The sequence below is a fragment of the Lentzea waywayandensis genome, from assembly GCF_900115955.1.
In the GTDB taxonomy this organism is placed as follows: domain Bacteria; phylum Actinomycetota; class Actinomycetes; order Mycobacteriales; family Pseudonocardiaceae; genus Lentzea; species Lentzea waywayandensis.
On the sequence record NZ_FOYL01000019.1, the window covers coordinates 110,585 to 161,124 of the forward strand.

The following is a 50,540-nucleotide window of genomic DNA, read 5'->3' on the forward strand; positions in this document are numbered from 1 at the left end:
TCACGCACGCCGAGCGCGCCACGGACTGGCGGGGCAACAACAACATCGCCGAGTCGATCTTCGAGCAGATGAAGCTGGAGCCGTCGCCCACCCCCGACTGGATCGTCGTGGGCGCGGGCACGGGCGGCACGTCGGCCACGATCGGCCGGTACATCCACTACCAGAAGCTGAACACGCGTCTCGCCGTCGTCGACCCCGAGCACTCGGTCTTCTTCGACGCGTGGCGCGACGGCAACCGCGACCTGGTGGCCACGCGCGGTTCGGGCATCGAGGGCATCGGACGGCCGCGGGTGGAACCGTCGTTCATCGGCGAGGTCATCGACCGGATGATCAAGGTGCCGGACGCGTCGTCCGTCGCGACCATCCGGTACGTGGAGGACCTGCTCGGACGTCGGGTCGGCGGGTCGACCGGGACGAATCTCTGGGGAGCGTTCCAGATCGTGGCCGAGATGCGGCAGTCTCGGACCCGCGGGAGCGTGGTGACCCTGTTGTGCGACGGTGGCGAGCGTTACGCGAACACCTACTACGACGACACATGGGTAGCCGCTCAGGGCATGCACCTCGACCCGTGCCTTGAACGCCTGAACAACTTCCACCGCACGGGGAACTGGTGACGAGAGTTCTGCGTCACAGCGTGACCTGAGCACCTGAGTCCGCAGGGGGGACGCTGTGTCGTCGCTGTTCACCGACGCGGCCGAGATGCGCGCGTACGCCGAGTACCTGCGCACCGAGGCCCAAGAGTTCGACAAGATCCGCAAGTACGTCCACGCCACGGCGTGCGACAAGGCGGGCTTCACCGGCCTGCTGACGTTGCTGCAGCCGGGCGTGGACATCGTGCGGGCGTTGTTCGACGAGACGCTCGACTTCGGCAAGTCGAAGCTGGAGGGCACGGCCGCGGCTGTGGACGCGACGGCGAAGACCTACGAGGACATCGACGCCGTTCAGCGGCGCATCTTCGAAGGGCTGCTGAAGTGACGACCGCGTCGTACCGTTCCCCCCGCCCGGTCACCGCGTCGCTGAAGCAGCCCGACGTCGACACGGCGTCGTTGAACGACGTCCTGCGCGACCAGGGCTGGGGCGTGCAGGCGGTCAACTGGGTGTTCGAGGCCGTGACCGGCGAGAGCCTGGTCTCCACGATCATCACGCCGATCACCGGCGACTGGTCGAAGATCCGCGCGGACGGCGACGCGTGGCGCATGGTCGGCAACGCCATGAACGACGTCTCGTACAACCTCACCGACGCCGTGGGCAAGGTGCGCGGCCACTGGGACGGCGACGCGGCCCGCGCCCACGAGAAGTACATCGCTCTCGGCTGGAAGGCGGGCCTGCTCGCCGAGATGGGCGTCGCCCAGCTGATCGCGAAGGGCTTCGACACGGTCGCGTCCGGCGCAGAGGCTCTGGGCAAGCAGGCCGCACGCCTGCTCGACTACCTCGTCAACAAGCTCCTCGAAGCCGCCGCCACAGTCTGGATCCCGGTGGCCGGCTGGATCAAGGCAGCCGAGATGGTCTGGAACGCGTACCAGATCTACCGGCGCGTGATGGACATCATCGACACGGTCCAGAAGCTCATCGCCGACGTGAAGGCGCTCTTCGACGCCGTCGGCCGCGTCTTCTCCGCCATCGGCAAGCTGAAGGACGCCGACTCCCTCGCCGAGGCCATGAACGCCACCCAGGAGGTGGCCGAGGCGGGCCGCGACGTCCGCAACGCCGTCAGGGACATCAGCGACGACGCCGCGTCCATCAAGGACTCGGCCACCGAGATCGCCGACCGCGGCCACGACGTCGGCTCGAAGGTCCGCGAGATCTACTCCCCGCCAGGCGGCTCCGAGGACACCAAACCGGCAGCCGTCTCGTCCGTGGCGCCAGGCGGCGCCCCGGTGGCACCCCCGCCCACCCTGCACGCCTCCCCAGACGCCCCCGGAACCCACGCCGCGGCCGCCACAGGCCCAGCCGCATCGGCTCCACCGTCCTTGGGCGGCGGAGGCGGCGGCGGTGTGCCGACCGGTGGCGTTCCCACAGGCGGTCACTCCAGCTCAGGCGGCGTGCCTTCGTCCGGCGGCCACGGCCCCGCAGCCCCACCCAGCGTCAACACCACCCACGCGGCAGGCGCAGCCCCCGCAGCGGCCCCGCCGGCGCCCCACCAGACCCCCATGGGCGGCGCGATGCCGATGGGCGCCCCCATGGCCCCAGGAGCAGGCGGTGGCGACCAGACCAGGAGCTCCGGCTCCCGCCCAGGCGCGGGCGGAGTCCCGTCGTTCCCCAGCGCGGGCGCCCCGGCCGGGCCCAAGGCCCCCACGGGCCTGCCGACCCCTCCCGGCCACGCCTCAGGCCTCCCGACCCCGCCGGCAACCCCGGTGCCCGGCACTCGCCCTGGTGGCTCCAGCCTGCCCACGCCCCCGCCGGGCCCCGGCACGTCGGGCAGCAGCCACCCCGGCACGCACCAGACGCCAGGTTCACACCCGACGCCCGGCACACACCCGACGCCCGGCTCGGGTAGCGGCCTGCCGACTCCACCGAACTCGGGCGGTCACGCGACGCCTGGCTCGGGCAGCGGTCTGCCGACCCCGCCGAACTCAGGCGGTCACCCGACGCCTGGCTCGGGCAGTGGCCTGCCCACGCCTCCTGAGCACCCGAGCGCCAGCTCGGGCACGGCAACCGCCCCCGCCCCGTCCAACACGGGCGGCGGTCTCCCGTCGCCTCCCGGCCACCCGGCCCCGAGCTCCGGTGGCGGCCTCCCGTCGCCTCCCGGACACGCGTCCCCGAGCGCGGGCGGCGGCCTGCCCTCCCCTCCGGGACACCCGAGCCCCAGCACGGACCACCCGGCCCCCAGCGGGTCAGGCGGCCCGACGACGCCGCACGACGGCGGCACGCGTCCCCACGACACGACGCCCAACGGGTCGACGGACACCAAGCCCCACGACACGCCTGACAGCACCAAGCCGCACGACGCGGACACCAAGCCGCACGACGCGGACACCCGGCCGCACGACGGTGACGCCAAGCCCCACGACAGCGACACCAAGCCCCACGACGCGGACACCAAGCCCCACGACGGCGACGCCCGGCCCGACGACGGCAAGCCGCACGACACCGACGCGAGCGGTGCCGAAGGCGCCGAGCCCCACGACACCCGGCCGGACCACGACACCCCGGCCACCCACGACACCGACACCAAGCCCGGCAACGACGACGCCACCCCCGGCCACAACGACAAGGGCGACGGCAGCAACCCGCCGCCGCCCACCGGCCCGGACCTCAAGGGCCACTTCGACGCGGCCGCCATGTCGGCGCAGGGTCAGGGCTACCAGCACCAGCTCGAGCAGATGCTGCCCAACCAGGCCGACCGCGACCGCTACGTCGAGCTGAGCCAGAAGCTGTCCACCGACCTGAGCGCGAGCGAGGCCCAGCACGTGGCCGACGTCCGCAACCAGATCAAGGTCGACTCCGGCGACATCGTCACCAAGGCCCTCAACCAAGGGGCGCTCAGCACCTACCTGCCTGACCAGCCGCACGCCGCGGGCAGCAAGCAGGAGACCTGGCAGAACCAGATGGGCGGCTCGATCGCCCGCGGCCAGGACGTGGTCGACGTCAACACGCCGCAAGGGCTCAGGGACGGCCTCGCGCTCGACGACAAGGGCAAGGGCTGGACGCCCATCCCCGAGGGCGCGCAGACCGCGATGCAGCTCCGGTACGAGGTGACCGACCAGAACGCCGGCGCGCACAACGTGCCGTTCGGCGGGCCGAAGAAGGACACGCCGGACTTCACCCAGCCTGGGCCGTACCCGGCGGACCAGTACCAGTCGCCGCAGGAGAAGGCTCACTACGAGGCGTCGCAGCAGCAGATGGCGGCAGCCGGCGGCGCGGCGAAACCGTACGACGGCTACGACCCGTTCACCGGCACCGGCTCCACGATGGGCGGCATGCCGGAGTGGCGCGTCGACGGCGGCACACCGTTGCCCGATCGTGCCGAGATCTGGCAGGTGAACGCGGACGGAACTGAGAAACTGCACGCCGTGTACGACCGCAAGTTCGGCTGGACGAAGCTCTGATGACCCAGTACTCCCAGGAGATGGCCGAGTACCGCGGCGAGACCTACTTCGCGGGTGCGGAAGGCCAGAACGTCTGGATCCGCAAGATCCCGGGCGTTACCTACGCCAACGCGGAAGGGTTCCAGACCTACGGCAACCGTGAGCTCAAGACGGTGGCGGTGACAGAACTCCAGGCCTGGTACCTGGAAACCTGCACAGCCACCTGGCGCGGGCAGCCGTTCAACGTCGTCAGGACGGAGAACGGCAAGGCCGAGGCCGGGTACGCGGGTGGCGAGTACGTGTGGGCCGCGCAGAACGGGCTCGAAGGCGACCAGTACAACGGCTACCGAGCCACGCTCGACGTCGACGAGCTTCAGGACGTGCAGGTCGACCGCACCGACTTCCTGGCGCGGTGGAAGGAGAAGAACCCGGGATGAGCACCCCACAGGTCGTGCGCAAGGCGGCCGGCATCGGGCCGGAGACGATCCTGCAGAAGATCGTGCACCCCGCGATCGCGCAGCTCTACCTGGGCAACGTCGTGGTGCCCGGCAAGTTCGAGCCGCACCGGGCGGCCGGGTTCGTGACGCGCGGGCAGGACTTCCCGCAGGGCACGTCGGACCAGTTCGCCGAGGCGTTCGGCGTCGACAAGGTCGCGGACTGGCCCAAGGGCACGCAGTACCTGCTGCGCTTCCTGGCCCACACGACCGAACTCTTCGACACCAGCTTCGGCGGCCCGACGCTCGACGGCGCGCAGAAGATGGGCACCACCCGCGTCTACCCGGTCCCGTTCACCGGCACCGGCTACACGCCGAGCGCGAACCCCATTCCCGAGTACGTCATGGAGCTCGCCGAACTCCCGGCGGGCACGGAGCTCTGGCGCTTCGAACCGGACGGCACCGGACGCAGCGTCGGCAAGTACCTCAACCGCCAGGTCGGATGGGTCCCCACGGGAGACGTCGGCTTCGGCCCCGGAAGGTACTGGCAGGCCCCGGTTCCGCACCGGCCGACCGTCCGGCGTGGACTGATCGGCAGGTATCGCGGCCAGGACTTCGACGTCGACTTCGGGCCCACGCCCGGCTCGGTCCTGCTGCACCCGCTGGCCGGCCAGCCCGCACCGCCGGACTTCGCCGACGAGAACGGCGCCCAGTTCCTCGAGGTGCCGGACGCGGTCGTCGAAGACCTCCAGCTGGTCCGCACGATCTGCACGTACCGGGGTGCGGAGTTCGAGATCATCGGCGTCCTGGGTGACCAGGCCGTGTTGCACTTCCTCGGCGAGAACTACGAAACGGCCCGGCAGCTCGGTCTGTCCGAAGTAGACTTCCGGCAGTGGCGAACCCTCGCGCAGCGCGCCGAGGTGGGCGACATCCGCGGTGAGGCCAGGCCGATTCAGCGCGGGCTCTTCGCGAGGGAGAACTGAGATGACCACCCCGAACGACAGCTGGAAGTCCGCGGAGCTGCGGGCGGCCGAGGCGCAGGTCGACCTGCGCTTCAAGGAGGCGCAGGACCTCGCGAACCGCCTCAAGGACACGCCGCTGCCGCCCGTTCCGCCGGTCGACTTCAAGGCGATCGCCCAGCAGGTCGAGCGGGCCGCGCAGGAGAAGGACGCGCCGGAGCAGCTCAAAGCGTTGAAGCGCAAGGTGGACGCGGGCGAGTTCACCTGGGAGGACGTCGTCTCCGGCAAGGCGGCGCAGGACCCCGACGTGCAGGCCATGCAGCAGGAGAACGTCAACAAGATGAAGCAGGCGTTCCAGATGCTGCAGGAGGGCCTGACCGCGGAAGAGATCATGAACGCCCAGGACCCGCGCCGGAACCGGGGTGACGACGGCGACGAGAACGCCCCGGACATCTTCACGGAGGACAAGTGGTGATGACGGCCTGGCGGACCCCGGACATCCTTGCGGCGGAGGACTTCCTGAGCAACGCCGTCGCCGAGGCGGATCGCGCCATGCGGTCCGCCCAGCAGAACCTCAAGGGCAAGGAACCGTCCACTGAGGACATCCGCAGGGTGATGCAGTTCGCCAAGTCCAGCGAGGCCTCACCGGCGATGCGTCAACTCGCCGACCGCATCGCGCGCGGTGCCGGCCTGAGCTGGCGTCAGGTCCTCACCGGCGAGGCGGGCCACGATCCGCTGGTGCGCCAGGCACTCGACGCCGACCGCGCCAGGCTGGACGAGCTGATCAAGGGCGAGACGGCCCCGCCGCCACCCCCGCGCAGGCCCGTGCGAACGGACGACGACGAGCCGACCCAGTTCACCGAAGACGCCTGGTAGCAGACCTAGTCCAGGACCAGGCCGACGCTGACCAGCACGGCCCACGCCAGCATCGCGATCCCGGTGAACTGGAGCACCGGGATCAGGTCGCGGCCGCCACGTCCGGCGGCCACCCGGCGCACGGCGGGCAGCAGCACCGGCGCCGCGAGGAAGCCCAGCAACGCGTACGGCACCCGCACCGTCATGCCCAGCGCGATCAGGAACGGCACCGCGACCAGCGCCAGGTACAGCCTGCGGGTGTCCTTGTCGCCCAGCACCACGGCCAGGGTCCGCTTGCCCGTCACGGCGTCCGTCGGGATGTCGCGCAGGTTGTTCGCCACCAGCACCGCGGCCGAGATCGCTCCCATCGCGATGGACGCCCCGATACCGATGCCGGTGATCTCGCCGGTCTGCACGTACAGCGTGCCCAGCACCGCGGCCGGGCCGAAGAAGAGGAACACCGCGATCTCGCCGAGGCCCGCGTAGCCGTACGGACGCTTGCCGCCCGTGTAGAACCACGCCCCGGCAATGCACACGGCACCGAACCCGAGCAGCCACCAGTACCCGGACAACGCCACCAGCACCACGCCGGCCAGCGCGCCGACCCCGAGCGAGATGAACGCCGCCAGCCGCACCTTCGCAGGCTCTGCCGCACCGGACCCGGTCAGCCGGAACGGCCCCACCCGGTTGTCGTCCGTGCCGCGGATGCCGTCGGAGTAGTCGTTCGCGTAGTTCACGCCGACCTGGAACGCCACCGAGACGACGAGAGCGAGCACCGTGTAGAGCACGCTGAACTCGTCGATGTGGTGCGCCGCAGCAGCTCCCACGACCACCGGTGCGATCGAGTTCGGCAGCGTGCGCGGGCGGGTCCCCTGGATCCACTGGACGACTGAGGCCATGCCTCCATCCTCCGGTATGGTTCCTGAGGACCCGCCGAAGGGGTGTATCAGCAGGCAGTAGCGCCGCTCACACCCGCGACGTACGCCTTGGCGATGTGCTTGCCCGACGCGATGCGGTACCAGACGTTCGACGTGCCCTGCGTGCCCGACACCGACTCGCCGGTGAGCTGGCAGGTCACCCTGACCTGGGCGTAGTTGCCGGCCAGACCCACCTGCGACGACGAGGAGTTCGCGCCGCTGCGGACGTTCACCGTGCCGTTGGCCGCGGACGTGCGGACCGTCCCGACAGGACCGGAGCCCGTCCACAGGTACGTCACGGTCACCCACGAGTTCGTGGTCAGCTTGAGGCCGTCCCAGAACGTGCCGTCCGCCAGGTCGATGCCGGCCGGGTTCGCGACCTCACGTCCGTACTGGTCCTTGCCGCCGTTGTAGTTGTTCTCGTACGCGGCCTGCGCTTCGGGCTTGCCCTGCGGCAGGTCCTTCCACATCTCACGGGTCGCGGACGGGTTCCAGTAGTCGTCCTTGGTGTTCCACGGGCCGACGTCCCACACGGGCGCCCATTCGCAACGGCCGTTCGACGCGCACACCTGCACGCTGTAGTTGCCGGAGTTCTTGCCCGCCAGGCCACGCCGCGACGGCAACGCCACGAAGTGGTCGCGCGAGACGATCGTGTGGCCGTTCGCCGTGGTGCCGCCGACAAGGCCCTCGCGCGTCGCGTAGACCCGGTACGAACGTCCAGCGGCAGCAACGGAAACGTCGTCCGCGGCAACGGTCGCGGGCGCCTGCGAAGCGGTCAGCTTCACGCGCGATGCCTTGCCACTGCTCAAAACCACGCGGGTCTCGATGGTGGACGTGGTCACCGGCAACGTCGCCGGCGCCTCCAGCCACTCGGTCCACTGACCGTCCGCACGCAGGCCGCGCACGTCGACGACACCATCGCCGGTCACCGCCGCCGTGACCGCGTTGGCGGGCTGAGCGAGTCTGTGCGAGCCGAGCTCGATCAGGCCGGTGCGCGGGGAGCCGCCCCACGTGACGGTGCGGCCGCTGACGTCAGCGGTCCACTCGTTCGAGGCAGCCGCCGCCTGGGCGGGCGACGCCAGCCCGGCCACCAGCGTGGCGCCGGCGACCAGCGGTAACAGGTAGCGCATGAAGAAACCCCCATCGCTAACGCGCGCGGCTAGGGTTCCGCGCGCTTCGCGGGGAGAGTTGTCCTCAGCGGTAAAGGTTCACCTAAAAGTGTTGGCCACGGCTGTTCTGTCGACTTTGCCCGGCCCGCGCAACGGCAGCTCGGACACGAACCGCACCAGCTTCGGCGCCGCCGCCCGGCCCACGTCCCGCGTCACGGCGGCCTTCAGTTCGTCCACCGAAGGCTCCTCACCACGTGCGACGACGACGGCGGCCACGACCTGGCCCCACTCGTCGTCCGGCAGACCGACGACACACGCCTCCAGCACGCCCTCGACGGTCGCCAAAGCCCGTTCGACCAGCACCGGAGGCACTTTCTCGCCGCCAGTGACGATCACGTCGTCCGCGCGCCCGAGCACCTCCAGCCGCCCTTCGCGCAGCCGTCCGAGGTCACCGGTGCGGAACCACTCGCCGAACGGTTCCGCGCTGCCGCGATACCCCAGCGCCAGCACCGGCCCGCTGATCTCGATCACGTCGTCGGTGCGCAACGAGACGCCCCGCAGCGGTTCGCCGTCGTACACACACCCGCCGGCCGTCTCGCTCATGCCGTACGTGGTGACGACCTGCACGCCGAGCGCGCGCGCCTGCTCCAGCAACTTCGGCGGGGTGGCGGCCCCGCCGATCAGCACGCCGTCGAACTGCCGCAGCGCCTCCAGCCCCGGCCCCTCGCCCACGACGAGCCGCGAGAGCTGCGTCGGCACGAGCGAGGTGTAGTGGCGTCCCGGCTGGGCCAGCACCGGCCGCGCGGCGTGCGCGAAACCCATGGCGCGGAAGCCCTTCGACATGTCGAGCACGCCGGGCGTGGTGCCGGCGACGATCGACCGCACCAGCACCTGCGCCCCGGCGATGTGGCCGGTGGGCAACGCCAGCAGCCACGTGCCGGGCCCGCCGAGCCGTTCGTGCGTGGCCTGGGCGGACGTCGTCAGCGCGTCCGCGTCGAGCAGCACGGTCTTGGGCTCGCCCGTCGACCCGGAGGTCGGCACGCCGAGCACGGCCCGCTTCTCCCAGCCGTCGAGCGGGCCGTCCACCAGCGGGTCGCCGCCCTGGAGCGCCGCGCGCAGTTCATCGAGCATGTTTCGCCTGCTCAGAAGTAGTACGGATAGTTCGACCAGTCGGGGTCGCGCTTCTCCAGGAACGAGTCCCGCCCCTCGACGGCCTCGTCGGTCATGTAGGCGAGCCGGGTCGTCTCGCCGGCGAAGATCTGCTGTCCCACCAGGCCGTCGTCGATCAGGTTGAACGCGTACTTGAGCATCCGCTGGGCGGTCGGCGACTTCCCGTTGATCTCACGCGCCCACTGCAGCGCCGTCGTCTCCAGCTCGGCGTGCGGCACGACCTCGTTGACCGCGCCCATCTTGTACATGTCCTCGGCGGAGTACGTCCGGCCGAGGAAGAAGATCTCGCGGGCGAACTTCTGCCCGACCTGCCGCGCGAGGTAGGCCGACCCGTAGCCGCCGTCGAACGAGCCGACGTCCGCGTCGGTCTGCTTGAACTTCGCGTGCTCGGCGCTCGCGATCGTGAGGTCGCACACGACGTGCAGGCTGTGCCCGCCACCTGCCGCCCAACCCGGGACGACCGCGATGACGACCTTCGGCATGAACCTGATCAGCCGCTGGCACTCCAGGATGTGCAACCGCCCCGCGCGGGCCGGATCGACGCTCTCGGCCGTCTCACCGGAGGCGTACTGGTAGCCGCTCCGGCCACGAATCCGCTGGTCACCGCCACTGCAGAAGGCCCAGCCGCCGTCCTTGGCGCTGGGGCCGTTGCCGGTCAGCAGCACGCACCCGACGTCGGACGACATCCGCGCGTGGTCCAGTGCCCGGTACAGCTCGTCCACCGTGTGCGGCCGGAACGCGTTGCGCACCTCTGGCCGGTTGAACGCGATGCGGACCGTGCCCTGGTCGAGCGCCCGGTGGTAGGTGATGTCGGTGAAGTCGAAGCCCTCGATGGGCTTCCACAACGACGGGTCGAAGAGCTCCTGATCTGCCACGCACGAGACTCTAAGCGCCCAGGACCGAGACCAGCGGGCGACCTCTCAGGTGTCCCGGTGACAATTGAGGGATGAACCCGTCCACGACGCAGGCGAGGGTGATCGTCGACGAACTGGTGCGCAACGGCGTGCGTCACGTCGTGCTGTGCCCCGGTTCGCGCAACGCCCCGCTGTCGTTCGCGCTGCACCAGGCCGAGCACAAAGGCCTGCTCACGGTGCACGTGCGCATCGACGAGCGGAGCGGAGGGTTTCTCGCGCTGGGACTCGCGAAGACCGGCGTACCGGCCGTGGTGACGTGCACCAGCGGCACCGCCGTCGCGAACCTGCACCCGGCCGTCATCGAGGCGCAGCTCACCAACGTGCCGCTGATCGCGCTGACCGCCGACCGCCCGGTCGATCTCTACCGGACCGGGTCCAGCCAGACGATCGACCAGTACGACGTGCTCGGCATCCCGACGCTGCACATGCCGGAGGGCGCCGACGAGCCCACGACGCGTTCGTTGATCTGCCGCGCCATCGCCACGGACGGCCCGTCGCACGTCAACGTGCCTTTCCGGCCGCCGCTCACGCCGTCTGATGATCTTTGGCCCTCGTCGGACCGCGGCCCGTGGACGGAGACGGACCGCGTGTTCACCGTCGAGACCCGGCCGTCCTCGCTGCCGGCCCGCACGCTGGTGCTGCTCGGTGACGACCGCCCGGAGCGGCTGTCGAAGGCCTCTCAGCTGGGGTGGCCGGTGATCGCCGAGCCGACCGCGCCCGGTGGCCTGCGGCACGGGTCGTTGCTGCTCAACGCGGGCCTGCCGGAGCATCTGCGGCCGGACGCGGTGCTCGTCGTGGGTCGCGTCACCCTTTCGAGGGGTCAGCAGGCGCTGCTTGGAAGCGCTCCAATCGTGCACGCGGTCGGTGACCAGGCTCAGTGGCCGGACGTGCAGTTCACCGCCACGCGCGCCTCGACCTGGCTGCCGGAGCCCGCCGCGCTCGACGGCGAGTGGTCGCAGGCGTGGCAGAGCGCGGTGAAGAACGTCAGCGTGGCCGTCGACGACCTCCTGGACGCCGAGCCGTGGCCGACCGGCCTGCACGTCGCGCGTGACCTGACGCAGGCGATGCCGCCGGGTTCGCTGCTGTTCGTGGGCTCGTCCAACCCGATCCGTGACGTCGACTTCGCGGGCGAGCGGCGTTCGGACATCGCCGTGCACGCCAACCGGGGTGCCGCGGGCATCGATGGAAGCGTGTCCACGGCCATCGGGCTCGCGCTGAACCACGACGGGCCCGCGTTCGCGCTGATGGGCGACCTGACGTTCCTGCACGACAGCAACGGCCTGCTGGCCGACCGGGTTCCGGACCTCACGATCGTCGTGCTCAACGACGACGGGGGCGGGATCTTTTCATTGCTGGAACAAGGCGCTCCGGAGTACGGCGGAAGTTTCGAAAGGATTTTCGGCACCCCGCACGGGACGGATCTGACCGCTTTGTGCGCGGGCTACCGAATTCCGCACTCCACAGTGGACGGCCAGGAGGAGTTCCGTAGCGCGATTGCGGCACCGAAGGGCCTCCAAGTGGTCGAAGTGCAGGCAAAACGTGAAGAACTGCGCGCGTTGCACCAACGTCTCAAGTCGACGGTGTCAACCGTTTTCAGCAGCTAGGAAACATACGTAAGTCGGTAGATCGACCATGATCGTGTGGATAGCGTCCGCCGCATGTCGATCAGATCAAAGACGACGGCCGCGGTGGCGTCCGCGGCCGCGATGGCGTTCTTCGCGGGGACGGCGCTCGCGGCGTCTCCGGGTGCTCCCGGGGCCGGCGACCCGTACTTCCCGAAGTACGGCAACGGCGGGTACGACGTCTCCCACTACGACATCAGGCTCAACTACAACCCGACCGGCGACCAGCTGTCGGGCACCACGACGATCCTGGCGAAGGCCACCCAGGACCTCACGCAGTTCAACCTCGACTTCCTGCTCAAGGTGAAGTCGGTCCGCGTGAACAACGTCCCGGCCTCGTTCGTCTCGGACGACGGCGAGCTCACGCTCACCCCGCGCGGCGGCGTCCGCAAGGGCCAGGACCTCACGATCGTCGTCACATACGCCGACTCCCCGTCCACGGTGAAGAACGGCAACGGCTTCACGGCGTGGACGAAGACCCCCGACGGCGCCCTGGCCATCGGTGAGCCGGAGATCGCCTCCTGGTGGTTCCCGTCCAACGACCACCCGACCGACAAGGCCACCTTCGACGTCAACGTCGCCGTCCCGACCGGCGTCGAGGCGATCTCGAACGGCACCTTCGTCGGCCAGACCCGCCAGATCAACGGCTACACCCGCTGGAACTGGCGCAGCACCAAGCCGCAGGCGACGTACCTGACGTTCCTGACCATCGGCCAGTTCGAGCTCCGCCAGGGCACCACGCCCTCCGGCCAGCCGTACGTCAACGCCTACTCCGAGCGCCTCGGCGACAACGCCGACGCGGCCAAGGCGAGCATCGAGCGCACGCCCGAGGTCGTCGAGTTCCTGTCGGAGAACTTCGGCCCGTACCCGTTCGAGGCGCAGGGCGGCGTCGTCACCCCGAACCTCGGCTACGCGCTGGAGAACCAGACCCGCCCGACCTACGACACGGGCTTCTTCCGCCGCGGCGCCAACACCTACGTCGTCGCGCACGAGCTGGGCCACCAGTGGTTCGGCGACTCGGTCTCGGTCCACCACTGGCGGGACATCTGGCTGAACGAGGGCTTCGCCTCCTACGCGGAGTTCCTCTGGTCCGAGCACGTCGGTGAGGGCACGGCGCAGGAGAACGCCGACTTCACCTACGACCTTTACCCGGCCGACAGCGAGTTCTGGAACGTCCTGCCCGGCGACCCCGGTGCCGGCGCGGTGTTCGACGGCGCCGTCTACGACCGCGGCGCACTGGCCGTGCACGCCCTGCGCGTGGCCGTGGGCGACGAGAAGTTCTTCGAGATCCTCAAGACCTGGGTCGCGGAGAAGAAGTACTCGGACGCCACGATCGAGGAGTTCATCGCACTCGCGGAGCGGGTCTCCGGCCAGCAGCTCGACCAGCTGTTCCAGACGTGGCTGTTCACGAAGGGCAAGCCGGCCGAGGCTCCCGGACGTTCGGCGGACGTCGCCTCGAAGTCGCTCTCGGTCGCTTCGGACAAGGCCGCGGAGCCGAAGTCGCGCGCCAAGATCCAGCTGACCCACGAACTGCTGGACGCGCACAAGTAGTTCGCGCACAAGCGATTCCGGGCTGTCAGACCGGCTGAGTACGTTATGACGCAGGGGTTCCCGGCAAGGGGGGACCCCTGCGTCAGCGTGTGGAGGGGACCATGAGCGGACACCATGACCGACCGGGAGCCGTGGCCTGGCCGCCCGTCCCGATCAAGACCGAACGGCTCGTGCTCCGCCAGTCGGAGCCCCGCGACCGACCGGCGTTCGTCGACCTCTTCGCCTCGCCGGAGGTGGGCACCTACATCGGCGGCGCCCAGCCGCGCGACGAGGTGGAGCGCACGGCTCCCGAGGTGCCGGGCAGGCGCTTCGGCTTCTTCGTGGTTGAGCTCGACGGGACGATGATCGGCATGATCACGTTCGACCGGCGCGACCCGGTGCGCAAAGGCCGAGTCTGGCCGGATGCGGGGGAGGCCGAGCTCGGCTACATGTTCCTGCCGCACTCGTGGGGCCACGGGTATGCGGCCGAGGCGTGCGCGGCGGCACTCGACTGGTTCACCGGCTCGCATCCCGGCGAACCGGTGGTGCTGACGATCCAGGTCGCCAACGAAGCCTCGCTGCGCCTCGCGAAGAAACTTGGGTTCACCGAGGTGGACCGGTTCGAGGAGTACGGCGCCGAGCAGTGGTTCGGCGCGCTGTCACCGTTTTCACCCGAACGAGCCCGTATCGTGGAATAGATCCAAGTCATAGCGTCGGTGAATGGCCCAAAGCATTCCATCCACCGCGTACAGCCGGGATCTAGGCGATGAGCTGCGGCGTTTGCGCGAGACCTGCACCGACTTCAAAGGCGCCGAAGTGGCCGCCAGGCTGGGCTGGGATCCCAGCAAGGTGTCGACCATCGAGCACGGCAAAGCGCGGCCCAGTGAGATCGACCTGGTCCAGTTCCTGACGATGTGCGGCAAGGACATCGACTTCTTCGAGGACTTCAAACGGCGCTACCGCAACGCCTTCGAGGAATACATCGTTCAGGTCCCGGACAACGTGCGCACTCTCGCGATGGCTGAAGCAACGGCCAAGACGATGCTCAACTACGACACGTTGACCGTGCCTGGTCTCACTCAAACGGAGCGGTACGCCGACGCCTTGTACCGAGTGGCGGGTGTCGCCGTCGAGGAGCGGATCCCGGCGCTGGTGCGGGCGCGGATGGATCGTCAGGCGGTGCTGAGGCGACACGATCGGCCGACTTGCTTGTTCTACATCCACGAGCTGGCGCTGCGGCAGCAGGTCGGTGACGCGCAGATCATGGAGGACCAGTACCTCCAGTTGTTGTTCTACGCGCACATCGTGCGAATCGTGCCCGCGGACGTGATCGTCAACTCCGCCGGAGTACGGCTGTGGGAGTACGAGAAAGCGATGCCGATCGCTTACAGCGAGACCGACCTGACTCAGGTGTTCGTGCAGGATCGGGGCGCTATTGCGCGGACGAGGCTGATCTTCGATCGTTTGGCCGAGGTCGCCTTGGATGAGGAACAATCGCGGAGGAAGCTGGCGGAGTACGTCAACCTGCCGCGAGAGGATCTCGATGCCCCAGGACAGCACTTGGCGTAAGAGCAGCTACAGCAACGGCACGCCAGAAGGTGATTGCGTCGAGGTTTCGCTGACCCGGAATGCGCGTGTCCGTGACTCGAAGAACATGGCCGGTGAGGTGCTGACCTTCAGCACCTCCGCCTGGCGCGCCTTCCTCGAACAGGTCCAGTGACCGAGGAGGCTCCGGCCTGGGCCTACGAGCGAGCCGAACTGCACCCGCACGACCCTCGATGGGCCAACCGCGCGGCAACAGAACGCGACTGCCTCCAGCAACTGCTCAACCCGTGGCTGGTCGACGGCATCGAACACATCGGCTCCACAGCCGTCCCCGGCCTCTCCGCCAAGCCGATCATCGACCTGATGGCCTCGGTCACCGACCTGGACACCGTCGTCACCAACGCGTCCGAACTCCTGGCCGCGCACGGCTGGGTCCACGTGCCCCCGAACCTCGACAACCGCCCGTGGCGCCGCTTCTACGTCAAACCGGACGCCACCAACCAACGGCGAGAAGCCCACCTGCACCTGATCCAGGCAGGCCATCAGCGGTGGGCCGACCAGCTCCGCTTCCGAGACGCATTGAGAAGCGACAACGAACGAGCCCAGGCCTACGAGGACCTGAAACGCCAGCTAGCGAAACAAAGCAGCCACGACCGTGAGGCTTACACGGAAGGCAAGGCGGCCTTCGTGGCCAGCGTCATAGGCCTTCCAGGGCCTCACGCATAGGCCGCATCTTGGCGTGCGCCTCCTGCACCTCGATGTCGGGATCGGAGTCGGCCACCAGCCCACATCCGGCGAACAGTCGAGCCGTGGACCCCGAGATCTGCGCACAACGAAGCGCGATTCCGAGCTCTCCGTCCCCGTTCCCGTCGATCCACCCGACGGGCCCGGCGTACCGCCCGCGGTCCATCCCCTCCAGCTGCGAGATCAACTGAGTCGCGTCCAGCCGGGGCGTTCCACCCACGGCGGCCGTCGGATGCACGGCCTCGCCGAGGTGCAGCAACGACACCGAAGACTCCAGCGTCCCGATCACGTCCGAAGAAAGATGCGACACGTTCGGCAGCCGCAGAACCGAAGGCCCCTCGACGGACATCGTCGTGCAAAAGGGCCGCAACGTCTCCGCGAGAGAGGTGATCGCGTAGTCGTGTTCCTCGAGGTTCTTCTCCGACGACATCAACGCCGAAGCAAGCTCTTCATCGGAGACCCCGTCGTGCGGCCAGGTGGTCCCGGCCAGCACCCGCGAGTCCACGACCGACCCGGTCCGCCGCAGCAGAAGCTCAGGCGTGGCGCCGACCAGGCCGTCCACGGCGTAGGCCCAGCACTCGGGATAGCGGCGGGCCAGGCCCTGCAGCACGAACCGCTGGTCCAGCCGCCGGTCGGTGCGGGCCACCAGGTCGTGGGCCAGGACGACCTTGTCCAGTTCGCCGCCGCGCATCCGGTGAACGGCCTCGCGGACGGCCTCGCGGTACTGCGTGACCGGCAGCTGACCGTTCGAGTACCGGACCGTCGAAGGCCGCGACAACGGCGTGACCAGCGGCGCGGGGTCCGAGGCGCCGATCGTGGTGACCCATTGCTCGCCGTTGCGGCGGCCGACGACCACCTCGGGCACGATCAGCACCGAGTCGCCCGGCGAGTCGGCGAAGGCCATCGAGATGAACGCCACGGGGCCGCTGCCCGGCACACCCAGTTCGTCGTCCACGTCGAGGTGCGACACGAACTCCTGCCACCACTTGTCGGCCTGCGCGAACCGGTCAGGGCCGCTGACCTCCAGGCGTGCGGCCTCGCCCCAGCCGACCAGACCGGACCCGTCGCGCACCCACGCGAGCGCGCGCTCCGGGTCGGGCAGCATTCCGAGCAGGTCACCGGCGGTGTCCCGCTTCGACCGGACGCGGATTCGCTGCCGTGCTCGCGATGTCGGTGCTGAGGTCACTCTCCGACTGTATGGACCTCAACCTGAAAGCGCGGCATCCGCCCGGCTCTAGACTTCTCAGTTGTGGTGGAGGACGCAGTGACCAAGTCGCCCCGCGGTGTACGCGTCCGCCGTGCGGTTTGCAGGGCTTTGTTCGTCGTCGGTGGCGTGATCACGCTTGTTTGCGTGCTGCTGCCGATCGCGTGCTGGCGTGATGACGTGGCCATCGAGCGGTCGATGGGGCAGGCGGTCGCGCAGGTCGACTCCGTGTCCTTCAACCGGACCGTTGTGCGCTACGCCACACCGGACGGGCGCGTGATCATCCCGTCCCAGGGCGTGCTGTACCCGGACGGGCTGAAGGTCGGGGACAACGTGCGGGTCGAGTACGACCAGACGAACCCCGAACTCACGCGCGTGGCCGGCCGGACGGCGACGCTCAGCCTGCTTCCCGTTGGAACCTTCCTCGTGTCCGTCTGGATCGTCATCGCAGCCGTTGTGACAGTTCTACGCAGATTCGGCGTCCGGGTGTAACATCGGGGCATGGCGGATGACCTGGAGCTGCGCTTCGAGCGCACCGTGCGGTCCGAATCGCGCATCGAACCGCGCGACTGGATGCCCGACGGCTACCGCAAGACCCTGATCAGGCAGATCGCCCAGCACGCGCACTCCGAGATCATCGGGATGCAGCCGGAGGGCAACTGGATCAGCCGCGCGCCCTCGCTGCGCCGCAAGGCGATCCTGCTCGCGAAGGTGCAGGACGAGGCAGGCCACGGCCTGTACCTGTACTCGGCGACCGAGACGCTCGGCGCCGACCGCGAGGACCTGACGGTCAAGCTCATCGAGGGCCGCCAGAAGTACTCCTCGATCTTCAACTACCCGACGCTCACGTTCGCCGACGTCGGCGTCATCGGCTGGCTGGTCGACGGCGCCGCGATCTGCAACCAGGTGCCGCTGTGCCGCACGTCCTACGGGCCGTACGCGCGCGCCATGATCCGCATCTGCAAGGAAGAGTCGTTCCACCAGCGTCAGGGCTACGAGCTGCTGATGACGATGATGAGCGGTACCCAGCAGCAGCGCGACATGGTGCAGGACTCGGTGAACCGCTGGTGGTGGCCGGCGCTGATGATGTTCGGCCCGCCGGACGCCGAGTCGACCAACACCGAGCAGTCCATGGCGTGGCGGATCAAGCGCGACACCAACGACGAGCTGCGGCAGAAGTTCGTGAACATGAGCATGCCGCAGGCCGAGAAGCTCGGCGTGACGTTCCCGGACCCCGAGCTCAAGTGGAACGAAGAGCGTGGCGAGTACGACTTCGGCCAGCCGGACTGGGACGAGTTCTGGCAGGTCGTCAAGGGCGGCGGTGTCTGCAACGAGCAGCGCATCGCCCACCGCCGCAAGGCGCACGAGGACGGCGCGTGGGTCCGTGACGCCGCCGCCGCGCACGCTCAGAAGCACGCACGTAAGGAAGGTGCCGCGTGAGCACGTCTTGGCCGCTGTGGGAAGTCTTCGTGCGAGGCAAGCGCGGGCTGAACCACGTGCACGTCGGTTCGCTGCACGCGCCGGACGCCGAGATGGCGCTGCGCAACGCTCGTGACGTCTACACGCGTCGCAACGAGGGCGTGTCGATCTGGGTGGTGCCCGCGACGGAGATCACCGCGTCCTCGCCGGACGAGAAGGACCCGTTCTTCGCGCCCGCGGGGGACAAGGTCTACCGGCACCCGACGTTCTACGCGATTCCCGAGGACGTGCCGCACCTATGAGCTTCGACAACGCCTACGAGTCTTTGCTGGGCCACGAGGACGCGCATTGGGCGTTCGGAACGGGCTTCTCGGAGGCCCTGTCCGGCGTCGACCGCGAGTTCCCGGCCGGAGTCGACAAGGACGCTCTCGCCTCCTACTGCCTGATGCTCGGCGACGACGCGTTGATCTTCTCGCAGCGCCTCTCCGAGTGGTGTTCGCGCGCTCCCGAGCTGGAAGAGGACATCGCGCTCGCCAACATCGCGCTGGACCTGCTCGGCCAGGCCCGCATGCTGCTGACGCGCGCCGGCGAGGTGCTCGGCCGGGACGAGGACGCGCTGGCCTACCTGCGTGACGAACGCGAGTTCCGCAACGTGCACCTGGCCGAGATCGACTGCGGCCCCGGCCCCGGCGGCGACTTCGCGACGACCATCGCGCGCCTGCTGGTGTTCTCGTCGTGGCGTCTCGCGCTCTTCTCGCGCCTGCGTGGCTCGGCCGACCCGGTCCTCGCCGCGATCGCCGAGAAGGGCGTCAAGGAGCTGGCGTATCACCGCGATCACGCCGCCCAGTGGACCGTTCGCCTCGGCGACGGCACCGACGAGTCGCACCGCCGCATGCAGGCGGGCCTGGAGCGCGTGTGGCCGTTCGTCGACGAACTCTTCGCGACGCACTCGGTCGAAGCCGCGCTTCAGGGCGTTGCCGTCGACCCGGCCTCGCTGCGGTCCGAAGTGGACGGTGTGCTGGAGGCGGTGCTCAGCGCCGCCGGCCTCACTCGTCCCAAGGACACCCGCGCCGCCCGTGTCGCGGGCATGGCGGGCCGCGACGGCGTGCACACCGAGGTCATGGGCTATCTGCTCGCCGAGATGCAGCACCTGCACCGCTCGCTGCCGGGAGCGGTCTGGTGACGACGGCACTGGAGGTCGCGTCGGCCGTGCGGGACCCGGAACTCCCGGTCCTCACGCTGGCGGACCTCGGCGTGCTCCGCGAGGTCTCCGAAGAGGACGGCCGCGTCGTCGTCACCATCACCCCGACCTACTCGGGCTGCCCCGCGATCGACGAGATGGGCGCTGACCTGCGCCGATCACTCGTCGGCGCCGGGTATGCCGAGGTCGAGGTGCGCCTGTCGCTCTCCCCGGCCTGGACCACGGACTGGATCAGCGAGGAAGGCCGGGAGAAGCTGGCTCAAGCCGGCATCGCGCCACCGTCCCGGATCGGCCCGACGGTTGCGGGCCCGATCCCGCTGAACCTCGTGCCGCCGTCCCGCCAGGTCGCCTGCCCGCAGTGCGGCTCGCTGAACACCTCGGAGATTTCACGGTTCGGCTCGACCGCGTGCAAGGCCCTGCGCCGCTGCCACGCCTGCGCCGAACCGTTCGAGCACGTCAAGGAGATCTGAGTTGTCGCGCCGCGCTGCCTTCCACAAGCTCACGGTCGCGAGCGTCGACCGCCTCTGCGACGACGCCGTGGCCGTCACGTTCGACGTGCCAGGGGACCTTTCGGACGAGTTCGCCTTCGCCGCGGGCCAGTACCTGACCCTGCGCCAGGGCGACGAACGCCGCTCGTACTCGATCTGCGCCCCCACCGGTGCCGCCCCGCGCATCGGCGTGCGCCGAGTCGACGGCGGCCAGTTCTCCACCTGGCTCGTCGACCGCGTGGCCCCTGGGGACGTGCTCGAAGTCCTGCCGCCACTGGGCAAGTTCACCCCGTCCGGCGTCGGCACCCACCACGGCCTGGTCGTCGCCGGCTCCGGCATCACCCCGGCCCTGTCGATCGCCGCGACCGTCCTGGCCACCGGCGCCCGCGTGACCCTGATGTACGGCAACCGCAGCACCAACACGGTGATGTTCGCCGACGAGCTGGCCGACCTGAAGGACCGTTACCCGGCCACGTTCCAGCTGATCCACGTCCTGTCCCGCGAACCGCGCGACGTGGAACTGTTCACCGGCCGCCTCACCGCGGCCAAGCTGACGGCTCTGTTCGGCAGCGTCGTCCCGTTCGACGCCATCGACGAGTGGTGGCTGTGCGGCCCCTACGAGATGGTGCAGGACGCCACAGCCGTGCTGCGCGATCGCGGCGTTGCGTCCGACCGCGTGCACCACGAACTCTTCTACGTGGACGAGCCACCACCCCCACCACGCCGCGCGGAAGCCGTCGTGGACGCCGCGGCCTCGGTCACGGTCGTGCTGGACGGCAAGTCGACCACGCTGCCGCTGCCCGCGGACGAGCCGATCCTGGACGCCGCCCAACGCGTCCGCGCCGACCTGCCCTTCGCCTGCAAGGGCGGGGTGTGCGGCACGTGCCGGGCGCTGGTGACCGAGGGCAGCGTCGAGATGCGCCGCAACTACGCGCTCGACGAGTCCGAGGTGGCGGCGGGGTTCGTGCTGACCTGTCAGGCGTTGCCGACGAGCGAGTGCGTGACAGTCGACTTCGACGCCTGAGAGAGTCGTCGCGGTCGGCGATCGGGACCGGCAACGCTCGACGCCGTGGTGGAGTTCGACCAATGTCCAGATAGCGCGAAACCCGGCAACCGACCGTCCGGACGGTGAACCGGGTCCACTTTCAGCTCCTACTGGAACTGACAAGACGAGCCTAGCGCCTCAGGAAACCCCACAGGAATTTCCTGGGCGTGGCACGATCAGGCCATGGGGGTCGTCTTCCGCTCAGCGCTCTGGGGTGCCGGTATCGGCGCCCTGCTGATGGGCGCCCTCACCACGGCCGTCGAGTTGAGCGTCCCGAGCGAGAACCCGTCCTCGCTCCCCGTCACGATCATCGCGATCCTCGCCATCGTCTTCATGTTCGGCGCCATCCCCGGAGGAGTCCTCGGCACCGCTGTCGGTTTCATCCGCCGTTCGGCGCAGCGGCCGAGTCAACTCCAACGGCCGATGCACCCGCCGTTGCCGCAGCAGCCCTACGACATGTGGTCCGACCTGGTCGAACGGTGTGCGGAGTCGACGCGCCGGGTCGCCGCGGCGGTGCAGACCGTGCCGAAGTCGGCGGCCAAGGACTGGCTTCAGCGGATCAGCGAGCAGCTCACGAAGGAGCTCGACGACGTGCGCGGCATCGCGCAGCTCGGGCGGGCGCTCGGTGCGGTCGACAGCCAGCATCCCGTCTACCAGCGGTTGCTGAAGGCCACGCACGACTTCCATCAGTTCGAGAACGAGGTCGGGCGGGTGGCGTTGCAGATGTTCGACCACCCGGAGCTGGACGAGGCGCGCACACACCTCGAAGTGCTGGAGAAGCAGCTTCCTCAGTTGTCGACCTGAAGCGCCGACTGCCACCAGCCCAGCACCTCGTCGGCTGCCTCGGGAGCGGCGACCAGTAGTCCGTCTACGGGCAGTTGGGCGCCCTCGCCGCGTCTGTCGAGCACGACCGCACCCGACTCCACGGCCAATGACACCGCACCGGCGACGTCCCACTCGTGGTAGCCGTGCAGCACGGCGGCTGCCACGTGACCCAACGCCACCTGTGCGACGGCAAGGGCTTTTGAACCGAGAACGCGCACGCCCGTGCCTGCTATCGCGGCCGTGGAGATGAACTCGCCCATGCCAGGCCACGGGCCGGTGCGCGTCATCTCGGTGCACACGACAAGGGAGTCGCCTTGGCGTTCGGTCAGGCGGACCGGCGTGCCGTTCGCGCGCATGCCACGGCCGCGGGCGGCGGCGTAGATCTGCGAGCGGTACGGGTCGGCGACGACGCCGACCACCGGGCCCCAGCGGTCCACCAACGCCAGGCTGTAGGCACACCAGGGCATGCCGGCCGTGTAGTTCGCGGTGCCGTCGACCGGGTCGACGACCCAGCGGAACTCCGAGTCGGTCGGAGCGTTCCCGTCGTCGGAGTTCTCGCAGAACACGGGGATCGAGGGGAACTCCTTGGTGAGCACGCGCCGGGTGTGGCGTTCCAGGGTGCGGTCGGTGTCGGTGACCCAGTCGAACGGTGACTCGCCGGAGTCGGGACGCACGCCGCGGCCGGCGGTGGCCATGATGACGTCCGAGGCGTCGTTCGCCAGGCGACCGGCCACTTCCAGCGCGATGGACACCAGGCCGGGGTCGACCGGGTGGGCGGGACGGGACGACAAGACGGTCATGCTGGCCTAGTTTCACCGCGTCGGATGACCGGGAACCTAAGCGCAGATGACGAATCGACGATCACCTGGCCACGACGTGAGGTGTTCTGTCCACGTCAAATCTGAGGTCACGCGGACTTCATACGGGCACCTCATGGTGTCCCTGTGCGAGTAGCTATCGTGACCGAGAGCTTCCTGCCTCAGGTGAACGGCGTCACCAACTCCGTGCTCCGCGTGCTGGAGCACCTGCGCCGCAACGGCCACCAGGCGCTGGTCGTCGCGCCCGGCGCCGGCGCGGAAGAGCACCACGGCACCCCCGTCGTCAGAGTCTCGGCGGTCGACGTGCCCATGGTGACCAGTCTTCCCATCGGCGTGCCCAGCCCGAGAGTGCTGCACGCGCTCGCCGACTTCCAGCCCGACGTCGTGCACCTCGCGTCGCCGTTCGTGCTGGGCGCGTACGGCCTCAGAGCCGCGCGCAAGCTCGACGTGCCGACCGTCGCGGTCTACCAGACCGACGTCGCGGGGTTCGCCGGCAGCTACGGGCTCGGGCTCACCAAACGCGCGGCGTGGCGGTGGACCAAACGCCTGCACACGCTGGCGGACCGCACGCTGGCGCCGTCGAGCTCGGCGGTCGAGGCGCTGGAGCAGCACGGCGTGCCGCGCGTGCACCGGTGGGGCCGCGGCGTCGACATCGACCTCTTCCACCCGCGTCCCAGGCACAACGACGAGCTCACCATCGGCTACGTCGGCCGCCTCGCGCCGGAGAAGCAGGTCTTCAGGCTCAAGGAGCTGCACGACCTGCCGGGCGTGAAGCTGCGGATCGTCGGCGACGGCCCGGACCGCGAGCAGCTCGAAAAGGACATGCCGAACGCGGAGTTCCTGGGTTTCCGCACCGGCCACGAACTCGCCGAGGCCTACGCGTCACTGGACGTCTTCATCCACACGGGCCCGCACGAGACGTTCTGCCAGGCCGTGCAGGAAGCCCTGGCGACCGGCCTGCCGGTGCTCGCGCCGAACGCGGGCGGCCCGCGCGACCTGGTCCGCCACGGCCGCACGGGATACCTCTTCGAAGAAGACATCGCGCGGTACGTGGACCTGCTCCGCGACCCGATGCTGCGCAAGCGCTTCGGTCTCGCCGCCCGCAAGTCGGTGCTCGGCCGCACCTGGCCGGCGATCTGCGACGAGCTGATTGGCCACTACGCCGCGGTGATCGGACTGACGCACCAGGCGGCCGCTTGAGGATCGTTCAGCTGGCCAACTTCTACGGTCCCAAGTCGGGCGGCCTGCGCACGGCACTGCACCACCTCGGCACCGGCTACGCACAGCTGGGCCACGAGGTGGTGCTCGTCGTGCCGGGCCCCCGCCACGCGGACGAGGAACTGCCGGGCGGAGTCCGCCGCATCACCCTCCCGGCACTGAAGATCCCGTACACCGGCGGCTACCGCGTAGTGGACCCGTGGCGCGTCAAATCCCTGATGGAAGACCTGAAGCCCGACCGGCTGGAGGTCTCCGACCGCCTGACACTGCGGGGCATGGGCGCGTGGGCGAGCGAGCGCGACATCCCGAACGTCGTCATCTCCCACGAACGCCTCGACCGCCTCCTCCAGTTCGTCCTGCCCGCGACCCCTGCCGAACGAGGCGCCGACTGGGCGAACCGCCGCATGGCCGCCTCCTACGACACCGTCGTCTGCACGACCGGTTTCGCCCGCGAGGAGTTCGAACGCATCGGCGCCTCGAACGTCACCCAGGTCCCGCTGGGCGTGGACCTCGCCACGTTCACTCCAAGTCGCCACTCGGCAGATCTCCGCCGAGACCTCTTGCAGGGCAAGGAGAAACTTCTGATCCACTGTGGACGTTTGTCGCCGGAGAAACACGTGGAGCGCTCCGTGGACACCCTCGCCGAACTACACGAACAGGGCCACTCCACCCGCCTGGTGATCGCCGGCGACGGCCCTCGCCGCGCCTCCCTGGAAAAGCGCGCGGCGGGCTTGCCCGTGACGTTCCTGGGCTTCGTGAAGTCCCGCCTGGACGTGGCCTCCCTACTGGCGTCCGCAGACCTGTCCCTGGCGCCGGGCCCACACGAAACGTTCGGACTGGCCGCACTGGAAGCCCTCGCGAGCGGCACCCCGGTGGTCGTCAGCCAGAGCAGCGCTCTGAAAGAGATCGTTCAACCCTCCTGCGGCGCCGCGGTCTCCGACGACGCCCCGGCCTTCGCCTCCGCGGCCCAGCGCCTGCTGACATCAGGCTCCCGGGAAGCCGCACGAGCCAGAGCCGAGGAGTACCCGTGGCACGCGGCGGTGGACGGCATGCTGACGGCCCTGAAGGTGCCCTGAAGATGATCTCAGCGAGCCTGACTTAGTCTCTTGGTATGTCGCGAGCCGGCCTGGACAAGAACCCCCGCGAGGTAGCCGAGATGTTCGACGGCGTGGCCAAGGGCTACGACCGCACGAACTCGGTCATGACGCTGGGCTTCGACCGCCGCTGGCGGGACTGGAGCAGGCGCGTCCTGGACGCCCGCCCGAACGAGAAGGTCCTGGACCTCGCTGCGGGCACCGCCGTCTCCACCGTCGAGTACGCCGCCTCCGGCGCCTGGTGCGTGGCCGCGGACTTCTCCGTGGGCATGCTCGCCTCGGGAGCCCACCGCCGAGTCCCGAAGGTGGCGGCGGACGCCCTGCGCCTGCCCTTCAAGGACAACTCGTTCGACGCCGTCACGGTCTCCTTCGGCATCCGCAACTTCAACGACACGGTCGTGGCCCTCGAGGAGATGGCCCGCGTCACGAAGCCAGGCGGCCGCATGGTGATCTGCGAGGTCTCCACCCCGGTCTGGAAGCCGTTCCGCTTCGTCTACATGCGCTACCTGCTCAAACTCCTCCCGCTCATCGCGAAGTTCGTGTCGAGCAACCCGGTCGCGTACTCGTACCTGGCCGAATCCATGGCCACCTGGCCCGACCAGCGCACGCTCGGCGAGCTCATCTCGCAGGCGGGCTGGGAGGACGTGGCCTGGTTCAACCTGACCGGCGGCATGGTCGCCCTGCACCGCGCGACGAAGCCCAAGCCCAAGGCAGAAGCCGAAGACGCAGTCGAGGCAGCAGACCCGACTGCCTGAGGCGCAGCCTCCGCAAGGCGACTCCTCTGCTGGAACGCGACGAGCCATCGCAACCCGCCCCGCGCGGTGCCACCAGGCACCCTCCCTCGCAAGGCGACCACGCACGCAGCCTGGCGTGGCGATGCGAAGCGAGCCGTCTGAACCTCTGCCGCCTGGGTAGCGGTGCACCCCGCTCATGGCGATTGGGGCTTGACCTTGAGGGGCTGGGTGCCACCCTGTCTGGGCTCGGCCGGGGCTCTGTGAACCCCGGTCTTTGAGGCCGACTACGCGCCCAGCTAGAGGCTCAAGGTCAAGCCCCAATCGCAACCCCGCACTTCGTCACGACCCGCAAGACCACCCTCGCAAGGCGACCACCCGCACGGAACGCGACCAACCCCGCTGGAACGCAACGACCCGCACGCAACTAGACCCGCACGGCAACAGACCCTCAGCAATGTCCGGTTAGAGTCGCCAGCAGAAGCTGTGACCGGTACACGCAGGGAGTCTGGATGAGCAGGCGCGGGATCAACGAGGACGCCGACGTCATCGTGGTGGGGGCGGGACCGGCGGGCTCGACCGCGGCGACCTACCTCGCCAGGGCGGGCCTCGACGTTCTCCTCCTGGAGAAGAGCACCTTCCCCAGGGAGAAGGTCTGCGGCGACGGCCTGACCCCTCGTGGCGTCAAGCAGCTCATCGACCTGGGCATCGACACCCGCGAAGAGAACGGCTGGCTCCACAACAAGGGCCTCCGAGTCGTAGGCGGCGGCGTCACCATGGAGCTGGACTGGCCGGACCTGGCCACGTTCCCGAACTACGGCCTGGTCCGCCCGCGCATGGACTTCGACGAGATGCTCGCGAACGCGGCGAAGGCTGCCGGCGCGCGCATGCACGAGCACACCACGGTCACCAAGGCCATCATCGAGAACGGCCGGGTCGTCGGCGTCGAAGCCAAGCAGGGACCGGAAAAGAACCCGGTCACCTACCGGGCCCCGATCGTCGTCGGCTGTGACGGTGTGTCAGCACGTCTGGCCCTGTCGGTCGGTCTCCAGAAGGACGACGCGAAGCCCATGGGCGTGGCGGTCCGCCGCTACTACTCCAGCCCGCGCACCAAGGACGACTACCTCGAGTCGCACCTCGAACTCTGGGCCCCGGACGGCAAGCTGCTCCCGGGCTACGGCTGGATCTTCGGCATGGGCGACGGCAGCGTGAACGTCGGCCTCGGCATTCTCAGCACGTCAAAGGCCTACGGCACCACCGACTACCGCCAGCTCCTGAGGTCATGGCTCGACGGCACCCCCGAGGAGTGGGGCTTCCGCGAGGAGAACGCGACGAGCCGCATCGGCGGCGCCGCCCTGCCCATGGGCCTCAACCGCAAGCCGCACTACCGGGCCGGGCTGGTGCTGGTCGGCGACGCCGGCGGCATGGTCAACCCGTTCAACGGCGAGGGCATCGGCTACGCCATGGAGTCGGCCAGGATCGCCTCCGAGTCGATCGTTCAGGCACTCGCGCGGACCGGCGTCAACCGTGAACGGGCGCTGCACGGCTACCCGGTTCGGATCGAAGAGGCGCTCGGCAGTTACTACCGGCTCGGGAACGTCTTCTCGAAGCTCATCGGAAACCCGGCGATCATGCGGACCGCAACGAAGTACGGAATGCCGCGCAAACGCCTGATGAAACTGGTGCTCAAGCTCCTGGCGGGCCTCTACGACCCCAAGGACGGCGACTCAATGGACCGCCTGATCGTGGCCGCCACGAAGCTCGCTCCCAGCGCGTAAATTACTCCGAATAGGTGACGGCACCGGCTCAATACGAGCCGGTGCCGTTTCGCATGTGTCGACCACGTTAAAGCCCCAGGTCAGACCCTGTGATCTAGGTCATTTACAGGCGTTCTACACTGGCGGGCGACCTTGTGAATCACTTCACAACAGTCTGAACTAGCTTGTGAACTGTTTCACAAGCGTTTGTTAGGTTCGCCTAACAAACGCGCTGGAGAACAACACCCTTAGGGTGCGGGCGACCGCGAGGAAAGGACGACGGAGCGTGCTTGACCCTTACCTCCCCCTCGTATTGATGTTCGCGCTCGCCGGGGCGTTCGCACTGTTCTCGGTGACCGCGGCTCCCTACATCGGACCGCGCCGCTACAACAAGGCGAAGCTCGACGCGTACGAGTGCGGCATCGAGCCGAGCCCGCAGCCGGTCGTGGGTGGTGGGCGCATGCCCGTCGCCTACTACCTGACGGCGATGCTGTTCATCTTGTTCGACATCGAAATGGTCTTCCTCTACCCGTTCGCCGTAGCGGCCGACAAGCTCGGCCTGTTCGGGCTGGTGGAGATCGTCCTGTTCGTCGCCACGGTCGGCTTCGCGTACGTCTACGTGTGGCGTCGCGGCGGCCTCGACTGGAACTGAGGAAGTCATGGGTCTCGAGGAGAAGCTCCCGAACGGCATCCTGCTGGTCAGCGTCGAGAAGCTGGTCAACTGGACCCGCAAGTCCTCGCTGTGGCCTGCCACCTTCGGCCTGGCCTGCTGCGCCATCGAGATGATGACGACGGGTGGTCCGCGGTATGACCTGGCCCGCTTCGGCATGGAGGTCTTCCGGGCCTCACCGCGCCAGGCGGACCTGATGATCGTGGCCGGCCGCGTCACCAACAAGATGGCGCCGGTGCTCCGGCAGATCTACGACCAGATGCCCGAGCCGCGCTGGGTGCTGGCGATGGGCGTGTGCGCCAGCACTGGCGGCATGTTCAACAACTACGCGGTGGTGCAGGGCGTCGACCACGTCGTGCCCGTCGACATGTACCTGCCGGGCTGCCCGCCGCGGCCGGAGATGCTGATGGACGCGATCCTCAAGATCCACGCCAAGATCATGGACGAGCCGCTCAACGCCGTGCGCGCCAAGGCACTCGCCGACTCGGGCTACCGCACCGATCTCATCCCGTCCTCCGAGCGTTTTGCGAGGAAGAAGTGACCGAGCCAGGGGGAGAGCACTCCAGCGCCCAGCGCGCTGTCGAGGGCCTCGAAACCAACGGAGCCGAGGCCAAGGCGCCGCTGTTCGCCGGCCATGAGCGCAAGGGCCTCTTCGGCGTCACCGGCTCCGGTGACACGTCGGGCTTCGGTGGCCTGAGGCTGCCCGCCCACGTCTCCGCGCCCGCCGAGCGCCCGTTCGGTGGCTGGTTCGACGAGGTCGCGGACGAGCTGTTCGCCTCGATCGCGGAGAAGGGCCTGCCCGCCGACACGGTGCAGCAGGTGACGGTCGACCGCGGCGAGATCACCTTCTACCTCAAGCCGGAGACGCTGCTGGAGGTCGCGCGGATCTTCCGCGACACCCCGGCGCTGCGCTTCGAGCTCTGCAGCTCGGTGTCCGGTGTGGACTACGGCGCCGACGTGCCGCAGCGCCTGCACTCGGTCACGCACCTCACGTCGATGACGTACCGCCGCCGCGTGCGGCTGGAGGTCGCGGTCGACGTCGAGCACCCGCACGTGCCGAGCCTCGTCGAGGTCTACCCGACGGCGGACTGGCAGGAGCGCGAGACCTGGGACATGTTCGGGATCATCTACGACGGTCACCCCGGACTGACCCGCATCCTCATGCCGGACGACTGGGACGGACACCCCCAGCGCAAGGACTACCCGCTGGGTGGCATCCCGGTGGAGTACAAGGGCGCGGAGATTCCTCCGCCGGACCAGAGGCGGTCCTACTCATGACCGAGCGGCTTTCCGACGTGACCACGGGCACCGACACCAGCGGCCCCGGCCGCGACAGCGTCGACACCCCCGAGATCGCCGACTCCCGCAAGACCACCGAGGGCACCGTCTACACGGTGACCGGAGGCGACTGGGACGAGGTGCTCGCGGACGCGGTCCACGACGAGCGCATCGTCATGAACCTCGGCCCGCAGCACCCCTCGACCCACGGCGTGCTCCGCCTGGTCCTGGAGCTCGAGGGCGAGACGGTCACGCACGCCCGCAGCGTCATCGGCTACCTGCACACCGGCATCGAGAAGAACCTCGAGTACCGGAACTGGGTCCAGGGCGTCACCTTCATCACGCGCACCGACTACCTCGCGCCGCTGCACCACGAGGCCGCGTACTGCATGGCCGTCGAGAAGCTGCTCGGCGTCACGGTGCCGGACAAGGCGCAGGCGATCCGCGTGCTGCTGATGGAGATCAACCGCATCAGCTCGCACCTCGTCGCACTCGCCACCGGCGGCATGGAGCTCGGTGCCCTCACCGGCATGACCTCCGGCTTCCGCGAGCGCGAAGAGGCCCTGCACCTGCTGGAGCACCTCACCGGCCTGCGGATGAACCACGCGTTCATCCGGCCTGGCGGTCTCGCGCAGGACCTGCCGGACGACGCGGTCGAGAAGATCACCGCGTTCGTCAAGATCATGGAAAAGCGGCTGCCGGACTACGACAAGCTGCTCACCGGCCAGCCGATCTGGCGCAACCGCATGGCGGGCGTGGGTTACCTGCCCGTCGACGCGTGCCTCGCGCTCGGCATCACCGGCCCGATCCTGCGCTCCGCCGGCCTCGCCTGGGACCTGCGCAAGATCGAGCCGTACTGCGGCTACGAGAACTACCAGTTCGACGTGCCGACCTCGAACGCGGCGGACTGCTTCGCGCGGTACCTGCTGCGGCTCGAGGAGATGCACCAGTCGCTGCGGATCATCAAGCAGGTCGTGAAGAGCCTGCCGACCGGTCCGGTCATGGTCGAGGACGCGAAGATCGCGTGGCCGGCGCAGCTCACGATCGGCAGCGACGGCATGGGCAACTCGCTCGAGCACGTCCGCAAGATCATGGGCCAGTCCATGGAGTCCCTGATCCACCACTTCAAGCTGGTGACCGAGGGCTTCAAGGTTCCGGCGGGCCAGGTCTACGTGCCGGTCGAGTCGCCGCGCGGCGAGCTCGGCTACCACGTCGTCTCCGACGGCGGCACCAGGCCGATGCGCGTGCACCTGCGCGAACCAAGCTTCGTGAACCTCCAGTCGATGCCCGCGATGTGCGAGGGCGGCATGGTCGCCGACGTCATCGCGTCCGTCGCCTCGATCGACCCCGTGATGGGTGGTTGCGACCGATGACTCAGGCACAGGAAACCGCTTTCGACCAGTCCACTGTGGACAGGGCGCAGGCGATCGTCGCCCGCTACCCGCAGGCCCGCAGCGCGCTGCTGCCGATGCTGCACCTGGTGCAGTCGGTCGAGGGCTACGTCTCCCAGGACGGCATCCGGTTCTGCGCCGGACAGCTCGACCTGAGCGAGGCGGAGGTCAGCGCGGTCGCGACGTTCTACACGATGTACAAGCGCCGCCCGTGCGGTGAGCACCTGGTCAGCGTGTGCACGAACACACTGTGCGCGACGCTCGGCGGCGACGCCATCTACTCGACCCTCAAGGACCACCTCGGGGTGGGCCACGAGGAGACCGCGGGCGAGCCGGGCACGCCGGGCTCGATCACGCTGGAGCACGCCGAGTGCCTCGCCGCGTGCGACCTCGGCCCGGTGCTCCAGGTCAACTACGAGTTCTACGACAACCAGACGCCCGACAAGGCGCTGGGACTCGTGAAGGCGTTGCAGTCAGGGGACAAGCCCGCCCCGACGCGCGGCGCGCCGCTCACCGACTTCAAGCAGGCCGAGCTCCAGCTCGCCGGGTTCTTCGAGGGTCGCGACGCCGACCTCGACGGCCCGTCGGCGGCGCCGGAGACGCTGGCCGGTGCGCAGATCGCCCAGGAACGCGGCTGGGACGCGCCGGCCATGCCGGCCAACGCCGAGTTCCCCGCCCTGCCGGAAAAGAAGTAGGGACACCATGGTTGACCCGCTGACTCCCGTACTCACCAAGCGCTGGACCGAGCCCAGGTCCTGGACCATCGAGACCTACGAGCGCACCGGTGGCTACACCGCCCTGCCCAAGGCGCTGAAGGCCCACCCGGACCAGCTCATCCAGCAGTGCAAGGACTCCGGACTGCGCGGCCGCGGCGGCGCGGGATTCCCCACCGGCATGAAGTGGGGCTTCATCCCGCAGGGCGACGGCAAGCCGCACTACCTCGTCATCAACGCCGACGAGGGCGAGCCGGGCACCTGCAAGGACATCCCGCTGATGATGGCGGACCCGCACTCGCTGATCGAGGGCGTGATCATCACGTCGTTCGCCATCCGCGCGAACTTCGCGGCGATCTACGTCCGCGGCGAGGTCCTGCACTGCATCCGCCGCCTCAACGCGGCGGTGCGCGAGGCGTACGCCAAGGGCTACCTGGGCAAGAACATCCTCGGCAGCGGGTTCGACCTCGACGTGGTGATCCACGCCGGCGCCGGCGCGTACATCTGCGGTGAGGAGACGGCGCTGCTCGACTCGCTGGAGGGCAAGCGCGGCCAGCCGCGGCTCAAGCCGCCGTTCCCCGCGACCTCGGGCCTCTACGCGTCGCCCACTGTGGTGAACAACGTCGAGACCATCGCGTCGGTTCCCTTCATCGTCAACGGTGGCGCGGACTGGTTCCGCGAGATGGGCCGCGACCGCTCGCCCGGTCCGAAGATCTTCTCGCTGTCCGGCCACGTCACGCGGCCCGGCCAGTACGAGGCGCCGATGGGCACCACGCTCCGGCAGCTGCTGGAGATGGCCGGGGGCATGAAGGACGGCATCCCGATCAAGTTCTGGACGCCGGGTGGTTCGTCCACCCCGCTGTTCACCGCGGAGCACCTCGACGTGCCGCTGGACTTCGAGGGTGCCGCCGAGGCCGGTTCGATGCTGGGCACCACCGCCCTTCAGATCTTCAACGAGACCGTGTCCGTGCCGTGGGCCGTCATGAAGTGGACGGAGTTCTACAAGCACGAGTCGTGCGGCAAGTGCACGCCGTGCCGCGAGGGCACGTACTGGCTCGTGAAGATCCTGCAGCGGATGGTGGCGGGCAACGGCACGGCGAGCGACATCGACACGTTGCTCGACGTCTGCGACAACATCCTCGGCCGCTCGTTCTGCGCGCTGGGTGACGGTGCCGTCAGCCCGATCACCAGTGGCATCAAGTACTTCAAGGACGAGTTCCTGGCTCTTTGCGACCAGAACTCCAAGGTCCTGGCTGGAGCGAACGCATGACCATCGCGCCTGACAAGCCCACCACGGCTGAAGTCGTTGTCCCAGAAGGACACGTCAAGCTCGTCATCGACGGCGAGACGGTCGTCGCGCCCAAGGGCGAGCTGCTGATCCGCACGGCCGAGCGCCTCGGCACGGTCATCCCGCGCTTCTGCGACCACCCGCTGCTGGAGCCCGCGGGCGCCTGCCGCCAGTGTCTCGTCGAGGTCGAGATGGGCGGCCGGCCGATGCCGAAGCCGCAGGCCTCCTGCACGATGACCGTCGCGGACGGCATGGTCGTGAAGACCCAGCTGACCTCCCCGGTCGCGGACAAGGCCCAGCAGGGTGTGATGGAGCTGCTGCTCATCAACCACCCGCTGGACTGCCCGATCTGCGACAAGGGCGGTGAGTGCCCGCTGCAGAACCAGGCGCTCGCCCACGGTCGCAGCGACTCCCGCTTCCACGAGCACAAGCGGACGTTCCCGAAGCCGATCAGCATCTCCACGCAGGTGTTGCTCGACCGCGAACGCTGCGTGCTCTGCCAGCGCTGCACCCGGTTCTCCGCGCAGATCGCCGGTGACCCGTTCATCGAACTGCTGGAGCGCGGCTCGCAGCAGCAGATCGGCATCGCGCAGGAGAAGCCGTTCCAGAGCTACTTCTCCGGCAACACCATCCAGATCTGCCCGGTCGGCGCGCTCACGTCGGCGGCCTACCGCTTCCGCGCCCGGCCGTTCGACCTGGTGTCGGCGCCCGGTGTGTGTGAGCACTGCTCGTCGGGTTGCGCCGAGCGCACCGACTACCGGCGCGGCAAGGTGCAGCGCAAGCTCGCCGGCGACGACCCGCAGGTCAACGAGGAGTGGATCTGCGACAAGGGCCGGTTCGCCTTCCGCTACGCCACGACCGGTGACCGCATCAAGCGTCCGCTGGTCCGCGACGCCGAGTCCGGTGAGCTGCGCGAGTCGTCCTGGACCGAGGCGCTCCAGGTCGCGGCGGCCGGTCTGACCGCCGCCCGCGAAGCGAACGGCGTCGGTGTCCTCACCGGTGGCCGGCTGACCGTCGAGGACGCCTACGCGTACTCGAAGTTCGCCCGGATCGCCTTGCACACCAACGACATCGACTTCCGCGCCCGGCCGCACAGCGCCGAGGAGCTGGAGTTCCTGTCCGGCACCACGGTGTTCACGAACCCGGACAACGGAGTCACCTTCCAAGGCATCGAGAAGGCACCGGCCGCGTTGCTGGTCGCGTTCGAGCCCGAGGAAGAGGCGCCGATCGTCTTCCTGCGCCTGCGCAAGTCCGCTCGCAAGGGCACCACGAAGGTCTTCCACCTCGGCCAGTACACGACCCCGGCCGTGGAGAAGACCTACGGCACGCTGCTCGCCTGCGTGCCCGGTGCCGAGGCGAACGCCATCAACGCGTTGCCGGAGCACGCTTCCGACGTCGTCGAGCTGCTCGGCAAGCCTGGCTCGGTGATCCTGGTCGGCGAGCGCGCCGCCGAGATCCCCGGCGCGTTCTCCGCGGTCGCCAGGCTGGCGGAGCGCACGGGCGCCAAGGTCGCGTGGATCCCGCGCCGTGCCGGTGAGCGCGGCGCGCTCGCGGTCGGTGCCACGCCGAACCTGCTGCCCGGCGGTCGCCACGTCGCGAACGCCGCGGCGCGCACCGAGGTCGAGCGCACCTGGGGTATCGAGGAGGGCTCGCTTCCCGCGACGCCGGGCCGCGACACCACGGGCATCCTCGAAGCCGCCGCGAACGGCGAGCTGTCCGGCCTGCTGATCGGCGGCGTCGACCCGTTCGACCTGCCGGACCCGCGGCTCGCGGAGAAGGCCCTGTCGGGCGCCGGGTTCGTCGTGAGCCTGGAGCTGCGGCCGAGCGCGGCCACCGCGTACGCCGACGTCGTGCTCCCGATCGCCCCGGCGGTCGAGAAGTCCGGCAGCTACCTCAACTGGGAGGGCCGCCGCCGCGAGTTCGGCGCGACGCTCGAGGGCACCGGCGCACTGCCGGACTGCCGCGTGCTCGACACCCTCGCGGTGGAGATGGACGCGGACCTGTTCACGCAGACGCCCGCCGCCTCGGCCGCCGACCTGGCCCGCCTGGGCGAGGGCACGCCGAGCGGTTCCTCGCTCAACGTCGCCGCGCCGCTGGTGTCCCCGGCCGGTGCCGGCAAGGCCGTGCTCGCCACCTGGCACCGCCTGCTCGGCAACGGCTCGCTCCAGGTGGACGAGCCGAACCTCGCCGGCACGGCCCGCCCGGTCGTCGCGAAGGTCGCCGAGACCACCGCGCGGCAGTTCGGGCTGACCTCCGGCGGTCAGGTCACCGTGTCCACCGACCGCGGCGCGATCACGCTCCCGGTCGAGACCGACGACCTGCCCGAGGGCGTCATCTGGCTGCCCACCAACTCGGGTGACGTGACCGTCCGCCGCACGCTCGGCGCGGGCCACGGCTCGATCGTCTCCGTCAGCGGAGGAACGTCATGACCCAGCAGTTCGTCGCAGCGGAGATCGGCGAGACCGCCAAGCTCCTCGCGGACGACCCGATCTGGCTCGTCCTGATCAAGGTCGTCGCGATCTTCGCGTTCCTCGTGGTCATGACTCTGTTCATGATCAACTGGGAGCGCAAGGTCGTCGCGCGGATGCAGCACCGCCCCGGCCCCAACCGGGTCGGCCCGAACGGCTGGCTCCAGTCGCTCGCGGACGGTCTGAAGCTCGCGTTCAAGGAGGACATCCGTCCCGTCCTCGCGGACAAGTGGGTGTTCTTCCTCGCGCCGGTGATCTCCTGCATCCCCGCGTTCCTCGCGTTCTCGGTGATCCCGCTCGCGGGCGAGGTCAACCTGTTCGGCCAGCAGACCGCGCTCCAGCTCGTCGACCTCCCGGTCGGCGTGCTCGTGGTGCTGGCCTGCTCCTCGATCGGCGTCTACGGCATCGTGTTGTCCGGCTGGGCCTCCGGCTCGCCGTACCCGCTGCTCGGCGCGCTGCGGTCGGCCGCGCAGGTGATCTCCTACGAGATCGCGATGGGCCTGTCGATCGTCGCGGTGATCATGTTCACCGGCTCGATGTCGACCGGTGACATCGTCGGCGCGCAGGCGACCACCGTGCTCGGGTTCGCGCCCGGCTGGTTCGGCCTCCTGCTGTTCCCCAGCTTCGCGATCTACGTCGTGTCGATGGTCGGCGAGACCAACCGCGCCCCGTTCGACCTCCCCGAGGCCGAGTCGGAGCTCGTCGGTGGTTTCCACACGGAGTACAGCTCGCTGAAGTTCGCGCTGTTCTTCCTCGCCGAGTACGTCAACATGGTGACCGTCTCGGCGCTCGCGACCACGCTCTTCCTCGGCGGCTACCACGCCCCGTGGAGCGGCGAGTTCATGAACACCGGCTGGTGGGGCCTGCTCTGGTTCATCATCAAGACGCTGGGCTTCCTGTTCATCTTCATCTGGCTGCGCGGCACGCTGCCCCGCATGCGCTACGACCAGTTCATGCGCCTGGGCTGGAAGGTGCTGGTCCCGACCAGCCTCGTCTGGATCATGGCCGTCGCGGTCATCCGCACCGGCGCGATCCAGCAGCTCTCCACGGCACAGCGGCTCATCGCGCTCGGCGTGATCGTCGGCCTCGTGCTGCTGGTCTCGTTCCTGCTGCCGGACAAGAAGGTCCAGGACACCAAGGGCGTTCCGCTCGCGGGTTCCGGCTTCCCCGTGCCGCCGCTCGACCTCGTCGTTCCCAAGGCCGCGCCGAAACGCAAGGTCAAGGTCGCCACTCTCCCCAAGGAGACGGCAGCCGTCACCACCGGTAAGGAGGCTGAGTAGGGATGTTCGAGTCCCTGAAAGGCTTCGGAGTCACCTTCGGCACCATGTTCAAGAAGGTGGTGACGGAGGAGTACCCCGAGGTCAAGAAGGTGACCGCGCCGCGGTTCCACGGCCGTCACCAGCTCAACCGGCACCCGGACGGGCTGGAGAAGTGCGTCGGCTGCGAGCTGTGCGCGTGGGCCTGCCCGGCGGACGCGATCTTCGTCGAGGGTGGCGACAACACCGAGGAGGCGCGTTTCTCTCCTGGTGAGCGCTTCGGTGCCGACTACCAGATCAACTACCTGCGCTGCATCGGCTGCGGCCTGTGCATCGAGGCGTGCCCGACCCGTTCGCTCACGATGACGAACGAGTACGAGCTCGCCGACGACAACCGGCAGGACCTGATCTTCACCAAGGAGGACCTGCTCGCTCCGCTGCTGCCCGGCATGGAGCAGCCGCCGCACCCGATGCGGCTCGGCGACAACGAGCAGGACTACTACGTCAACGGCCCGCGGCTCGCGAAGGAGGCTCAGCAGTGAGCCTCCTGACCTTCCTGGCCCAGCAGCCGGAGCCCGTGCAGCGCGTGGTCGACACCGTGACCACGGGCGAGGCCATCGCGTTCTGGGTGCTCGGCCCGCTCGCGCTGGCCGGCGCGCTCGGCATGCTCTTCGCGCGCAACGCGGTGCACTCCGCGCTGTGGCTCGTCGTGACGATGCTCAGCCTCGGTGTGCTGTACATGATCCAGCAGGCGCCGTTCCTCGGCTTCGTGCAGATCATCGTCTACACCGGCGCGATCATGATGCTGTTCCTGTTCGTGCTGATGATGGTGGGCCGCGACAGTTCGGACTCCGTCGTCGAAGTCATTCGGGGACAACGACTCGCGGCCGCGTTGCTCGGCATCGGGTTCGCCGTGCTGCTGATCGGCTCGGTCGGCCGCGCGCTGAACGCGGTCGAGCCCCGCGGTCTGGCCGAGGCGAACTCCACGAACGGCGGCAACGTCGGCAACATCGGCCAGAAGCTCTTCACGGACTACCTGTTCGCGTTCGAGCTCACGTCGGCGCTGCTGATCACCGCCGCCCTCGGCGCGATGATCCTGGCCTTCGTCGGCCGCGACGGGAAGCCCTCCAAGAAGACGCAGAAGGAACTCGTCGAGGAGCGCTTCCAGGACGGCAGGCGGGTCGGCTCGCTGCCCGGCCCCGGCGTCTTCGCCACCGCCAACTCGGTGGCCACCCCCGCCCTGCTGCCCGACGGCAGCGTGTCGGAGGAGTCGCTGTTCGAGGTCATCGAGGCGACCGACAAGGCCACGCTCTCGGACGACGTCGCCGACGTGGCCGGCACCGGGCACGAGGCCGACGCGCACGCGCTCAAGGGAAGTGAGTCGTGACTCCCACGTACTACCTGCTGCTGTCGGCACTGCTGTTCAGCATCGGCGCCGTCGGCGTTCTGGTGCGCCGCAACGCCATCGTGGTCTTCATGTGCGTCGAGCTCATGCTCAACGCGGTCAACCTGAGCCTCGTGACGTTCGCGCGGATCAACGGCTCGCTCGACGGTCAGGTGATGGCGTTCTTCGTGATGGTCGTCGCCGCGGCGGAGGTCGTCGTCGGCCTCGCGATCATCATGTCCATCTTCCGGACGCGTCGCTCGGCCTCGGTCGACGACTCGAACCTGCTGAAGTACTGAGGGGTCACCGGTGACGGAACCTGTTGTCGCCAGCGGGGTCGCGAGCTTCGCCTGGTTGTTGCTCGCGCTGCCCGCGTTCGGTGCGGCGGTGCTGTTGGTCAGTGGCAGGCGCGCCGACAAGTGGGGCCACCTGCTCGGCAGCGCCACGTTGCTGGCGTCGTTCGGCTACGCGCTCGCGTTGTTCTTCTCGACGATCGGCATCTCGAACGCAGAGGAGCGGGTGCAGAACCTGCACCTGTTCAACTGGATCGACGTCAACGCGCTGACCGTCGCGTTCGGACTGCGGATCGATCCGCTGTCGCTGACGTTCGTACTGCTGATCACCGGTGTGGGCTCGCTGATCCACATCTACTCGATCGGCTACATGGCGCACGAGGAAGGCAGGCGGAAGTTCTTCGCCTACCTCAACCTCTTCGTCTCGGCGATGCTCCTGCTGGTGCTGGGCAACGGTTTCGTGACCCTGTACTTCGGCTGGGAGGGCGTCGGTCTCGCCTCATACCTGCTGATCGGTTGGTACCAGTACAAGCCGGAAGCGGCATCGGCGGCCAAGAAGGCCTTCCTGATGAACCGCGTCGGTGACCTGGGCCTCGCCATCGCGATCTTCCTGATGTTCAACAAGCTCGGGACCACGCAGTACACCGAGGTCTTCAGCCGCGTCGGCGAGTTCTCCTCGGCCGAGGTCCTCGCGATCACGCTGCTGCTGCTCCTGGGCGCCTGCGGCAAGTCCGGTCAGTTCCCGCTCCAGGCCTGGTTGCCGGACGCCATGGCCGGCCCGACCCCGGTGTCCGCACTGATCCACGCGGCGACCATGGTCACCGCGGGCGTGTACCTGATCGCCCGCTCCAACCCGCTCTACAACCTGAGCGAGGACGGCCGCCTGGTCGTCATGATCATCGGTGGCGTCACGCTGCTGATCGGTTGCATCATCGGTTGCGCCTACGACGACTTCAAGAAGGTCCTGGCGTACTCGACGGTCTCGCAGATCGGTTACATGATCCTCGCGGTGGGCCTCGGCCCGATCGGCTACGCGCTGGGCATCATGCACCTGCTGACGCACGGTTTCTTCAAGGCCGGGCTCTTCCTCGGTGCCGGTTCGGTCATGCACGGCATGAACGACGAGGGCAACATCCGCAGGATGGGCGGGCTCTACAAGTTCCTGCCGATCACCTTCGTCACCTGGACGCTCGGCTACCTCGCGCTGATCGGCATCCCGCCGTTCGCGGGCTACTTCTCGAAGGACGCCATCATCGCGGCGGCGTTCACCGGGGAGGGCTGGCGCCCGTACGTCTTCGGCGGGGTGGCGCTGCTCGGCGCCGCGCTGACCGCGTTCTACATGACGCGCCTGCTGATCCTCGTCTTCCTGGGCAAGCCCCGCTGGAAGGAACTGAAGTCCGAGGACGGCAAGGACTACCACCCGCACGAGTCCCCGCTGACGATGACCGTTCCGATGATCATCCTCGCGGTCGGCTCGATCGGTGGCGGCTGGTTCCTCTCCTCCGGCGGACGTCTGGCCGGCTGGCTGGAGCCCTCGCTGGGCGAGCTGAAGGAAGAGCACGGCGTGATCTCGCACGGCATGGTCGGGATCCTGACCGTCGTGCTCGCCCTGGTGGGCGCCGGTCTCGCGTTCCTGCTCTTCGGCCGTCGCAAGCAGCCGGTCGAGCGGCCGGTGCGGGTGGCTTGGCCGGTGCGCGCGGCCCGTGCGGACCTCTACGGCAACGCACTGAACGAGGCCCTGTTCGCGCGGCCGGGCACCTGGCTCACCCGCGCGCTGGTGTTCTTCGACCTGAAGGGCGTCGACGGTCTGGTCAACGGGACCGCGGCGCTGCTCGGCGGTAGCTCGGGCCGGTTGCGCAGGCTGCAGACCGGGTTCGTCCGCTCCTACGCACTGTCCATGCTGCTGGGCTCGATCTTCGTGCTCGGGGCGCTCCTGGTGGTGAGGTTCTCGTGACCTGGGTTCTGATCGCACTGCTGGTGGTGCCGCTGGTCGGCGCGCTGGTGGTGGCGTTCCTGCGCAAGGACGACAAGAAGGCCAAGCTCGTCGCGCTGGCGTTCTCGCTCGTCGAGCTCGTGCTCGCCGTTCTGCTGTGGGCCGCCTACGACCCGGACGGCGACCGCATTCAGCTCGCCGCGGGCGTGGACTGGATCCCGGCGTTCGGCGTGCGGCTGCAGTTCGGCATCGACGGCATCGCGCTGGTGATGATCGCGGTCATCGCGCTGCTGATCCCGCTGGTGATCGGTGCCGGCTGGACGGAGAAGCTGCCCGCCGGCCGTTCGCAGGGCGGGTACCTCTCGCTGATCCTGATCCAGGAGGCCGTGACGGTCGCGGTGTTCGCCGCCACCGACGTCTTCCTGTTCTACGTGCTCTTCGAGGTCATGCTGATCCCGATGTACTTCCTGATCGGCGGCTACGGCGGCGCGCGCAGGCAGTACGCGGCGGTCAAGTTCTTCCTGTACTCGTTCCTCGGCGGCCTGATCATGCTGGCCTCCGCGATCGGCGCCTACGCGATGGCGTCGGACGAGCTGGGCAAGGGCACGTTCGACTGGGCGACGCTGGTGAAGGTGGTCAGCGACGCCGACTCGACGACGCAGACCTGGCTGTTCCTCGGCTTCTTCCTGGCGTTCGCGATCAAGGCGCCGCTCGTGCCGTTCCACACCTGGCTGCCCGACGCGGCCGCCGAGGCGCCCATCGGCGTCACGGTGATCGTCGTCGGCATCCTGGACAAGGTCGGCACGTTCGGCATGCTGCGCTACCTGCTGCCGATGTTCCCGGAGGCGTCGAAGAACCTGGCGCCGCTCGTGCTCGTGCTCGCGGTGGCCGGTGTCCTTTATGGATCGTTGCTCGCCACGGGCCAGCGGGACATGAAGCGGTTCCTCGCCTACGTCTCGATCGCCCACTTCGGCTTCATCGCGCTCGGCATCTTCTCGTTCACGTCGCAGGCGGGCGTGGGCTCGGTGTCGTACATGCTCAACCACTCGATCTCGACCGGCATGCTGATCCTGGTGGTCGGCATGGTGATCGCGCGCGGTGGCTCGTCGCTGATCGCCGACTACGGCGGCATGTCGAAGGTGGCGCCGCTGCTCGCGGGCATGCTGCTGCTGTCGGGTCTGACCACGCTGTCGCTGCCGGGCACGAACTCGTTCGTCTCGGAGTTCCTCGTGCTGATCGGCTCGTTCCCGACGCAGCCGGTGTTCACGATCATCGCGACGGTCGGCATGGTGCTCGCGGCGCTCTACGTGCTGTGGCTCTACCAGCGGATCATGACCGGCCCGCTGCGCGGCGACGCGCTCGTGGGTGCGGCCGCCGGTCCGGGAGCCGTCGGCGACCCGGAGAAGAAGACCACCATCGGCGACCTCAACAAGCGTGAGATCGCAGTGCTGGCACCGCTCGTTGTCATCGTGCTGGCGCTCGGGTTCTACCCGCAGCCGGTGCTCGACGTCATCACCCCGACCGTTGGGGCGACGCTGACCGAGGTCGGCGTGACCGACCCGGTCACCGTGCAGGAAGGCAAGTGACGTGAACCTTCTCGTCGCTCAGGCGCAGACGATCGAGGCGCCGGAGATCGATTACGGCGCCATCGCGCCGCTGCTGATCGTGCTCGGCGCCGCATGCGTCAGCGTGCTGCTGGAAGCGTTGCTGCCCAAGCATCAGCGGTGGGCCGTGCAGCTCGTGCTGACGCTCGTGACGCTGGTCGGTGCAGTCGGCGCACTGATCGTCTACGCGACGTCGGAGCGTCCCGAGCAGGGCGTGGCGACGCTGGCGGGGGCGATCGCGGTCGACTCGCCGGCGCTCTTCCTGTGGGCCACGTTGCTGGTGCTGGGATTCGGTTCGGTGTTGCTGATCGCCGATCGCTCGGTGGAGCCCGGTGGCGCGTTCGTGGCGCAGGCCGCGATCCGTCCGGGCACCGTGCAGGACCGCGCGCAGGCGACGAAGACCGGCATGCAGACCGAGGTCTTCCCGCTCACGCTGTTCGCGCTCGGCGGCATGATGACGTTCGTCGCCTCGAACGACCTGCTGACGATGTTCATCGCGCTGGAAGTCCTGTCGCTGCCGCTGTACCTGCTGTGCGGCCTGGCTCGTCGCCGTCGCCTGCTCTCGCAGGAAGCGGCCGTGAAGTACTTCCTGCTCGGCGCTTTCGCCTCCGCGTTCTTCCTGTACGGCGTCGCTCTGCTGTACGGCTACGCGGGTTCGGTGAAGCTCTCGGCCATCGCGACCGCCGCCGGCGGCACGGACCGTTCCGACACGCTGCTGTTCGCGGGCTTCGGCCTGCTGGTGGTGGGTCTGCTGTTCAAGGCCGCCGTCGGCCCGTTCCACGCCTGGACCCCGGACGTGTACCAGGGCGCCCCGACGCCGGTGACGGCGTTCATGGCCGCGTGCACCAAGGTCGCCGCGTTCGGCGGCATCCTGCGCGTGCTCACGGTGGCGTTCGAGAACACGCAGTGGGAGTGGCGCGGCGTGCTCTACGGCGTCGCGGTCGTGTCGATGGTGATCGGCGCGATCCTGGGCCTCACCCAGACCGACGTGAAGCGCATGATCGCGTATTCCTCGGTGGCACACGCGGGCTTCCTGCTGATCGGCTCCATCGCGCTGACGCCGGAGGGCGACGCCCCCGGTGTGAGCGCGACCATGTTCTACCTGCTGGCGTACGGCTTCACCACGATCGCCGCGTTCGGCATCGTGTCGCTGGTCCGCAACTCGGACGGCGAGGCGACGCACCTGTCGCAGTGGGCGGGCCTCGCGAAGCGGTCGCCGATCGTGGCCGCCGTCTTCACGTTCCTGCTGCTGGCCCTGGCCGGAATTCCGCTGACGTCCGGCTTCATCGGCAAGTTCGTCGTGTTCAGCGCGGCGATCGAGGCCGGCCTGACGCCGCTCGTGGTGATCGCCCTGGTGGCCTCGGCCGTCGCGGCGTTCTTCTACCTGCGGGTGATCGTGCTGATGTACTTCAGCGACCCGGCTCCGGACGGCCCGACCGTGACGGTGCCCGGCGCGTTCACCACGATCGCGATCACGTTGGGTGCCGTCGTCACCTTGGTGCTGGGTTTGTGGCCCACCTTCGTGCTCGATTGGGCGGGTACCGGCTCCTTCCTCAGCTAGGTGTACGTAGTCTGCTGGTGTGACCAGTAGCGAGCATGAGGGACCGGGGTTCGCGTTGGTGGACCCCGTGCTCACCGAGGTAGTCCAGGACGGCCTGGCCGAGGTGGAGCGCATCCTGCACGACGTCGTGCAGAGCGAGTTCCACCCGGTCACGGAAACCTCGCTTCACCTTGTGGAGGCGGGCGGCAAGCGGATCCGCCCGCTCTTCACACTGCTCGCATCGCAGTTCGGCGCCGACTGGGACCGGGAGAAGGTCATCAAGGCGGCCGCTGTGGTCGAGCTCACCCACCTCGCGACGCTCTACCACGACGACGTCATGGACGAGGCGACCATGCGCCGCGGAGCGGTCTCCGCGAACGTCAAGTGGGACAACAGCATCGCGATCCTGACGGGCGACTTTCTGTTCGCCCACGCGTCCCGGCTCACCGCCGATCTCGGCACGGACGCGGCGCGGATCATCGCGGAGACCTTCTCGGTCCTGGTGACCGGACAGATGCGCGAGACCGTCGGCCCGAAGCCGGACGAGGACCCGATCTCCCACTACCTCAAGGTGATCGAGGAGAAGACGGGCGTCCTGATCGCCACCGCCGCCAGGTTCGGCGGCATGTTCTCCGACGCGACCGAGGAGCAGACGGACGCGCTGCGCCGGTACGCCGAGGTGATCGGTGCGGCGTTCCAGATCTCCGACGACGTGATCGACATCGCTTCGCCGTCCGTGACGTCCGGCAAGACGCCGGGCACGGACCTGCGCGAGGGCGTGAAGACGCTGCCGATGCTCTACGCGCTGGCGGATCCGTCCGAGACGCGGCTCGCCGAGCTGCTGGCGGGACCGATCGTCGAGGACGAGCTGGTGGACGAGGCCCTGGCTCTGCTGCGGAAGTCCAAGGGCATGGACAAGTCGCGCGACATGCTCGCCGACTACGCGGACCGGGCCCGCACGGAACTGGGCAAGCTGCCGGAGTGTGCCGCGCGCAACGCCCTTGAAGACCTCGCGATCTACGTCGTGGAACGTTCTCGCTAGTGATCAGCTGACCGGCGCGAGCGTCTGCTTGCGCCGGTTCTTCATCGCGTCGAAGGTGAAGATCGCGAGTGCCAGCCAGACGAGGGCGAACCCGATCCACCTGCTGGGCGGCATCGGTTCGTGCACGACGAACACACCCCAGGCGAACTGCAGCACCGGAGCGAGGTACTGCAACATGCCCATGGTGATCAGCGGAATCCGTTGCGCGCCCGCGCCGAAGAGCACCAGCGGGATCACCGTGACGATGCCGGTGCTCAGGAGCAGCAACGTGTGGCCGGTGCCCTCGGTCGTGAAGGTGTTGGCGCTGCCCAGGGTGAGCAGGTAGAGGCCGGCGAGCGGGGCGAGAACGATGCTCTCCGCGGTGAGGCTGGTGACGGCGTCCAGCGGCACCTTCTTCTTGAGCAGCCCGTAGACGCCGAACGAGCAGGCCAGGATCAGCGAGACGATCGGCAGCCTGCCGTAGTCGACGGTGAGCACGATCACAGCGACGATGACCACAGCGATCGCTACGGTCTGCGGCAGCCGCACGCGTTCCTTCAGGAAGAGCATGCCAAGCGCCACGCTCACCAACGGCGTGATGAAGTAGCCGAGCGCGGCTTCCACGACGTGGTGGGCGTTGACCGCGTAGATGTAGGTGCCCCAGTTCACCGTGATCAACACGGCGGCTGCGGTAACGATCAGCCAGCCTTTTCCGGATAGTTCGAGGAAAGGGCGCCACCGTCGGAGGATCATGACGACGATGGCGAGCGTGACGAACGACCAGACGATCCGGTGTGCGAGCACCTCGACCGGCTGGGCGGGTACGAGGAGTGGCCAGTACGCCGGGAACAGGCCCCAAAGGACGTAGGCGAGTGCGCCGTAGGTGAGTCCTCGCCCCTGGGTGTGAACTTCTCGCGAAGTGATGGCCGAGGTTGTCAGAGGGGGCACAAAATCCCACTCTACGCTGGGCTTTCCACCCGTTATTTGCGCTGAACGGCGTAGTGACGGAGCATCATCAAAGGCACTGTAGTTTGGCCGTGCTCACCCTTCCGAGTGAGTGGGGTCGGAGTGTGGTCGTAGAAGGGGCTTACCCGTGAACATCTTCGGGCAGGTCTGGCTGTGGAGCCTGCTGTCCTTCGTTGCGGGAGTACTGCTCACCTGGTTGGTGATGGTGCGCCCCGCACGAAAGCAGATTGCCGACCTGGATGATCAACTTCTCGACGCGCGCCGTTCGGCCTCGCCGGTCGCCGCGCCAGTTCCCGTCGACGACTTCCACGTCGACGAGTGGGATGCGCCGCCGCGGTCGCTGAGCGACGACGTGCTGACGCCGCCCACGGCCGTTCCGGCGCTTCCGTCGACGCCCGCGCCGTACGTGGAGCCGCCCGCCTACTTCGGTGAGCCCGTGCCGGCTCCCGCTCCGGCGCCGCTCCCGCTTCCGCCGCCGGTGGTCGTGGAGGAGCCAGAGCCCGCGCCGTACGAGAGCGCGCCGTACGAGACCGAGACGTACGAGACCACGGCGTTCGAGGCCCAGCCCGAGGTCGAGGAGGAGCCGGCCGCGCCGGTCCGCCAGTACCTGGAGCCGGAGGAGGCCCAGCGCCGCTTCGAGGAGCAGCTGGCCGAGCAGAAGGCACTGGCCGACGCCGAGGACGACCGCCCGAGGTCGCTGTTCGAGCGCCTCGCGCCGGAGGACGTCCCCGCCGAGACCCCGGCGGAGCAGACGACGGTCCTGCAGCTCTCCGGTCTGGAGGCCGCGGACTTCGACGACGAGCCGGAGCTCCCGTCCGAGCAGACGTCGTACGTGCCCACGGTCGAGCAGGTCGCCGAGCCCGGTGCCCCGGCCCCGCAGCCGACCGCGGGCCCCGAGGTGGACGACCAGGCCGACGACTTCATCTACCAGCCTCGTGAGGTGTGGGCCCAGGAGGAGCAGGAGGCGTTCCTCGACGAGGCCGCCGAGCAGGAGGACGAGCCCGCCGGCACCCGCTCCGAGCAGACGACGTTCATCGCCGTCGAGGAGAGCAGCTGGCCGGACAGCGACCTCACCGGTGAGTACCCCGGCCTGCGCGACGAGATCTCCGGCCAGCTGGACGGTTTCACCGAGCCGGCCCACGAGGTCGAGCCCGAGTCCCCGGCCGAGCAGACCGGCCTGATCGAGCCGATCGTCGAGCCGATCGACCTGGACGCGCCGAGCGTCCGCAACGGCGTCTTCGAGTCGACGCTCGCCGAGGAACAGGCGTTCACGGAGCCCGAACGGGAGCCGGAGCCCGAGCCCGAGCAGGAATCCGCGCACGCACTGCGCGAGGAGCCCGAGCAGGTCTTCGAGGAGTTCGTCGAGCCCGAGGTCTCCTACACGCAGTCGCTGTTCTCCCAGCCGTTCAGCACTCCCGGTGCCCCGGCACCCGCGCCGTTCTCGGCGTTCGAGCCGCGCGTCGAGCTCGACGAAGTCCCGGAACGCACGCCGCGTGCTGTCGGCGCCGCGTTCTCCCACGGAACCGAGGTTCCCGCCGCACCTGTGGCGCCCCCGGTCGCCGAGGCCCCGCGTTCGCTGTTCGAGCCGCTGCTGGACGCCGACGAGCCGTTGCCGGCTCTCGGGCAGACCCGCTCGCTGCCGGACACGAGCAACGACCAGCCGTTCGTGCCGAAGTTCGTGCCGAGCGACGAGCCGCTGCTCGCCGCCCCGCCGGAGCCGGACCCCGAACCGATCATCGAGGACCTGCCGCAGCGGCACACCGATGCGGGCCTGCCGATCCGCGAGGCCCGGCGCACCACGCCACAGCGTCAGCAGAGCTTCCCGGCGTTCCAGGCCTTCGAGTCCCCGAAGCCGGAACCCCAGCCGACGCCGGCCGCGCTGCCGGCCCGCCCGCGTCCGGTCGGATATTCGCCGTCCACCGGCGGCCGTCCGAACGGGACGCCCGCGGGCAGCCCGTCCTCGGGGGCGAGGTTCCAGCAGCCGGAGGGCTTCAACCCGCGCTCGCCGTTCGGTCCCGGCTCGGTGCTGCCGAAGTCGGACGGCCACGCGCCGGCCGCGGACTTCGCGGTGAAGGCCACGCTGACCGGTCGCCGTTACTACGCAGAGGGCTCCGCGAACTTCGTGGAGACGCGCGCCGACGTGTGGTTCCGCACCGAGGCGGACGCGGAGAAGGCCGGCTTCCGACCCGCTCCCTGATCGATCACCGCCAAATGGAACGCTGTTCTGGCTGCGGATGACGTGCGTCGATAGCTTCGACGCATGTCATCCGAGCTGGCGAAATCCCAGATTTCATCGACCATTGTGGACTCGATCGAGAATCTGAAGGGCACCCACCACGGCTTCCGCCGAGCCCACGCCCGAGGCTTCGTCTACGAAGCCGTGTTCACGCCCAACGGTGCCGCGGCGCCGTTCACGACCGCCCCGCACCTCCAGAGCGCGCCGGTCCGCGCGACCGTTCGCTTCTCGCACACCGACGCCAACCCGCACGCGTTCGACAGCGACCGGTCGGTGCGGGGGTTCGCGACGAAGTTCCACCTCGCCGACGGCACCAACACCGACCTGGTGATGGTGAACGTGCAGCGGTTCGTGGCGGCGACGCCCGAGGAGTTCGAGGAGTTCATCAAGGCCGCCAAGGCGGACACCGATGCCCACGACCCGTCCGTGCCGCACATCAAGTCGTTCGTCGGCGCGCACCCGACCGTCGGCCCCGCCCTGGTGGCGGCCAAGACCATCGCGATCCCGGCCAGCTACGGCACCACGCAGTACTGGGCCATCCACGCGTTTCTGTGGCGGGATGCTTCCGGTGTGGTGCGCCCGATCCGCTATTCGTGGGTGCCGGAGGCGGGCATCGTCGACGCCGAGGATTCTGCGTCGTGGACGCCGCACCACCTCACCGAGGAACTGCGCGACCGGCTGCCGATCTCGTTCGTGCTGCGCGTGACGTTCGGCGAGCCGGGCGACCCGACGCACGACTCGACCGTCGCGTGGCCGGACGACCGCCGGTCCGTCGACGTCGGCCGGATCGAGATCATCGGGGAGGCACCCGACCAGGAGTACTGGCAGGCGCAGGTGTTCGACCCGACCTCGCTGGCGACCGGCATCGAACTGTCCGACGATCCGGTGCTGGCCGCTCGCAGCACGATCTACGCGGTCTCGTACGACCGTCGCTCGCACCAGAGGTGACGAAGAGCCCGCCGGTTGTGCGCCGGCGGGCCCTTCAGGCGTCACCTGACCCAGGTGTAGGAGTAGACGAAGTACGCCACGGGCTTGAGCTCCCGGTTGGGCACGATCAGCAGGTATCCGAGGTCGCCCTCGGAGGTCTTGACGCACACGATGATGTGCTCCGACTCCAACTGGTCCTCGTCCAGTCGTTCCACCCACTTGTCCTGCTCCACGGCGAGGCACTCGGCCTCGCCGGGATAGTCGGTGGGCTTGCCGGGCTTGGACCAGCTGTAGACGTCGTACGGCGCGAGTTTCGCACCGTTGATCATGCTCAGCACGCCGGTCACGTGGTCGTACCGGAGATCAGCGTGCACACCGCCCTGCGAACGCTCCAGGTCCACGTCGGTGTCGGGGCTGGTGGCGTGGAAGTCGAACTCCTCGATGTCCGCACGCGCTGGGCCGCGGACATCGTCCTTCTTCGAGGGCGGCCCGTTGTCGGTCAGCTTGACCGAGGAGCCGGGCGAGGCGTGGATGACGATGCGGTTGCGTTCGACCTCCTGGACGAACTTCCCGTTCATCTCCACGGTGATCTTGCGTCCGGTGTTGATCCGGGTTGCGTCGCAGGTCTGACCGTTGCTGCCCTGCTGGCAGACGATCAGCTGAGTGACGTCGGCGGGTTCGGCGGGCAGTGGCTTGCCGTCCTGCTTGAGCACTTCACCGGTGGAACCGCCGAGCTTGACCGTCCCGATGGGCGTGATGATCTTGCTTTCGAGTTCCGCCTTCAGCGACTGTCCGTCGAACTCCAGCGAGATCGGCAGGAACGGAGGCTGGAAGGAGATGTGTCCGCGCGGGGTTTCCAGTCCGGCGGCAACGCCTGGGGGAGGGCGTTCGGGCAGACCGTACGACGCGGGGCGTGACGTCGAGCAGGCACCGAGTGCGAGGGATGAAGTCAACAGCAGCAAGGAGATCGCGGTCGTGCCGCGTATGGCGGGGTCCTTCACACCGTTCTGACGAAGTCGATCACGAATGCGTTGCGTGCTCAGGAATCTCAAATGGCGAAGGGCCCGCCGGCTGTGCTGGCGGGCCCTTCAGATTGTTCCGGGGTCAGCCGACCACGGTCCAGGTGTCCTTGCCGTGCAACAGCTTGCTCAGGTCCGCGGCCTTGGCGTTCTTGGCCTCGTTGACCTGCGCGCGCACGCCGTCGTCGTACGTCGGCCGGTCCGCCCGCCGGAACACGCCCGTGACGGTGTGCGTGAGGTCCTGCGTCGACAGCCGCGAGAGCGCGAACGACAGGTTCAGGTCCGACGCGTCGTGCACGACGATGTCGCTCGCGTCCACGTCCGCGGACTTCGCGACCGCGAGCCCGAAGCCCTCGCGGATCACGCAGTACTCGCCCTCACGACCGAACCTGATCGGCTCGCCGTCGACGACGTTGATGATCCGCCGCTGTGCCTCGTCCGCGTCCTTCAGCACGTCGAACGCGCCGTCGTTGAAGATGGGGCAGTTCTGGTAGATCTCCACGAGCGCCGAGCCGCGGTGTTCCGCCGCCTGGCGCAGCACCGAGGTGAGACCGGCCTTGTCCGAGTCGAGCGCCCGGCCGACGAAGGAGGCCTCCGCGCCCAGTGCCAGCGACACCGGGTTGAACGGGTGGTCGACCGAGCCGATCGGCGTCGACTTGGTGACCTTGCCCGGCTCCGAGGTCGGCGAGTACTGGCCCTTGGTCAGGCCGTAGATCCTGTTGTTGAACAGCAGGATCTTGAGGTTCACGTTGCGCCGCAACGTGTGGATCAGGTGGTTGCCGCCGATGGACAGCGCGTCACCGTCACCGGTCACCACCCACACGCTCAGGTCCGGCCGCGCCACGGCGAGACCCGTGGCGATGGCCGGCGCACGGCCGTGGATGGAGTGCATGCCGTAGGTGTTCATGTAGTACGGGAAACGGGAC

At 68.8% G+C, this 50,540-nt stretch carries 50 protein-coding genes (1 of these 50 cut by a window edge); 41 read left to right on the forward strand and 9 right to left on the reverse strand.

Going from position 1 to position 50,540, the window contains the following annotated elements; genetic code table 11:
• The 7 genes in view from cds1 to BM417_RS43045 are tightly spaced (at most 55 nt apart) and all read left to right on the forward strand, a layout consistent with a single transcriptional unit that may run on beyond the window.
• Positions 1 to 614 carry the 3' portion of an L-cysteine desulfhydrase Cds1 gene (gene cds1, locus BM417_RS43015; protein ID WP_093605872.1) on the forward strand. It extends 475 nt beyond the left edge of the window, so only the last 614 of its 1,089 coding nucleotides appear in the window; its start codon lies off the left edge, out of view; it ends in the stop codon at positions 612 to 614.
• Between the two features lie 55 nt (positions 615 to 669).
• Positions 670 to 975, forward strand: coding sequence for a hypothetical protein (locus BM417_RS43020; protein ID WP_093605873.1), 306 nt, complete (start codon positions 670 to 672; stop codon positions 973 to 975).
• Positions 972 to 4,049, forward strand: a complete 3,078-nt coding sequence (locus tag BM417_RS43025; protein WP_093605874.1) for a hypothetical protein — start codon at positions 972 to 974, stop codon at positions 4,047 to 4,049. Before BM417_RS43020 ends, BM417_RS43025 begins: the two co-directional genes overlap by 4 nt.
• Complete coding sequence (locus tag BM417_RS43030) at positions 4,049 to 4,465, forward strand: hypothetical protein (RefSeq protein WP_093605875.1); 417 nt, start codon at positions 4,049 to 4,051, stop codon at positions 4,463 to 4,465. Before BM417_RS43025 ends, BM417_RS43030 begins: the two co-directional genes overlap by 1 nt.
• A complete protein-coding gene (locus tag BM417_RS43035; protein WP_093605876.1) occupies positions 4,462 to 5,445 on the forward strand; it encodes a hypothetical protein in 984 nt (327 codons plus the stop codon). Before BM417_RS43030 ends, BM417_RS43035 begins: the two co-directional genes overlap by 4 nt.
• Position 5,446: 1 nt before the next feature.
• Complete coding sequence (locus tag BM417_RS43040; protein WP_093605877.1) at positions 5,447 to 5,896, forward strand: hypothetical protein; 450 nt, start codon at positions 5,447 to 5,449, stop codon at positions 5,894 to 5,896.
• Positions 5,896 to 6,297: a hypothetical protein gene (locus BM417_RS43045; RefSeq protein ID WP_093605931.1), complete on the forward strand. Its 402-nt coding sequence runs from the start codon at positions 5,896 to 5,898 to the stop codon at positions 6,295 to 6,297. The genes BM417_RS43040 and BM417_RS43045 overlap by 1 nt, the downstream gene beginning before the upstream one ends.
• A 5-nt stretch (positions 6,298 to 6,302) precedes the next feature.
• On the opposite strand, the gene BM417_RS43050 is transcribed toward BM417_RS43045, so the two are convergent.
• The 4 genes from BM417_RS43050 to BM417_RS43065 all read right to left on the reverse strand — a co-directional run bounded on the left by BM417_RS43050 (position 6,303) and on the right by BM417_RS43065 (position 10,347).
• Positions 6,303 to 7,175: a 1,4-dihydroxy-2-naphthoate polyprenyltransferase gene (locus BM417_RS43050; RefSeq protein ID WP_093605878.1), complete on the reverse strand. Its 873-nt coding sequence runs from the start codon at positions 7,173 to 7,175 to the stop codon at positions 6,303 to 6,305.
• Positions 7,176 to 7,222: 47 nt separating this feature from the next.
• Complete coding sequence (locus BM417_RS43055) at positions 7,223 to 8,323, reverse strand: hypothetical protein (protein ID WP_093605879.1); 1,101 nt, start codon at positions 8,321 to 8,323, stop codon at positions 7,223 to 7,225.
• A gap of 78 nt (positions 8,324 to 8,401) precedes the next feature.
• Positions 8,402 to 9,433, reverse strand: coding sequence for an o-succinylbenzoate--CoA ligase (gene menE / locus BM417_RS43060; protein WP_093605880.1), 1,032 nt, complete (start codon positions 9,431 to 9,433; stop codon positions 8,402 to 8,404).
• Between the two features lie 11 nt (positions 9,434 to 9,444).
• A complete protein-coding gene (locus BM417_RS43065; RefSeq protein WP_093605881.1) occupies positions 9,445 to 10,347 on the reverse strand; it encodes a 1,4-dihydroxy-2-naphthoyl-CoA synthase in 903 nt (300 codons plus the stop codon).
• 71 nt (positions 10,348 to 10,418) lie between these two features.
• Between BM417_RS43065 and menD the strand changes: the two genes are divergently transcribed.
• The 6 genes from menD (at position 10,419) to BM417_RS43095 (ending at position 15,809) form a co-directional block, all read left to right on the forward strand.
• The gene (gene menD, locus BM417_RS43070) at positions 10,419 to 11,990 is read left to right on the forward strand and encodes a 2-succinyl-5-enolpyruvyl-6-hydroxy-3-cyclohexene-1-carboxylic-acid synthase (protein WP_093605882.1); all 1,572 of its coding nucleotides are present in this window, start codon (positions 10,419 to 10,421) and stop codon (positions 11,988 to 11,990) included.
• Between the two features lie 54 nt (positions 11,991 to 12,044).
• Positions 12,045 to 13,559 carry a M1 family metallopeptidase gene (locus BM417_RS43075; RefSeq protein WP_093605883.1) on the forward strand — a complete coding sequence of 505 codons (1,515 nt, stop codon included), beginning with the start codon at positions 12,045 to 12,047 and terminating at the stop codon, positions 13,557 to 13,559.
• Between the two features lie 101 nt (positions 13,560 to 13,660).
• Entirely contained in the window at positions 13,661 to 14,236 is a 576-nt protein-coding gene (locus BM417_RS43080; protein ID WP_093605884.1) for a GNAT family N-acetyltransferase, read from the forward strand.
• Between the two features lie 22 nt (positions 14,237 to 14,258).
• A complete protein-coding gene (locus BM417_RS43085) occupies positions 14,259 to 15,107 on the forward strand; it encodes a helix-turn-helix domain-containing protein (RefSeq protein WP_093605885.1) in 849 nt (282 codons plus the stop codon).
• Positions 15,082 to 15,258 (forward strand): DUF397 domain-containing protein, encoded by a 177-nt coding sequence (locus BM417_RS43090; RefSeq protein WP_093605886.1) that lies wholly within the window; start codon positions 15,082 to 15,084, stop codon positions 15,256 to 15,258. The genes BM417_RS43085 and BM417_RS43090 overlap by 26 nt, the downstream gene beginning before the upstream one ends.
• Positions 15,255 to 15,809: a GrpB family protein gene (locus tag BM417_RS43095; RefSeq protein ID WP_093605887.1), complete on the forward strand. Its 555-nt coding sequence runs from the start codon at positions 15,255 to 15,257 to the stop codon at positions 15,807 to 15,809. Before BM417_RS43090 ends, BM417_RS43095 begins: the two co-directional genes overlap by 4 nt.
• Here the strand turns inward: BM417_RS43095 and BM417_RS43100 are convergent.
• Entirely contained in the window at positions 15,781 to 17,013 is a 1,233-nt protein-coding gene (locus BM417_RS43100; protein WP_093605888.1) for an isochorismate synthase, read from the reverse strand. The genes BM417_RS43095 and BM417_RS43100 overlap by 29 nt on opposite strands.
• A 147-nt stretch (positions 17,014 to 17,160) precedes the next feature.
• Here BM417_RS43100 and BM417_RS43105 point away from each other — a divergent pair, with 147 nt between their 5' ends.
• From BM417_RS43105 to BM417_RS43135, 7 genes are all read left to right on the forward strand, one after another.
• Positions 17,161 to 17,523 carry a DUF3592 domain-containing protein gene (locus tag BM417_RS43105; RefSeq protein ID WP_245822759.1) on the forward strand — a complete coding sequence of 121 codons (363 nt, stop codon included), beginning with the start codon at positions 17,161 to 17,163 and terminating at the stop codon, positions 17,521 to 17,523.
• A gap of 9 nt (positions 17,524 to 17,532) precedes the next feature.
• Positions 17,533 to 18,471, forward strand: coding sequence for a 1,2-phenylacetyl-CoA epoxidase subunit PaaA (gene paaA / locus BM417_RS43110; RefSeq protein WP_093605890.1), 939 nt, complete (start codon positions 17,533 to 17,535; stop codon positions 18,469 to 18,471).
• Positions 18,468 to 18,752, forward strand: a complete 285-nt coding sequence (paaB, locus tag BM417_RS43115; protein WP_090065945.1) for a 1,2-phenylacetyl-CoA epoxidase subunit PaaB — start codon at positions 18,468 to 18,470, stop codon at positions 18,750 to 18,752. Before paaA ends, paaB begins: the two co-directional genes overlap by 4 nt.
• A complete protein-coding gene (gene paaC, locus BM417_RS43120) occupies positions 18,749 to 19,633 on the forward strand; it encodes a 1,2-phenylacetyl-CoA epoxidase subunit PaaC (protein WP_093605891.1) in 885 nt (294 codons plus the stop codon). Before paaB ends, paaC begins: the two co-directional genes overlap by 4 nt.
• Entirely contained in the window at positions 19,630 to 20,121 is a 492-nt protein-coding gene (gene paaD, locus BM417_RS43125) for a 1,2-phenylacetyl-CoA epoxidase subunit PaaD (protein WP_093605892.1), read from the forward strand. Before paaC ends, paaD begins: the two co-directional genes overlap by 4 nt.
• 1 nt (position 20,122) lies before the next feature.
• Positions 20,123 to 21,163 (forward strand): 1,2-phenylacetyl-CoA epoxidase subunit PaaE, encoded by a 1,041-nt coding sequence (paaE, locus tag BM417_RS43130; protein WP_093605893.1) that lies wholly within the window; start codon positions 20,123 to 20,125, stop codon positions 21,161 to 21,163.
• 204 nt (positions 21,164 to 21,367) lie between these two features.
• Entirely contained in the window at positions 21,368 to 21,988 is a 621-nt protein-coding gene (locus tag BM417_RS43135; RefSeq protein WP_093605894.1) for a hypothetical protein, read from the forward strand.
• Here the strand turns inward: BM417_RS43135 and BM417_RS43140 are convergent.
• Complete coding sequence (locus BM417_RS43140) at positions 21,973 to 22,809, reverse strand: inositol monophosphatase family protein (RefSeq protein ID WP_093605895.1); 837 nt, start codon at positions 22,807 to 22,809, stop codon at positions 21,973 to 21,975. The two genes, BM417_RS43135 and BM417_RS43140, sit on opposite strands and share 16 nt — an antisense overlap.
• Positions 22,810 to 22,968: 159 nt before the next feature.
• On the opposite strand from BM417_RS43140, the gene BM417_RS43145 reads away from it, so the two are divergent.
• From BM417_RS43145 to BM417_RS43235, 19 genes are all read left to right on the forward strand, one after another.
• Positions 22,969 to 24,027, forward strand: a complete 1,059-nt coding sequence (locus BM417_RS43145) for a glycosyltransferase family 4 protein (protein WP_281251411.1) — start codon at positions 22,969 to 22,971, stop codon at positions 24,025 to 24,027.
• Positions 24,024 to 25,121: a glycosyltransferase family 4 protein gene (locus BM417_RS43150; RefSeq protein WP_093605897.1), complete on the forward strand. Its 1,098-nt coding sequence runs from the start codon at positions 24,024 to 24,026 to the stop codon at positions 25,119 to 25,121. The genes BM417_RS43145 and BM417_RS43150 overlap by 4 nt, the downstream gene beginning before the upstream one ends.
• Before the next feature lie 35 nt (positions 25,122 to 25,156).
• On the forward strand, positions 25,157 to 25,894 hold the full coding sequence (locus BM417_RS43155; protein ID WP_093605898.1) for a demethylmenaquinone methyltransferase: 738 nt from the start codon (positions 25,157 to 25,159) through the stop codon (positions 25,892 to 25,894).
• 488 nt (positions 25,895 to 26,382) lie between these two features.
• Positions 26,383 to 27,648 carry a geranylgeranyl reductase family protein gene (locus BM417_RS43160; protein WP_093605899.1) on the forward strand — a complete coding sequence of 422 codons (1,266 nt, stop codon included), beginning with the start codon at positions 26,383 to 26,385 and terminating at the stop codon, positions 27,646 to 27,648.
• A gap of 265 nt (positions 27,649 to 27,913) precedes the next feature.
• Entirely contained in the window at positions 27,914 to 28,279 is a 366-nt protein-coding gene (locus tag BM417_RS43165; protein ID WP_030478224.1) for an NADH-quinone oxidoreductase subunit A, read from the forward strand.
• A gap of 7 nt (positions 28,280 to 28,286) precedes the next feature.
• Positions 28,287 to 28,838, forward strand: coding sequence for a NuoB/complex I 20 kDa subunit family protein (locus BM417_RS43170; RefSeq protein ID WP_086666372.1), 552 nt, complete (start codon positions 28,287 to 28,289; stop codon positions 28,836 to 28,838).
• Positions 28,835 to 29,575: an NADH-quinone oxidoreductase subunit C gene (locus tag BM417_RS43175; protein WP_093605900.1), complete on the forward strand. Its 741-nt coding sequence runs from the start codon at positions 28,835 to 28,837 to the stop codon at positions 29,573 to 29,575. Before BM417_RS43170 ends, BM417_RS43175 begins: the two co-directional genes overlap by 4 nt.
• Positions 29,572 to 30,948 carry an NADH-quinone oxidoreductase subunit D gene (locus tag BM417_RS43180; RefSeq protein ID WP_093605901.1) on the forward strand — a complete coding sequence of 459 codons (1,377 nt, stop codon included), beginning with the start codon at positions 29,572 to 29,574 and terminating at the stop codon, positions 30,946 to 30,948. The genes BM417_RS43175 and BM417_RS43180 overlap by 4 nt, the downstream gene beginning before the upstream one ends.
• Positions 30,945 to 31,661 (forward strand): NADH-quinone oxidoreductase subunit NuoE, encoded by a 717-nt coding sequence (gene nuoE / locus BM417_RS43185; RefSeq protein WP_093605902.1) that lies wholly within the window; start codon positions 30,945 to 30,947, stop codon positions 31,659 to 31,661. The genes BM417_RS43180 and nuoE overlap by 4 nt, the downstream gene beginning before the upstream one ends.
• Before the next feature lie 7 nt (positions 31,662 to 31,668).
• Entirely contained in the window at positions 31,669 to 32,949 is a 1,281-nt protein-coding gene (gene nuoF, locus BM417_RS43190) for an NADH-quinone oxidoreductase subunit NuoF (RefSeq protein ID WP_093605903.1), read from the forward strand.
• On the forward strand, positions 32,946 to 35,396 hold the full coding sequence (locus BM417_RS43195) for an NADH-quinone oxidoreductase subunit G (RefSeq protein WP_093605904.1): 2,451 nt from the start codon (positions 32,946 to 32,948) through the stop codon (positions 35,394 to 35,396). Before nuoF ends, BM417_RS43195 begins: the two co-directional genes overlap by 4 nt.
• 23 nt (positions 35,397 to 35,419) lie before the next feature.
• A complete protein-coding gene (gene nuoH / locus BM417_RS43200) occupies positions 35,420 to 36,715 on the forward strand; it encodes an NADH-quinone oxidoreductase subunit NuoH (RefSeq protein ID WP_093605932.1) in 1,296 nt (431 codons plus the stop codon).
• Positions 36,716 to 36,717: 2 nt separating this feature from the next.
• Positions 36,718 to 37,233, forward strand: a complete 516-nt coding sequence (nuoI, locus tag BM417_RS43205; RefSeq protein ID WP_093605905.1) for an NADH-quinone oxidoreductase subunit NuoI — start codon at positions 36,718 to 36,720, stop codon at positions 37,231 to 37,233.
• Positions 37,230 to 38,078 (forward strand): NADH-quinone oxidoreductase subunit J, encoded by an 849-nt coding sequence (locus BM417_RS43210; protein WP_407656218.1) that lies wholly within the window; start codon positions 37,230 to 37,232, stop codon positions 38,076 to 38,078. Before nuoI ends, BM417_RS43210 begins: the two co-directional genes overlap by 4 nt.
• Positions 38,075 to 38,374, forward strand: coding sequence for an NADH-quinone oxidoreductase subunit NuoK (gene nuoK / locus BM417_RS43215; protein ID WP_030473209.1), 300 nt, complete (start codon positions 38,075 to 38,077; stop codon positions 38,372 to 38,374). The genes BM417_RS43210 and nuoK overlap by 4 nt, the downstream gene beginning before the upstream one ends.
• Positions 38,375 to 38,384: 10 nt before the next feature.
• Entirely contained in the window at positions 38,385 to 40,322 is a 1,938-nt protein-coding gene (gene nuoL, locus BM417_RS43220; protein ID WP_093605906.1) for an NADH-quinone oxidoreductase subunit L, read from the forward strand.
• Positions 40,319 to 41,887 (forward strand): NADH-quinone oxidoreductase subunit M, encoded by a 1,569-nt coding sequence (locus BM417_RS43225; protein WP_093605907.1) that lies wholly within the window; start codon positions 40,319 to 40,321, stop codon positions 41,885 to 41,887. The genes nuoL and BM417_RS43225 overlap by 4 nt, the downstream gene beginning before the upstream one ends.
• Before the next feature lies 1 nt (position 41,888).
• Positions 41,889 to 43,466, forward strand: coding sequence for an NADH-quinone oxidoreductase subunit NuoN (gene nuoN, locus BM417_RS43230; protein WP_093605908.1), 1,578 nt, complete (start codon positions 41,889 to 41,891; stop codon positions 43,464 to 43,466).
• 19 nt (positions 43,467 to 43,485) lie between these two features.
• On the forward strand, positions 43,486 to 44,487 hold the full coding sequence (locus BM417_RS43235; RefSeq protein WP_093605909.1) for a polyprenyl synthetase family protein: 1,002 nt from the start codon (positions 43,486 to 43,488) through the stop codon (positions 44,485 to 44,487).
• A gap of 3 nt (positions 44,488 to 44,490) precedes the next feature.
• On the opposite strand, the gene rarD is transcribed toward BM417_RS43235, so the two are convergent.
• Positions 44,491 to 45,414, reverse strand: a complete 924-nt coding sequence (gene rarD / locus BM417_RS43240; RefSeq protein ID WP_093605910.1) for an EamA family transporter RarD — start codon at positions 45,412 to 45,414, stop codon at positions 44,491 to 44,493.
• A gap of 145 nt (positions 45,415 to 45,559) precedes the next feature.
• On the opposite strand from rarD, the gene BM417_RS43245 reads away from it, so the two are divergent.
• Entirely contained in the window at positions 45,560 to 47,629 is a 2,070-nt protein-coding gene (locus BM417_RS43245) for a sunset domain-containing protein (RefSeq protein WP_093605911.1), read from the forward strand.
• Positions 47,630 to 47,692: 63 nt separating this feature from the next.
• On the forward strand, positions 47,693 to 48,616 hold the full coding sequence (locus BM417_RS43250) for a catalase family peroxidase (protein WP_093605912.1): 924 nt from the start codon (positions 47,693 to 47,695) through the stop codon (positions 48,614 to 48,616).
• Between the two features lie 41 nt (positions 48,617 to 48,657).
• Here BM417_RS43250 and BM417_RS43255 read toward each other — a convergent pair whose 3' ends face one another.
• Both BM417_RS43255 and BM417_RS43260 read right to left on the reverse strand, forming a co-directional pair.
• The gene (locus BM417_RS43255) at positions 48,658 to 49,548 is read right to left on the reverse strand and encodes a hypothetical protein (protein ID WP_143139068.1); all 891 of its coding nucleotides are present in this window, start codon (positions 49,546 to 49,548) and stop codon (positions 48,658 to 48,660) included.
• A gap of 151 nt (positions 49,549 to 49,699) precedes the next feature.
• Positions 49,700 to 50,540, reverse strand: an 841-nt coding sequence (locus tag BM417_RS43260) for a 2-oxoacid:ferredoxin oxidoreductase subunit beta (protein ID WP_093605934.1), incomplete at its 5' end; no start/stop codon positions are given.

Coding starts and splice junctions, on each gene's coding strand:
- BM417_RS43160 (WP_093605899.1), top strand. CDS start 26,383: ATGAGCAGGCGCGGGATCAACGAGGACGCCGACGTCATCGTGGTGGGG.
- nuoI (WP_093605905.1), top strand. CDS start 36,718: ATGTTCGAGTCCCTGAAAGGCTTCGGAGTCACCTTCGGCACCATGTTC.
- BM417_RS43035 (WP_093605876.1), top strand. CDS start 4,462: ATGAGCACCCCACAGGTCGTGCGCAAGGCGGCCGGCATCGGGCCGGAG.
- BM417_RS43030 (WP_093605875.1), top strand. CDS start 4,049: ATGACCCAGTACTCCCAGGAGATGGCCGAGTACCGCGGCGAGACCTAC.
- nuoF (WP_093605903.1), top strand. CDS start 31,669: ATGGTTGACCCGCTGACTCCCGTACTCACCAAGCGCTGGACCGAGCCC.
- BM417_RS43180 (WP_093605901.1), top strand. CDS start 29,572: ATGACCGAGCGGCTTTCCGACGTGACCACGGGCACCGACACCAGCGGC.
- BM417_RS43040 (WP_093605877.1), top strand. CDS start 5,447: ATGACCACCCCGAACGACAGCTGGAAGTCCGCGGAGCTGCGGGCGGCC.
- BM417_RS43075 (WP_093605883.1), top strand. CDS start 12,045: ATGTCGATCAGATCAAAGACGACGGCCGCGGTGGCGTCCGCGGCCGCG.
- BM417_RS43055 (WP_093605879.1), bottom strand. CDS start 8,323: ATGCGCTACCTGTTACCGCTGGTCGCCGGCGCCACGCTGGTGGCCGGG.
- BM417_RS43195 (WP_093605904.1), top strand. CDS start 32,946: ATGACCATCGCGCCTGACAAGCCCACCACGGCTGAAGTCGTTGTCCCA.
- BM417_RS43155 (WP_093605898.1), top strand. CDS start 25,157: ATGTCGCGAGCCGGCCTGGACAAGAACCCCCGCGAGGTAGCCGAGATG.
- paaA (WP_093605890.1), top strand. CDS start 17,533: ATGGCGGATGACCTGGAGCTGCGCTTCGAGCGCACCGTGCGGTCCGAA.
- BM417_RS43140 (WP_093605895.1), bottom strand. CDS start 22,809: ATGACCGTCTTGTCGTCCCGTCCCGCCCACCCGGTCGACCCCGGCCTG.
- menD (WP_093605882.1), top strand. CDS start 10,419: ATGAACCCGTCCACGACGCAGGCGAGGGTGATCGTCGACGAACTGGTG.
- BM417_RS43050 (WP_093605878.1), bottom strand. CDS start 7,175: ATGGCCTCAGTCGTCCAGTGGATCCAGGGGACCCGCCCGCGCACGCTG.
- paaC (WP_093605891.1), top strand. CDS start 18,749: ATGAGCTTCGACAACGCCTACGAGTCTTTGCTGGGCCACGAGGACGCG.
- BM417_RS43090 (WP_093605886.1), top strand. CDS start 15,082: ATGCCCCAGGACAGCACTTGGCGTAAGAGCAGCTACAGCAACGGCACG.
- BM417_RS43045 (WP_093605931.1), top strand. CDS start 5,896: ATGACGGCCTGGCGGACCCCGGACATCCTTGCGGCGGAGGACTTCCTG.
- BM417_RS43250 (WP_093605912.1), top strand. CDS start 47,693: ATGTCATCCGAGCTGGCGAAATCCCAGATTTCATCGACCATTGTGGAC.
- BM417_RS43170 (WP_086666372.1), top strand. CDS start 28,287: ATGGGTCTCGAGGAGAAGCTCCCGAACGGCATCCTGCTGGTCAGCGTC.
- BM417_RS43085 (WP_093605885.1), top strand. CDS start 14,259: ATGGCCCAAAGCATTCCATCCACCGCGTACAGCCGGGATCTAGGCGAT.
- menE (WP_093605880.1), bottom strand. CDS start 9,433: ATGCTCGATGAACTGCGCGCGGCGCTCCAGGGCGGCGACCCGCTGGTG.
- BM417_RS43135 (WP_093605894.1), top strand. CDS start 21,368: ATGGGGGTCGTCTTCCGCTCAGCGCTCTGGGGTGCCGGTATCGGCGCC.
- nuoE (WP_093605902.1), top strand. CDS start 30,945: ATGACTCAGGCACAGGAAACCGCTTTCGACCAGTCCACTGTGGACAGG.
- BM417_RS43080 (WP_093605884.1), top strand. CDS start 13,661: ATGAGCGGACACCATGACCGACCGGGAGCCGTGGCCTGGCCGCCCGTC.